Below are 54941 nucleotides of genomic sequence, written 5' to 3' on the forward strand. Positions count from 1 at the left end.
ACGAAGTCCTTGTTCTTGATCCAGTCGAAGTGGAAGCTCGTCCAGCCGAAGTGGTGCAGCGTCTGTTCGAGCCCGAGGCCGGGATCGAGGAACCATTTCCAGGCAACGCCGGTGACGATGAAGGAGAGCGCCATCGGATAGAGGAAGATCGGGCGCAACAGCCCCTCGCCGCGGATCTTCTGGTCGAGCAGGATGGCAAGCAGCAGGCCAAGTGCTAAACAGATGCCGACATAGAGGAAGCCGAAGATCGCCATGTTGGTGATCGAGGTATACCAGGAGGACGGCGGGTCGCTCTCGAAGGTCCAGCGCCACAGCCGCTGATAGGCGCGTGGCCCGGTCAGCGCATAAGACGGAAAGGTCTTGGAATTGGTGAACGACAGATAGGCCGTCCAGACGATGAAGCCGTAGACGAAGATGAGGGTGATGACGAAGCTCGGCGCCAGCACGATCTTCGGCAGCGCATCCTGCAGCCGGCCCCTGAGCGAGATCGGCGTCGCCTGTCGCGGCGTCAGAACCGGATCGGTAGTGGCAACTGTGCTCATAAGATATCATCTCCCTTCCCGCAGGATCGGCTCGGCAATGATCGCTGCGGAGCCTGAAGCTTCCCCGGCCCAAGAGACGGGGAAGCATTTGTCATCGGCTGATCTCAGCGGGCGTCGTCGATCGCCTGGACGAGCTGCTTGACGGCTTCGTCGGAGCTCTTGATCTGGCCGTGGACGAACTTCGAGACGACGTCCTTATAGGCATTGGCGATCGCCGGCGGGGCGCCGTAACCCTGGGCCAGCGAACCGAACAGCGTGCCGCCTTCATTGGCCGCCTTCAGGTCGGCGATGCCCTTCTTGCCGCAGGCGTCGAAGTCGGTGTCGGGAACGTCGGTGCGAGCCGGCACCGAGCCCTTGACGACGTTGAAGGCCGACTGGAAGCTCTTCGACAGCGTCGCCGTTGCCAGTGCCACCTGCGCCGCCTTGCGGTCGTCGGGAACGTTGAACATGCCGAACATGTCGGAGTTGTAGATGACGCTGCCGTCGGTGCCGGGGAAGCGGTAGCAGAGGAAGTCGGTGTCCGGCGTCTTCTTGGCGGCGACGAATTCGCCCTTGGCCCAGTCGCCCATCACCTGCACCAGCGCATCACCCTTGATGACCATGGCGGTCGCCAGGTTCCAGTCGCGGCCGGAGAAGTTCGGATCGACGTATTTGACGATCTTCGCCAGGTTGTCGAAGGACTTCTTCATCGTCTCCGACTTCAGCGACTCCTCGTCGAGGTCGTTGAAGGCCTTCTTGTAGAACTCCGGGCCGCCGGTCGACAGCACGATGGAATCGAACATCGTCGCTTCCTGCCAGTTCTGGCCGCCGAGCGCCAAAGGGATGACACCGGCCGCCTTGGCTTTGTCGAGCAGGGCGATCAGGTCATCGAAGGTCTTCGGCTGGGTGCCGCCGATCTTGTCCATCACCGCCTTGTTGATCCACAGCCAGTTGACCGAGTGGACATTGACCGGGGCTGCGACCCATTTGCCGTCATAGACGGAGAACTTCTGCAGCGCCGCCGGCACCGACTTGTCCCAGCCCTCCTTCTTTGCCGTCTCGGTCAGGTCGCCCATGACGCCGGCCTCGGCATAATCGAGCACGGTATAACCGAGCATCTGCGAGGCCGTCGGATAGGTGCCTGCCGCCACCATTGCCTTCAGCGCCGTCATCGCCGCATCACCGCCGCCGCCGGCAACCGGAACGTCCTTCCAGGCAAAACCTTCCTTCGCCAGATCCTCCTTCAACACGTTCAAAGCCGCCGCCTCGCCGCCTGACGTCCACCAGTGCAGCATCTGCACTTCCTTGACATCGGCGGCGCGGGCCGCGACATGCGTGCCGGCCAGAGCCAATGCGATCACGGCCGTCGTGGTCAAAAACCTATTCATCGAAGAACCTCCCAGTTCCTTCTTGAAAGATGCGGGACCATTCCCGCATCAATTACCCGCCCTCGCCGGGCGTAGTTGCTTTGCCGGCTAGACCAGCTTTTCCGTCTGCGGCATCCACCAGCCGGTGCGCTTGCCGATATGCATGTTGAGCGTCTTTGTCTCCGTGTAGTCTTCGACCGCATGGCGGCCGAGCTCACGGCCGAGGCCGCTCTGCTTGTAGCCGCCGAAGGGCAGTTCCGAGGCGCCGTCCATGAAGGTGTTCATCCACACCGTGCCTGCCCTCATCGACCGGCCGATCGTCAGGCAGGTGTCGAAATCGCGGCTCCAGACACCGGCCGACAGGCCGTAATCGATCGAATTCGCGATCCTGATCGCTTCGGCTGTTGTTTCGAACGTCAGAACCGACAGAACAGGACCGAAGACTTCCTCACGGGCCACCGCCATATCAGGCATGACCGCTTCGAGGATCGTCGGCGACATGAACTGCCCCATGCCGAGGTCAAGCGTCTCGCCGCCATGGGCGACGCGGGCGCCGCTGCTTCTGGCGCCGGTGACATAGCCTGAGATCTTCTCCAGATGCTGCGGCGTGATGATCGCGCCGACCTGCGTTGACGGATCAAGGGGATCGCCGACCTTCACGTCCTTCGCCAGTTCAGCGACGCCCCTGACGACGTCGGAAGCGATCGACTTATGCAGGATCAGCCGCGAGCCGGCATTGCAGCACTCGCCCGCATTGAAATAGGCGCCGAAGACCGCGGCATCGACGAACGCGTCGAGGTCGGCATCGGGGAAAACGATTTGCGGGTTCTTGCCGCCGAGTTCCAGCGAGACCTTCTTCAGTGTCTGCGCCGCATTCGTCATCGTCAGTTTTCCGACACCCGTCGAGCCGGTGAAGGACACCATGTCGACATCAGGGTGGGAGGTCATGATCGCGCCGACTGCAGGTCCCGTGCCGGTGACAATGTTGACGACGCCATCGGGAACGCCCGCTTGCTGCAGGATCTCTCCGAGCACGAGCGTCGATCCGGATGTCAGCTCCGAGGGCTTGACGACGGTGGTGCAGCCGGCGGCGAGCGCGAAGGGCAGCTTCTGGCCGACGATCAGGAACGGAAAGTTCCACGGCGTGATGATCGAGACAACGCCGATCGCCTCGCGCAGGACGACGCCGAGCGTGCCGTCGCCGAGCGTGTTGTAGCTTTCACCATGGAGATCGCGTGCGAGAGCCGCCGCATAGCGCCAGATGTCGACCGAGCCGGCAATTTCTCCCCGCACCTGGGTGATCGGCTTGCCTGCCTCGATGGCATCGAGAAATGCCAGTTCCTCAGCCCGTGCGGCGATCAGATCGGCCGCCTTAAGCAGGATGGCGGAGCGTTCGGACGCGGTCATGCGCGGCCACGGCCCCTCGTCGAACGCCCTGCGCGCGGCAGCGATGGCGTGCTCGGCGTCGGTCCTGCTGCCGGCCGGGAAGCGGCTGACCACGACACCATGGCTTGGCGCGACGCGCTCGATCGGATCGGAGGCGCCCGCCTCCCATCTGCCGTCGATCAGCATCTTGAAATCGCGTGCCTTGTGGTCGCTGAGCGCAGTCGGGTTGACGAGGACCGTCATTACCATTCTCCCTTGAACGTTGCCGGGCGCTTCTCGCTGAAAGATGCGACGCCCTCCTTCAGATCGCCGGTTTTCGCCGCGAGGATCGAGCCAAGGGCTTCGACCGCGGTTCCGTTATCTTCGCCGTTCGCCGATGCGATCATCAGCTTGGCGATCTCGAGGGCCGCCGGTCCCCGCGCCGCAATCCGACCGGCATATTGCCTGGCAGCGGCGACCGAGTTTCCTGTCGGAACCACCGCGTCGACGATACCGAGCAGGCGGGCTTCCTCGGCGGTGAAGATCTCACCGCCCAGCGCCATGCGGCGGACGGCCTGGGCGCCGAACCGGCGCACGAGACGCTGGGTGCCGGACCAGCCCGGCACCATTCCGAGGCCGGTCTCCGGCAGGCCGATCTTGATGTGTTCCTCGGCGATGCGAATGTCGGCAACACCGGCCAGTTCGAGCCCGCCTCCGAGGGCGTGGCCATTCAGCGCCGCGACCAGCGGCACCCGGAGCGTCGCCAGTCTTTCGAAGATACGGTGACCGTGCCGAACCCAGGCGTGGCCGAACTCCTGCGGCAGCATTCCGCCCCAGGCTTTGATATCGCCTCCGGCGGAAAAGCCCTTTCCTTCACCCGTCAGAACGGCAGCGCGCACATCCGGGTTCGCCTCCACCGCATCGGCCGCCTCGGCCAGCGCTTTCAGCATATCGAGATCGAGCGCGTTCAACTTCTCCGGACGAGAAATCGTCAGCGTCGCGACATGTCCGTCGATATCGATCCTGACTGTTCCGCTAGCCATGGATGGCGCCCTCCAGTGTACGTGCCCGTTTGGCAGGAAGCGACAAGCCGATGCCTGCCTCGCGGAAGAGGGCCGCATCCATCACCTTCAGGTCGGGCGCGACCGTCAGCGGAAATTCGGACTGATCGAGGATCTGAGACTGAAGATCGACGCCGGGCGCGATCTCGGTAATGACGATGCCTTCAGGCGTCAGCTTCATCACGCACCGCTCGGTGACATAGGTGATATCCTGCCCCTGCTCGATCGCCCGCCCGCCGCTGAAGGTGACGTGTTCGACCTCGTTGACCAGCTTCTTCAGCTTGCCCTCCCTCTCGATGACGAGAGCCCCATCGGCGGTCGACAGCTTCGCCCCGGCGTTGAACATGCCGGAGAAGACGATCTTCTTCGCCCGCGCCGTGATGTCGACGAAGCCGCCGGCGCCGGCCGTCACATGCGGCCGGAAGGAAAGCTTGGAGACATTGACCGACCCGTCCTTGCCGATCTCGAGGAAGGACAGCAGCGACGCGTCGAAGCCCGCGCCCTGGAAATAGGTGAACTGATAGGGAGACGGCATGTAGGCGTCGGCATTGGAGGCGCAGCCGAAGGCGAAGTCGAGCAGCGGCACCCCACCGACCGCGCCTTGCTCGATAACCCAAGTGACGGCGCCGTGGAGGCCTTCTTCCAGCAGAATGCGCGGCACGTTGGCCGAGATGCCGAAGCCGAGATTGACGCAGCTTCCCGCCTGCAACTCTTGGGCGACGCGGCGCGCAATGACCTTCTGAACATTGAATTCCGGAACGCTGAAGCTATCAAGCGGGCGGAAGATCTCGCCTGATATCGCGGGATCGTAGGCCGTCTGAGTCGTCTGCTTCTGATCAGGATCGACGACGATATAGTCGACCAGCATTCCCGGCACGCGGACGTCATGCGGCTTCAGCGAGCCTTCCTTGGTGATCCGCTTGACCTGGGCGATGACGATGCCGCCATTGTTACGGGCGGCAAGCGCCTGATCGAGACCGCCGAGATAGGCACCTTCATGCTCGTATGTCAGGTTGCCGCGCTCATCGGCGGTGGTGGCACGGATGATGGCGACCTGAGGGACAATCGAGGGGAAGAACAGCCAGTCGTCGCCCTCGAAGCTGACGCGCTTGACCACCTGCTGTTCCGAAGCAAGCTCGTTCATCGCACAGCCCTGACGCCGGGGATCGACGAAAGTGTCGACGCCGACCTTGGTCAGCACACCCGGCCGCTTGGCGGCGGCTTCGCGATGGATGTCGAACAGGATGCCGGAGGGAATGTTATAGGCCGGGATCTCATTGTTGGTGATCATCTGCCAGATCAGCGGCGGCTCGGATGATGACGGCCCGGATGGATAGGAGCCGCCGATGATGCACTTGAGCAGGCCTTTCCTGGCGATGTAATCGACGCCCTTGATGCCGCTCATATCGCCGGCGGCGATCGGATGAAGGGTCGTGATTCCCAGGGGATGGCCGGTCGCCTCGAAACGCTCGCCAATCGCCTTCAGCATGAGGTCCGGGCAACCGAGACCGCTCGAAGACGATACCGTGACGACGGCGCCGTCCGGGATGAGCGCGGCCGCTTCGGCTGGGGTGAGATGCTTTTTCATGGGCATTCCTCAGCGTCCTGTTTCGATTTTACGCTCTTGCCGGCCCTTGCCGGTGCGGTCTTGCCGGCGCCGCAGCTCTCGCGAACGACCAGCCGAACGGCTGTCGTCATCGTCTCGGCCTCGGCCTTGCCGGCGTTGATCTGCTTGAGCAGCATCTGCGCGCCGCGGCGCCCGATGCCCTGCGGATCGACCGAGACCGTCGTCAGCGCCGGTACCGCCGCCTGAGCCTCGATGACGTCGTCGAAACCGACGACGGCGAAGTCGACGCCTGGCTCCAGACGACGCGAGCGCAATCCGTCGCAAACACCGAAGGCAACGGCATCGTTGAAACAGACGGCCGCGGTCGGCCGAAGGCCGAGCGCGATCGCCTTTCCGATTGCCTCCACCCCGCCGGCCCGCGACGGCGCCGACGAGATGACGAGTTCTTCGTGATAGCCGAGCCCGGCCGCCTCCACGCCATTTCGGTAACCCGCAAGCCTGTCGTCGAAGACGGCGGTGTCGGGAAAGCCGCCGAGAAAGGCGATGCGCTTGTGACCAAGCCCGGCCAGATGCTTGACCGCGGAGACCATGCCCGCCCGGTTGTCGGAGACGATCGACGAGACTTTGGCGCCGGGGAGGTTTCGAACGACGACCACGACAGGAATCCCGGCGGCGACAAGCGGCTTGAAGTCGGCGGCATCGGTGGCGCGCGCCGGCGAGACGATGAGGCCGGAGATACCATGCTCACGCATCGATGCGACAACCTCACGCTGCCTGTCGATGCTCTCGCCGGTGTTCGACAGGAATTGCACGAAGCCGGCCGACTGGACGACCATATCGACGCCGACCGCCAGCTCCGCAAAGAAGCTGTTGGTCAGGTCGTTCACAACAACTCCGATGATCCGCGATTTGGCACCGGCCTGCCGAAGATTGGCTGCGCCGCGATTGTAGACGTAGCCGAGATCCCGCATCACGGTATTGACCTTGGCGCGCGTCGCCTCATTGACCAGGGAGGACCCCTGCAGCACCAGCGACACCGTCGACTTGGAGACGCCGGCGGCCTTCGCGATGTCAATGACGGTTACCCGCGCCTTTGTCATTTCCCTCTCCGACCGTGACGTCGACTGATGGTATCAGTATTTGGAACGTTCCAATTCTGTCAAGAAAAATTTAGTGATCCGCTATAAATTTATTTTATTTCTATCGGGAATTCAGCTTTATTCGCTATCGAAATCTCAGCTCTTAAATTGGAACGATCTAAATTCCAGTCACGGTTGACCAGCGCCTATGGACCTCCCCGGCCGGCAGGGTCGTGGAAGATTCGAGGCTTGTCCCCTTGGCTTGCTTATCAAGAGACCGGCGAACCGATGCCGAGGACAGACTTGATCTTCTTGTGGAGCATCTAGGCCTCTTAAGCAGGGCTAACGGCTCGCGCTTGAACTGACGGCGCAGGATTGCTGTCCGGCATATCTACCCTATCCTTCTCGTAACAGAGGAGGACCATGCAATGGCTTTCATTCACACCCCCAATGCATCCGCCAGCGAGAAGACGACGTCGATGTATGCGTCGGCAGAGGCCAATTATGGTTATCTGCCGAACATGTATCGTGCCTTCGGCCACAGGCCGGAGGTGATGGAGTGCTGGGCGGCACTGCTTGCGAGCATTCGCGGCCATATGAGCCTCAGGCGCTATGAACTGGTGACGCTGGCGGCGGCCAAGGAACTGAAATCCTCTTATTGCATGCTGGCGCACGGTTCCGTGCTGCTGCGCGAGGGGTTTACCAGCGACGCGCTGACGGCTGTCGTCAACGAAACCGAGAAAGCGCCGATCGATGCCGGCGAACGCGCGATCATGGCATTCGCCGCCAAGGTGGCGCGCGACGCGACGTCGGTGACGCAGCAGGATATAGACGGGCTGAAGAAGCACGGGCTGAGCGATGCCGAGGTCTTCGACGTCACGGCCGCGGCGGCGGCCCGGTGCTTCTTCTCGAAAATGCTGGATGCGCTGGGTGCCGCACCCGACCACGCCTATCTCGAGCGGCTGGAGCCGAAAGTGCGCGAGGCGCTCAGCGTTGGCCGGGAGGTCGAGAGGCCTCTTGCGCCTTCCCCATCGCGCGGCACATCGCAATGAGGGCGTAGGGGCCTATTCCTGCGGCTTGTCGGCAAAGTGCCGGATCGCGAAATCGGCGATATTCTGGCTCGCCCGATCGGCATCGTCGAGCAGCGAAGGAAACAACTGCCACTGATGCGGCATGCCTGGCCAGACCTCGGTCGTGACGTCGACGCCCGCCTGGCGCGCCTTGTCGGCGAGGCGCAGCGTATCATCAAGCAGGACTTCGCCGGAACCAACCTGCAGCAGCAGCGGCGGAAAGCCCCTCAGTTCGGCATAAAGCGGCGATGCCTGGGGATCGGTCGGAGACTTTCGGCCGAGATAGGCCTTACGCAAAGTCTCGATCCAGTCTTTGCCGACCAGCGGATCGCTTTCGGCATTCGATGTCATCGATCCGCCCGTCGCGGCAAGATCGGTGATGGGACTGAGCGCAATGACGGCCGCCGGCAGCGCCTTTCCGACCTGCATCTGCCGCAGCACGGTCTCGATCGCGATATTGCCGCCGGCGCCGTCTCCCGCCACGACGACGTTGTCGTTGCGATAGCCATTGTCGAGAAGCCAGCGATAGGCCGTCAGCGCGTCGTTGATCTGCGCGGGATAGGTATATTCGGGCATCAGCCGATAATCGATGAGAAGAACATCGCTGGATGCGGCCTTGGCGAGCGAGCCGGCAAGCAGGCTGTGGGTGCGGATGGAGCCGCTGGAGAAGCCGCCGCCATGAATATAGAGGATCACCCTTTCACCGATCGGGTGATGAAGGCGGGCGGGCCACATCAGTTCTGCATCGACGCCGTCGGCATCGACCTGCCGAACCTGGATGCGTGTCGGCCCCGGCGTCGTCTCCATCAGCGACTTGAAGGCGGTGCGGCGCTGCTGCAGGCTATCGGCGCCGACAAAGTGATTCTTCCAGAGGTCGACGAGTTTTTCGACCTGCTCGCGCGAGGCTTGGCTTTGCGGTCCGACGTCCTGCCCGAACGCTGCCGAAGCCGACAGCGTCAGCGCGGCTAAAGCGGAACACAGATATTTGAGCCGCTTTGGCGTTCTTCGATTTGGCACAATCCGACCCTTCATCAACCTCTCCCGATGATGCTGGTGATGGCGGTATCTTTGGCCGCTTCGTCCAGCGGAGTCAAAAGGGGGAGAAGCGCAACCTTCGGCTTTTTCACGCCGCTGATGTCCAGCCTGGAGCCCGCCCGCGCCAGGCCGATACAACGCGCTGTGCAACCGCGGTGGTCCACCTCGTGCGCGCTCATCGGGCTATCGTGTCAAAAAAATCGACAATCACTGCCGGTACGGCTTGCCATGCGTCGGGCTTCCGTCAGAAATGGGTCCCCGCCCCGACGCTTCGGCTCGCACAAGAATGAAGGATACGAATGACCACCATTTACCTTGCCGGCCCGGAAGTCTTTCTTCCCGATGCCACGCCCATCATGGCCGAAAAACGCAGATTGGCGCGCCAGTTCGGTTTCGAACCGACCGGTCCCGGCAGCGACGAAAACCAGACGCCGGTGAAGCTGACGGCCGCAGAGATCTACGCACGCAACGACGACGCCATGCGCCGGGCCGATATCTGCCTTGCCAACATCACGCCCTTTCGGGGCGTCAGCGCCGACCCGGGCACGGTCTATGAAATCGGCTTCATGATCGCGCTCGGAAAATCGGTATTCGCCTATACCAACCACCCCGACGACTATGGCCTGCGTGTTCGTTCGATCTGGTATGCGGGGCTGGAGATCGATGTCGCGAGCGGACGCCCACGCGGGCCGGATGGCATTGCGATCGAAAATCACGGCATGGCCGATAACCTGATGATCGACGGGGGCATCGAGGCAACGGGAGGCAAGGTATTCCGTGCGGCAGAGCTGCCGGAGGATCCTGCCCGCGACCTGACAATTTATTTCGAGGCTCTTCAGACGATCGCCGGCATGCGCGGATAGGAATTGAGCGTCTTTACTCCGCCCTGATCGCGTCGATGACCGCCCTGAATCCCGCCGACATGTGGCGGCGGCTCGGATAGTAGAGATAGAGCGGTTCCTCCGGCTGGCACCAGTCGTCGAGCACCTGGATCAGCTCGCCGCCGGCAACGGCCTTTTCGGCACGGGGCTCCCAGATATAGGCAAGACCGACGCCGCCGAGCGCTGCCTGCATCATCAGTTCGTGATCGTCGAGCGACAACGGTCCGTTTGGCTGAAAGCTCACCGTCTGGCCGTCCTTCTCGAATTCCCAGGCATAACGCGCACCTGATGGAAACATATTCTGGATGCAAAGATGGCGCTTGAGCTCGTGGGGCGTCGCCGGCTTCGGCCGGGTCTCGAAATAGGCGGGCGAACCGACCACGACCAAGCGGATCCGGGGCTTGATGCGTAGCGCGACCATGCCCTCGGTGACGCGCTCGCCGAAACGGATGCCGGCATCGAAACCCTCCTCGACGATATCGACCAACCTGTCGGTCGCGTTGATCTCCAGCTGCAAATTCGGATTGTGCTGGAGCAAAGGGGCAATGATGCGGCCGATGACGAAGGGACCGATCGAATTCGGCACGTTGATCCTCACCTTGCCGAAGGGCGTGTCGCGGTAACGGTTCAGCGCATCGAGCGCCGCCGCCATTTCCCCGAAGGCCGGAGAGAGATGGGAAATCAGGAGTTCGCCGGCTTCGGTCAACGACACGCTGCGGGTCGTTCGGTTGAGCAGACGGATGCCGATCCGGTCCTCGAGATTGAGCACGGCATGGCTGACGGCAGAGGCAGTGACGCCCCGCTCCTCCCCCGCCTTGCGGAAGCTCTTGTGCCGCGCCACCGCCGCGAAGGCCGCAAGCTCGGAGAGTTCGGTCGCGCGCATTGCTGAATTTCACTCATCATAGTTTCGAGAATAAGAAATCTTATACATCAGCAAACTTCCGGTCAAACTTACCCCGTCAGCACAGAGATGCTGGCGCCCATACACTCGAACAATCCAAGAGGAATTCGTCATGAAAATCTGGTTCATCACTGGTGCATCCCGCGGCTTCGGCGCGCTGATGACCAAGGAAGCGCTGGCAGCCGGCGATGCCGTCATCGCCAGCGCCCGCAATCCAAAGACAGTGACGGAGCAGTTCGGCGATCATCCGAACCTTATTGCCGTCGCCCTCGACGTTACCAATGAGGCGCAGGCGAAAGAGGCTGCGGCTGCCGGCATCGCCCGCTTCGGCCGCATCGATGTTCTCGCCAACAATGCCGGCTACGGGCTGCTCGGCGCCGTCGAGGAGGCCACGGCCGAAGAGATCGAAAGGCTATATGCCACGAACGTCTTTGGTCTCCTGAAGGTGACACGTGCGGTACTGCCCTATATGCGCCGCCAGCGCTCCGGCCATGTCTTGAACTTCTCCTCGATCGGCGGTTATTTCGGCTATCCCGGCTGGGGTGTCTACGGCTCGACGAAATTCGCCGTCGAGGGCCTGTCGGAATCGATGGCCGCCGAACTCGAACCCTTCGGCATCAAGGTGACGATCATCGAACCCGGCTTCTTCCGCACGGACTTTCTTTCCGACACGTCGCTGGCGGTCAGCCCGGCCTCCATTGCCGACTACGAAGGCACGCCGGCCGGCAACATGCGCAATTTCGCCGCCGACGCCAACCATGCGCAGCCCGGCAATCCTGCCAAGCTCGCTGCCGGCATCATGAGGATGGTCGACTCGGTCAACCCGCCGCTGCGCATGCCGTTCGGCAGCGATACGGTGGCTATGATCGAGGCGCAGCATGCGAGCGTCGAAAAGGAACTGGCCGCCTGGCGGGAGCTCGCTCTCTCTACGGATTTTGCAAGCGAAACGGCTGTGGCCTGAAGAGGCAAAACCGATGCCGCCGATGCATCCACAATTTTCCGGATGCGGCGGCGGCAGCTCTTAACGCAGGAAGGAACGCCTTGCGGCAAATTGGCGTTCGCCTCTCGTCGCGTGCCGGCGGTCTCGGAAACGATCCTGTGGTGACGCAGTTGGTCGGGAAAACCGGCGCGACAGCTGATGGCAAGTAAAAAGGCGGCCATGGCCCGGCCGCCTTCTTTTACTTTCCGACCTGCTCGGCCCAGTTCGGCGCCTTGCCGCCTCCGTCGAGGAAGGTCATCGCCACGGTCGCCACGAGGGGCGAGGCGAAGGTCTCGTAGTGGGTGAGATCGGGCAGGATCGCCAGCCGGTTCTTCGACATGTTCTCCCGCATCCAGCCCGCGTCGCGCAGACCGCCACCGAGCTTGTGATAGAAGTCGATCATGTGCTCTGGGCGGATCATGTCGGCATCGCCGTAGATCAGCATGACCGGCATGGTGAGCTTGGCGACAGCATCGCTATAATCGACGGGTTTGCGCATCAACACCCCCATGGCGTCGAGCAGCTTCGGAAATTCGGAAACGTCAGGCGCCACCGCCTTGTAGGAGAGGAACATCGGCGTGTCCTTCATCATCTCGGCCATACCAGAGCCGACGGCCGCCTGCTGCGGCAGCATCTCCGGGAAGAAGCCGTTCTGAGCATAGGGCGCCGAGAGGATCACTAGCCGGCGGACGCGGTCGGGCGCATTCGCTGCCATATTCAATGCCACCCCGCCACCGAAGGAATAGCCGAAGACGTCGACCTTTTCGTAGCCGAGTTGCTTCACCAGGATCGCGAGATCGGCGCCGATATCCGGAAGCTCGATCGGCCGATTGCCGAGCGGCGTGCGACCATGGCCCTGGAGATCGACGGCGATCACCTGCCGGTGATCGGTGAAGACAGGCATGACAGGAGTGAACATCTCGATCTGCCCGAGACCGCCGTGCAGCAGCAGCATCGGTTCACCCTCGCCGCGGATCTCATAATAATAATCGACGCCGTTGACCGGCACGCTTCCCTTCCTGATGATCGGTGCGGCTGCCTTGTCCTCAATAGAAGGCGCGGCGCCTGCCATATCGGGCGCGGCCAGGAAGGCGGCCGCGGTTGCGATCATCGATATCAGCCTCATCTTCGACATGTTTCTTGCTCCATGTTTGCAACGATACCGCAAGGACGGCAGTGGCAATCATTTTCCGACACTGTTTCGAAATTTCTGCCAACCGCCTTTATGCCATTTCTATATTTCTCCCCTCGCCCCGAATGGATTTCCTATCGCGGCCGGCAGTAGACTCTCGCCATCACTGCAAAGTTCAAAGCCATGCGAAATATCTCCGCCTTCCACCCTCTCCGCCCACGCAGTGTCAGGCGCGGCGGCCGGCAGATGCTTGAAAAGCGCATTGCGCCGGCAAAACGCAGACCGGCCGAACGGCCGAAGTCCAACTTTTCTTTAACCGGCTTGCTGGTAAAATCTCGGCGCAGAGACTTCAGACAGCGCGAGACCGATGCCGAAACCGAATTTCCGCTTCACCCATTACGATCTTAGGGAACAACGCGCCGGGACGATCGTCGAGGTGTCGTTGAATGCGGTGAACAATGTGCGGCTGATGACGGCGCCGAACTTCCAACTCTTCACCGAGGTTCTCGATTTCAAATATATCGGCGGCGTGGCGCGCAAATCGCCGGTCAAGCTTGCCGTTCCGGAAAGCGGTCATTGGCATGTCGTCGTCGATATGGAAGGTCATCACGGGCTGGCGGAATCCACCGTCAAGGTGATCGCCGCGCCAGCCAATCAGAAGACGGCGCGGTCCTCCTGACGTTCAGACGGCTCAGCGCGGATTGCGCTCCTTGCGAAGCTTCGCCCACCATTCCAGCCGCTTGCGGATCTCACGCTCGAAGCCGCGTTCCGGCGGATCGTAGAAGGTCTGCCGGCCCATTTTCTCCGGGAAATAGTCCTGGCCGGAAAAGGCGTCGGGCTCGTCATGGTCGTAGCGATAACCTTCGCCATACCCCTCGCCTTTCATCAGCTTGGTCGGCGCGTTGAGGATGTGCTTCGGCGGCAGCAGCGAGCCGTTCTGCTTTGCGGCCTGGCTTGCCGCCTTGAAGGCGGTGTAGACGGCGTTCGATTTCGGCGCGGTGGCGAGATAGACGCAGGCTTGGGCCAGCGCCAGCTCCCCTTCCGGCGAGCCGAGATAGTCATAGGCATCCTTGGCGGCGTTGCAGATCACCAGCGCCTGCGGATCGGCAAGACCGATATCCTCCACCGCCATGCGCACCAGCCGCCGGCCGAGATAGAGCGGATCCTCGCCGACATCGAACATGCGGGCGAGATAATAGAGGGCGGCGTCGGGGTCCGAGCCGCGCACGGATTTATGCAGTGCCGAGATCAGGTTGTAGTGGCCGTCCTGCGCCTTGTCATAGACCGGAGCGCGGCGTTGAACGATGCGCGTCAGGCCTTCGGTATCGAAGGTCTCGCCTTCGCGCGTCGCGCGCCAGACCTCCTCTGCGAGCGTCAGCACCGCGCGGCCGTCGCCGTCGGCCATGCGGATCAGGCTGGCGCGCGCTTCCTCCGTCAGCGGCAGCGGCTTCTGCTCGATCGCCTCGGCGCGCTTCAGCAATTCCTCCAGGCTTTCTTCGTCATGCGATTTGAAGGTCAGCACGCGGGCGCGCGACAAAAGAGCGGCATTGAGCTCGAAGGACGGGTTTTCGGTCGTGGCGCCGACGAGGATGACGGTGCCATCCTCCATAACAGGCAGGAAGCTGTCCTGCTGGGCGCGGTTGAAACGATGGATCTCGTCGACGAAGAGCAGCGTCTGACGCCCGTCCATGCGGCGCAGGCGGGCAGTCTCAAACACCTTCTTCAGATCGGCGACGCCGGAAAAGATCGCCGATATCTGCTCGAAGGCCAGCCCCGCCTCGCCGGACAGCAGCCGCGCCACTGTCGTCTTGCCGGTGCCGGGCGGACCCCAGAAGATCATCGAGCCGAGCGAACCGCTCTCGATCATCCGCTTCAGCACGCCATCCTCACCGGTCAGATGTTCCTGACCGGTGACGTCGGCAAGCGTCTTCGGCCGCAACCGGTCGGCAAGCGGCCGTTTGGCGGCCACCTCTTCCGGAACACGCGGCGCGAAGAGATCGTTGCTCATCGGAAGAATTGCCGGATGCGCTGACCGTCGCGCTCGATCTCAACCCGCCAGAGGCCGGGGTCGCTGCTGGCGATTTCGGCCAGTTCTTTGGTGGATTTCACTTCCGTGCCGTTGATCGAGACGATGATGTCCTTGGGCTCGAAGCCGAGGCGGGCGGCCGGCGAGTCCTCCTTGACGTCCGCGACGACGACGCCGGCCGATTCCGAAGGCATGCGAAGCTCGTCGGCGACACGCGGCGACAGGTTTTCGACAACGGCGCCGCTAAAGGGCGTGCGTCCGCCGATGAGGCGCTGGTCGCGCGGCGAGCTTTCCGGCGCACGGTCGAGCGCCAGCGACAGCTGCTCCTCGCGCCCGTTTTCGATGACTGTCAGATTGACCGACCTGCCGAGGCCAGCCGTCGTCAGCCGATAGAGCAATGCATCCGGGTGCTCGACGGAGATGCCGTTGACTGATGTGACGATCTGGCCCGCCTTGAGCCCAGCCTTTGCGGCCGGCCCGCCCTCGGAGACCTTCACCACCAACGCGCCGCGGACCTTATCGAGCCCGAGTGCCTCTGCGACTTCGGAGGTTACGGCATCGAAGCTCGCGCCGACATAGGGCCGCTCGAAGGATTTGACACCCGCATCAGCGGAAGCAAGGAAGACCTTGACGAGGTTGGCGGGGATGGCAAAGCCGATGCCGTTCGAGCCGCCGCCGCGCGAAAAGATCGCAGTGTTGATACCGATCAGCTCGCCTTTCATGTTCATCAGCGCGCCACCGGAATTGCCGGGGTTGATTGAGGCATCGGTCTGGATGAAGAATCCGAACTCGTTCCTGACGACCTGGTTACGCGCAAGCGCCGAAACGATGCCGCTCGTCACCGTCTGGCCGACACCGAAAGGATTACCGATCGCCAGCACGAGATCGCCGACTTCGACCGCATCGGAGTTGCCGATCGGCAGTGTCGGGAAGTTCGCTTTGCTATCGATTTTCAGCACGGCGAGGTCGACGCGGTCGTCGCGCAGCACCACCTTGCAGGGGAATTCACGGCCATCAGACAACGCCACCTTTATATCGTCAGCGCCCTCGACGACGTGATTGTTGGTCACGACAGTGCCGTTCGCCTCGACAATGACGCCCGAGCCGAGCGAGGACTGCTTTTCCGAGCGGTTCGGCATCTGCTGGCCGAAAAACTGCTCGAAGAAGGGATCGCCGGCAAAGGGCGACTGGCGCTGGATGGTCTTTTCCGCATAGACATTGACGACAGCGCCCGATGTCTGCTTGACCAGCGGCGCGAAGGAGAGCTGCATCTGCATCTGGCTCTCGGGTACCGTCTTTGCAGTCTCCGCCTGCGCTGCGGCCGGCAGAAGGAGCGTCAGAGCGAGCAGCGAGAGGGAGGCGTGTTTGAACAGGCCTTGCATGGATATCCCTTTTGAATCCTCTAGAAAAATTGTTTTAGCGTCCGACGCTAGAAAGGAAAGAGGGCGGAAGCATGGACGAATAAGGCAACCGAAGAGCTCAAGAGATTTTGCTTGAAGGCCTTACGAATTCGATTCAGGAGATTGGCCATGCAGCTGATATCAAAAACCAAAATCTGGGCGAAGTCACTGAAGCGTGACATTGTCGCCCTGTGGCTTGGTGCGCGCGATGCCAGGGTGCCTTGGTATGCAAAAGCAGTGGCGGGCGCCGTCGCGGCCTATGCCCTGTCGCCGGTCGATCTCATCCCGGATTTCATTCCCGTGCTCGGCTATCTCGATGATCTCGTCATCGTGCCGCTCGGCATCCTGCTGGCGACGTGGCTTGTTCCGCCCGACTTGATGCGCGAGCTTCGCGAAGAAGCCGCAAGACGCATCGAACGCCCTTCCGGCCGGAGCGGCCTGATCTTCATCCTTGTCGTCTGGCTTGCCTGCATCATCTTCCTGGCTCTGGCAGTGCGCAAGCTGGTCTGATCGGCGGCAAGGAGACTTTGAATGATGACAACGAGAGCAATGACGGGAGCCCTTGGTTTTGCAGCTGCAATCTTCGCGTCGGTCATGGCGCAGGCGGCAAGCTTCGACTGCGATGCGAAAGAATTGAAGCCGGACGAAGAGACAATCTGCGACAACCGCGCCCTCAACGATGCCGACGTGAAGATGGCGACGACCTTCGAGCTGCTCTCCGGCCTGCTGGCCATGGGCTCACGTGGGACATTGCAGGACGAGCAGACGGCCTGGCTGAAGAAGCGGCAGGAATGCGGGGCTGATGCCGCCTGCCTCAAGGCCGCCTATGAGGAGCGGCTGAAGCAGCTCGGCGAGACCTATAAAAACATCAACCGGCCGCTTTGAAAGCGACCGGTCGACAGAGCAGTTGATGGATTCGGGCAATTAGCGGGCGTTCAGATCGCGCACAGCACCGCGATCGGCGCTCGTCGCGAAAGCGGCGTAGGCCTTCAGCGCCGTGGTGACGTTGCGCTTGCGGACTTCTGTGGGATGCCAGCCTTTGCCATCCTGCTCGGCGCGGCGGGCGGCAAGCTCGGCTTCGCTGACGCGCAGGCTGATGGTGCGGTTCGGGATGTCAATGTCGATCATGTCACCTTCGCGCACCAAGCCGATCGTGCCGCCATTGGCCGCTTCCGGCGAGACATGGCCGATCGAGAGGCCCGATGTGCCGCCGGAGAAGCGGCCATCGGTGATCAGCGCACAGGCCTTGCCGAGGCCCTTCGATTTCAGATAGCTCGTCGGATAGAGCATTTCCTGCATGCCGGGGCCGCCCTTCGGGCCTTCATAGCGGATGACGACGACGTCGCCGGCCTTGACTTCGTTGGCGAGGATCGCCTTCACGGATGCATCCTGGCTTTCGAAGACCCTTGCCGGACCGGAGAATTTAAGGATCGATTCATCGACGCCGGCCGTCTTGACGATACAGCCGTCGACCGCGAGGTTGCCCTTGAGCACGGCAAGGCCGCCGTCTTTCGAGAAGGGGTGCTCGACCGAACGGATGACGCCGTTCTGGCGATCCGTGTCGAGATCGTCCCAGCGGGCTTCCTGGCTGAAGGCGACCTGGGTGGGGATGCCGCCGGGAGCTGCGCGATAGAAATTGCGGACAGTGTCGCTGTTGGTGCGGGTGATATCCCAGCGGTCGATGGCGTCGCCCAGCGTCTCGGCATGGACGGTCGGGCAATCGCGGTTCAACAGACCGCCCTTGTCGAGTTCGCCGAGAATCGACATTATGCCGCCGGCGCGGTGGACGTCTTCCATATGCACGTCGCTCTTGGCGGGTGCGACCTTCGAAAGGCACGGCACGCGGCGCGATAGCGCATCGATATCGGCCATGGTGAAATCGACCTCGCCTTCATGGGCGGCGGCCAGGATATGCAGGACGGTGTTGGTCGAACCGCCCATGGCGATGTCGAGGGCCATGGCGTTCTCGAAGGCCTGCTTGGAAGCGATGGTGCGCGGCAGCGCCGTGATGTCGTCCTGCTCGTAATAGCGGCGGGCGAGATCGACGACCAAGTGGCCAGCTTCGACGAAGAGCCGCTTTCGGTCGGCATGGGTGGCAAGCGTCGAACCGTTGCCGGGCAGCGACAGGCCGAGCGCTTCGGTCAGGCAGTTCATGGAATTGGCGGTGAACATGCCGGAGCAGGAACCGCAGGTCGGACAGGCGGAACGCTCGATGACCTTGACGTCTTCGTCGGAGATCTTGTCGTCGGCCGCGGCGACCATGGCGTCGACGAGATCGAGCGCATGGGTTTTGCCGTGCAGGACAACCTTGCCGGCTTCCATCGGGCCGCCCGAGACAAAGACGGTCGGGATATTGAGGCGCAGCGACGCCATCAGCATGCCGGGGGTTATCTTGTCGCAGTTAGAAATGCAAACCATGGCATCGGCGCAATGGGCATTGACCATGTATTCGACGCTGTCGGCGATGAGCTCGCGCGACGGCAGCGAATAGAGCATGCCGTCATGGCCCATGGCGATGCCGTCGTCGACGGCGATCGTGTTGAATTCCTTGGCGACACCGCCGGCCGCCTCGATTTCGCGGGCGACGAGCTGGCCGAGATCCTTGAGGTGCACGTGGCCGGGCACGAACTGCGTGAAAGAATTCACCACCGCGATGATCGGCTTGCCGAAATCCGAATCCTTCATGCCCGTGGCGCGCCAAAGGCCGCGCGCGCCTGCCATGTTGCGGCCGTGGGTCGTGGTTCTGGAACGGTAAGCTGGCATCGGTGTCTTCCTCGACGTGTCGGAAATGATCAGGCGAAGCGAAGCGGCATGAAGCCTGCGGGCCGGGCGAACGCTGCCTTTTGCAATTGTCCTAATCCAATCGACAGGGGCTGTCACTACCGGCAAGGTCAAATCCGGTACGCTGCGGAAGGAGCGCCTTGGGCGCCATCGATGATATACGGTTCGGCGCGCGGTTTGGTTACAGCCTATTCCATCACAGCCGAACACAAAAAATTGGCTTCCCGTCGGCGAGATTCAAGGCATAGACATTAATCCGAACATGCGGGCGGTGCGTTTAAGAACTATATTCAAGAAATCCGCTCTGGAGGTTTCGACATGCCAAGCTACCGCCCCCCGAAGATCGCCTCGTCGGAGATCACGCCACGCCAGATCTATATGCACCGCCGGGAATTCCTCGGTGCTGCAACGCTCGGTGCCATGGCGCTTTATGGCGCCGGCAAGGCGAGCGCGGCCGCCCTTTCGGCCGTCGAGAGCAAGTATAAGGTCGACGAGAAGCCGACGCCGCTCAAGGACGTCACCACCTACAACAATTTTTATGAGTTCGGCCTCGACAAGGGCGATCCCGCAGCGAATTGCGGCGACTTCAAGCCGCGGCCCTGGACGGTCAAGGTCGACGGCATGGTCAACAAACCCGGCACCTTCGACCTCGAAGCGCTGATGAAGGAATTCCCGATCGAGGAGCGCACCTATCGGATGCGCTGCGTCGAAGCCTGGTCGATGGTCATTCCCTGGGACGGCTTTCCGCTGGCATCGCTGCTCGACAAGGTGGAGCCGCTCGGCAGCGCCAAATACGTCGCCTTCGAAACCGTCGTGCGGCCGGACGAGATGCCGGGACAGAAGGGTTTCTTCCAGTCGCTCGACTGGCCCTATGTCGAAGGCCTGCGGCTCGACGAAGCGCGCCATCCGCTGACGCTGCTTGCCATCGGCCTCTATGGCGAAACGCTGCCGAACCAGAACGGCGCGCCGATCCGCCTGGTCGTGCCGTGGAAATACGGCTTCAAGGGCATCAAGTCGATCGTCAGGATCACCCTTACCGACCAGCAGCCGAAGAACACCTGGCAGGTGACCAATCCGCAGGAATACGGCTTCTACGCCAACGTCAATCCAGCCGTCGACCATCCGCGCTGGAGCCAGGCGAGCGAGAGGCGCATTGGCGAAAGCGGCTTCTTCGGCGCGAGCCGCCGCCCCACCCTGCCCTTCAACGGTTATGCCGACGAGGTGGCGAGCCTTTATGCCGGCATGGACCTGAAGGCGAATTTCTGATGGCAGAATTGTCGCTCGCCATCCCGAAACGTTGGCAACCCGCCTCCGTCTGGCTGCTTTATGTCGCGGGCCTCCTGCCGGCCGCCTGGACCTTCTATCTCGGCGCGACCGATCAGCTCGGCGCCGACCCTGTCAAGACCTTCGAGCTCTTCCTCGGCATCTGGACGATCCGCTTCCTGATCGCGACACTTGCCGTCTCGCCTGCCCGCGAGCTGTTCGGCTGGAATTATCTGCGCTACCGTCGCGCGCTCGGCCTTTTGACCTTCTACTACGCGCTGATGCACTTTACCGTCTATATGGTGCTCGACCAGGCGATGGATATCCAGGCAGTCATCAACGACGTGCTGAAGCGCCCTTTCATCATGTTCGGCATGGCAGCGCTTGCCATGCTCGTTCCCCTGGCGGTGACATCCAATAACTTCTCGATCCGCCGTCTCGGTGCGAACTGGAACCGGCTGCATCGCCTGGCCTACATCATCGCCGCCTGCGGGGCGCTGCACTTCGCGCTTTCGACCAAGATCCTCGACCTCGAGCAATATATCTATGTCGGGCTGATGATTGCCCTTATCCTTTACCGCTCCTGGCGGCCGATCGCCCGCAGCCGGAAGAAAGCACAAGGAGGGTCGCGCGGACGGCCCGTGGGCTCACCAGCTTCGCGACAATCGGTTTAACGCCGCTCAGGCGAAGATGGCCTGTGTGCGGGATCAAAAGCATAGGCCGCAGCTATCCCGATCGCGTAGGCCAAGATATTCCAGGGCGAGAAGACGCGCCCAAGCAGTAAGGCTCCGGCGGTCGTCAGTCGAAATGCATCGAGCCCGGGTGTGTGGTAGAGCCGGAAGAATTCAACGCAGATGGCAACCGCCAGCGCTAACACTGCAATTCCTGCGGGCGGCATTCTTGCTGTGAGAGCTGTAACGGCAAGCGCCAGCAGGACATAAACCATGGATCCCCAAAGCAGCGATCCACCATATTTGACGAGGAAGAAGGGTAGACCAGCTGCATAACCGAAGCGTCTCAGCGTCAAACCAAAAACAATGATGAGCAGCAGGGCTGCGAAGCGTCCGGCTTGAATGCGACCGAGCATATGTCAAACGACGCCTTTCACGCTGCGACTGTCGGCTGATTGATCATCGCCTCGATATTGTAACCGTCGGGATCCAGTACGAAGCAGGCGTAATGATCGGGGGCGTATTCCGGGCGTGGGCGGGGAGCGCCGTTATCCCTGGCACCGGCTTGGAAGGCATCGACCTCCCCCTTGCCGCGCGCCCTGAAAGCGATGTGAATCCGAGTCAGATGCGGCGGGCTATCCGCCTGCTGGATCTCGAACAGGCAGCCATTGCCGATATCGAAGGCCAAGATGACGTTCTCCTTGCCGAAGGTGAGCCGGTAACCCAGGGGTAAGAACGCCTTTTCGTAGAAGAGCTTGCTCTTCGACAAATCACCCACCGCGAGGTTATGTGGTCGATCATGGCGCTGCTCACTCATTAAAAATGCCGGCACGAAAAAGCCGGGCACAAGGCCCGGCTTTCCAGCTTTCCGAAAGCGGAAAATCTTAGGCAGCGACGGCCTGCTCTTCGGCAGCGACGCGGGCCTTGTCGGCTGCGCCCTTGGCAAAGGTGTCGCGATCAACGAATTCGACCACGGCCATGGCGGCATTGTCGCCCTGGCGGAAGCCGGCCTTCATGATGCGCAGGTAACCGCCGTTGCGGGTGGCGTAACGCGTTGCGATCGTGTCGAACAGCTTCGAAACGACGGCGGCGTCACGGATCTGCGAAATCGCCTGACGGCGAGCGTGCAGGTCGCCGCGCTTGCCGAGCGTGACGAGCTTCTCGACGATCGGGCGGATTTCCTTGGCCTTCGGCAGGGTCGTGACGATCTGCTCGTGGGTAATCAGCGAAGCCGCCATGTTGGCGAACATCGCCTTGCGGTGGCTTGCAGTTCTATTCAGCTTGCGGCCGGCTTTACCATGGCGCATTGCTATTCTCCTTTAATGCAGGTGCCCTTACACTAAGTGGGCCTGCCGTTTCCTGGCACATGCAGGCGATCGGCCTGCTGTTTGACGGGGAAAGGCAGTCGAAAGAGCCTGCCTTTTGTTTTCTCAATATTGGTCTTCGTAACGCTTGGCGAGATCTTCGATGTTCTCGGGCGGCCATGCCGGCACTTCCATGCCGAGGTGCAGGCCCATGGAAGCGAGAACTTCCTTGATTTCGTTCAGCGACTTGCGACCAAAATTCGGTGTGCGGAGCATTTCTGCTTCGGTCTTCTGAATGAGGTCGCCGATGTAGACGATGTTGTCGTTCTTCAGGCAGTTTGCCGAACGGACCGACAGTTCGAGTTCGTCCACCTTCTTCAGGAGAGCCGGGTTGAAAGCGAGTTCGGTGACTGCTTCCTCTTCGGTTTCCTTCTGCGGCTCGTCGAAGTTGACGAAGACGCCAAGCTGATCCTGGAGGATGCGCGCCGCGAAAGCGACGGCGTCTTCGCCGGAGATCGAGCCATCGGTTTCGATGGTCATGTTCAGCTTGTCGTAGTCGAGAACCTGTCCTTCACGGGTGTTTTCAACCTTGTAGGACACCTTCTTGACCGGCGAATAAAGGCTGTCGACCGGGATGAGACCGATCGGAGCATCTTCCGCACGATTGCGTTCGGCCGGAACGTAGCCCTTGCCGTTGTTGACGGTGAATTCCATGCGGATTTCGGCGCCCTCGTCGAGCGTGCAGATCACATGCTCGGGGTTGAGGATTTCGATATCGCCGACCGTCTGGATGTCACCAGCCGTAACAACGCCCGGGCCCTGCTTGCGCACGACCATGCGCTTTGCGTCGTCGCCATCCATCTTGATGGCGATTTCCTTGATGTTGAGCACGATGTCCGTGACGTCTTCGCGGACGCCCGGAATCGAGGAGAATTCATGCAGCACGCCGTCGATCTGCACCGCCGTGACGGCGGCACCGCGCAGCGACGAGAGCAGAACGCGGCGCAGCGCGTTGCCTAGGGTGAGGCCGAAGCCGCGCTCCAGCGGTTCGGCAACGAGCGTCGCCCTGGTGCGCGAGCTCGAGGAGAACTCCACCTTGTTCGGCTTGATCAGTTCCTGCCAGTTCTTCTGAATCATGAGTTTGCCTTCCGTTCGTTGCCACCATCCAATCGTGACAACCGAGCTTGAAAACCACCGGGAGCGCGAAGGCGCTCACCGGTGACGATAGCGATGATCAGACGCGGCGCTTCTTGCGCGGACGGCAGCCATTGTGCGGGATCGGTGTCACGTCACGGATGGACGTGATCATGAAACCCGCAGCCTGGAGCGCGCGCAGAGCCGATTCACGACCCGAACCCGGACCGCAGACTTCGACTTCCAGCGACTTCATGCCGTGCTCCTGGGCCTTCTTGGCGCAGTCTTCGGCAGCGATCTGGGCGGCGAACGGGGTCGACTTGCGCGAGCCCTTGAAGCCCTTGGCGCCAGCCGACGACCAGGCGATTGCATTGCCCTGCGCATCGGTGATGGTGATCATCGTGTTGTTGAAGGTCGAGTTGACGTGAGCGACACCCGACGAGATATTCTTGCGCTCGCGACGGCGAACGCGGACGGCTTCCTTAGCCATGCTATTCCTTTCGTTGATCTCTTCACCGCCGTAATACCAGCGGCTACACCGGAACGGCGCCTATATGGTCCCGCTCCAAACTCAAAAGAGGCCGGCGCAGACCGCCAGCCCCCTCATCCCGGTTTCCCGGAAATTACTTCTTCTTGCCAGCGATTGCCTTTGCCGGACCCTTGCGGGTGCGGGCATTGGTGTGCGTGCGCTGACCGCGGACCGGAAGGCCGCGGCGATGACGCAGGCCGCGATAGCAGCCGAGGTCCATCAGGCGCTTGATGTTCATCGCGGTATCGCGACGAAGATCACCCTCGACCTGATAGTCGCGGTCGATGGCTTCGCGGATCTGAAGGACTTCGGCGTCAGTCAGCTGATGCACACGACGTTCCGCCGGGATACCGACCTTCTCGACGATTTCCTGTGCGAATTTCGGACCGATCCCGTGAATGTAGGTCAGCGCGATAACAACGCGCTTTGCAGTCGGGATGTTGACGCCAGCGATACGTGCCACGCCTGTTCTCCTTGCATTCCAGTTGCCATCCGGCAAGTGGGCTTCGTTATGCGGTCTTTGGAACCGCTCGTTCAGATTTACGTCCGCAACATGTCAAAACGACCGCACCCGGACTTCCTTGGGAAATCCGCGCCGATCGCATGGAATGTCGCGAGTTGGCGCGGTGTTTAGCGGAATCAGTGCTGAAAAGCAACCGCTCCGCCAAGTTTATTTTCAAAGCCTTAAAGCTCGGAAAGAATGGATTCGACCTCGGCTGTCACATGGTCGATCTCCGCCATGCCGTCGACGGACTTGAGTTTGCCCTTGGCATAGTAGTAGCCGATCAGCGGCGAGGTTTCCTTGTAGTAGACCTCGAGACGCTTGATCATCGTCTCGGCGTTGTCGTCAGGACGACGCTTGAAGTGAGTCGAACCGCACTTGTCGCACACGCCTTCCTCAACCGGAACCTTGTCCGTGTCATGATAGACAGTGCCGCACTGAGCGCAGGTGTAACGGCCATCCACGCGGCGGACGAGTTCCTGGTCGTCGACGCGAAACTCGATAACCACCGAAAGGTCGAGTCCCTTAGCTTTGAGCATCGCCTCGGTGGCGTCCGCCTGGACCAGCGTCCTCGGAAAGCCATCGAGAATGAAGCCGTTGGCGCAATCGGGCTGATCGATTCGCTCGGAAACGATGGCGATGACGATATCATCCGAGACAAGCTTGCCGGCGTCCATGACGGCCTTCGCCCGCTTCCCCACTTCCGTACCGGCATTGACCGCCGCACGCAGCATATCGCCCGTGGAAAGCTGCGGAATGCCGTGCTTTTCCACGATCCGCTGGGCTTGGGTTCCCTTACCTGCGCCCGGCGGCCCCAAAAGGATAAGTCTCATCGCCCCCTCTTTCCTCCACGCAACTTCGATTTCTTGATCAGGCCTTCGTATTGCTGCGCGATCAGGTGACCCTGGATCTGTGCAACCGTATCAAGAGTTACGCTAACCACGATCAAAAGCGAAGTCCCACCAAGGGATAATGGAATGCCGGTTTGCGACACCAATATCTCCGGAAGGATGCAGACGAAGACGAGATAGATCGCGCCGATCACCGTAATGCGGGTCAGCACGTAGTCGATATATTCGGCTGTGCGCTCACCCGGACGGATGCCGGGAATGAAGCCGCCGTGCTTCTTCAGATTGTCGGCCGTATCCTTCGGATTGAAGACGATGGCCGTGTAGAAGAAGGCGAAGAAGGCGATCAGCGCCGCATAGAGCACCATATAGAGCGGCTGACCATGACCGAGCGCCGCAACGATCGACGTTGCCCAGGCCGGCATTGCTGTGGTGCTGGCAAAGCCGGCGACCGTTGCCGGCAGCAGCAGCAGCGATGACGCGAAGATCGCCGGGATGACGCCCGAGGTGTTGAGCTTCAGCGGCAGATGCGACGTATCGCCCTGGAACATGCGGTTGCCGACCTGGCGCTTCGGATACTGGATCAGCAGCCGGCGCTGCGCACGTTCGACGAAGACGATAACGCCGATGACGCCGATTGCGACGAGAATGACGAGCAGGATCAGCGGCGTCGACAGCGCGCCGGTTCGGCCGAGTTCGAGCGTGCCCGCCAGAGCCGTGGGAAGACCGGCGGCGATGCCGGCGAAGATGATCAGCGAAATGCCGTTGCCGATGCCGCGCGAGGTGATCTGCTCGCCGAGCCACATCAGGAACATCGTGCCGCCGAGCAGCGTCAGGACGGTGGATAGACGGAAGAACCAGCCCGGGTCGACGACGAGGCCCTGGCCGCTCTCAAGGCCGGCGGCAATGCCATAGGCCTGCAGTGCGCCGAGAATGACGGTGCCATAGCGGGTATACTGGTTGATGATCTTGCGGCCCTGCTCGCCTTCCTTCTTCAGGTTTTCGAGCGCCGGCACGACCGAGGTCATGAGCTGCACGATGATCGAGGCGGAGATATAGGGCATGATTCCCAGCGCGAAGATCGCCATACGCTGAACGGCGCCGCCCGAGAACATGTTGAAAAGGCCAAGAATGCCGCCTGCCTGGCCGCGGAAAGCCTGGGCGTAGGCTTCGGGATTGAGGCCCGGAAGCGGAATATGGGTGCCGAGCCTGTAGACGAGGAGAGCTGCCAGTGTGAACCACAAGCGCTTCTTCAAATCCTCGGCTTTGGCAAAGGTCGAAAAATTGAGGTTGGATGCCAATTGTTCCGCTGCAGAAGCCATGCGATTCTCCGCGCTACCAATTCCGGCCGTCTCTGGGGGATAGGCCGGCCCCGGAATCAGTATGAAAATTATTCAAAACCGGGCTTGGAACGGATTGCAGCGCAACCCCATGCCTCACCCTTGTTTTCCAGTCTTACCGGCGTGACGCGAGCGCGCCAGCCGATATTTTGTGAGGCCCACATATGGGAGCAAAATCGCCCGGTGTGAAGCACCCCGGGCGACATATCATCAGATTATTATTCGGCTGCAACAGGAGCCGAAAGCAGCGTCACGCTGCCGCCGGCCTTTTCGATCTTCTCGACGGCAGGCTTGGAAGCGCCTGCGACGACGATGGTGATCTTGGCCTTGAGTTCGCCGTCGGCGAGAACGCGAACGCCGTCCTTGGCGCGGCGGATGACGCCGGCAGCCTTGAGGGAGGCTGCGTCAACGGTGGCCTTCGCATCGAGCTTGCCGGCGTCGATCGCGGCCTGGATGCGGGCGAGCGACACGACGACGAAGTCGGAAGCGAAGATATTGTTGAAGCCGCGCTTCGGCAGGCGACGATAGATCGGCATCTGGCCGCCTTCGAAGCCGTTGATAGCGACGCCGGAACGGGACTTCTGACCCTTCACACCGCGACCACCGGTCTTGCCCGAGCCCGAGCCGATACCGCGGCCGAGGCGCTTGCGGCTGTGGGTCGAGCCTTCGTTGTCCTTGATTTCATTGAGTTTCATGAGCGTTTCCTCCGTCTCACTTCTCGTCGACGACGCGAACGAGATGCTGGACAGCACGGATCATGCCACGAACCGAAGGAGTATCCTCCAGCGTGCGGCGACGGTGCATCTTGTTCAGTCCGAGACCGATCAGCGTGCGCTGCTGGACGTCCGGACGGCGAATCGGGCTGCCGATCTGTTCGATCGTGACAGTCTTCGCTTCAGCCTTCTTGGTAGCCTTGGCCATTGGTCAGCTCCTCTTATTCTTCAGAGGCGTTGCCGGAGGCGCTACGACGAGCCTGCAGCGTTGCATACTTGATGCCGCGCTGAGCTGCGATGTCCTTCGGGTGAACCTGGTGCTTCAGAGCGTCGAAGGTGGCGCGAACCATGTTGTAGGGGTTCGACGAACCGGTCGACTTGGCGACGACGTCGTGCATGCCGAGCGTTTCGAAAACGGCGCGCATCGGACCGCCGGCGATGATGCCGGTACCGACCTTGGCCGAGCGCAGCAGAACCTTGCCGGCGCCGTGGCGGCCATGAACGTCGTGATGCAGCGTACGGCCGTCACGCAGCGGTACGAAGATCAGCTCGCGCTTGGCGGCTTCGGTGGCCTTGCGGATGGCTTCCGGCACTTCGCGCGCCTTGCCATGGCCGAAGCCGACGCGGCCCTTCTGGTCGCCGACGACGACGAGTGCTGCGAAACCAAAACGACGGCCGCCCTTGACGACCTTGGCGACGCGGTTGATCGCGACAAGCTTGTCGACGAATTCGCTATCGCGCTCTTCACGGCTCTGGCGGTCTTCCCGCTGCGGCCTTCTTTCCTGTGCCATTGTCCTCTTCCTTTTTCTTTTCCGGGTGCAATCGGCAAACAAATGAGGACCGCATCAGCCTCCCCTTTCTTGAGGGGTGCCTGGCGATCCGGCGAAAATCCGGCCGGCGCAAAAGCGTCCGGCCGGAAACTGATCAGAAGGTGAGACCGCCTTCGCGGGCCGCTTCGGCGAGAGCCTTGATGCGGCCGTGATAGATGAAGGCGCCACGGTCGAACACGACTTCCGACACGCCGGCCTTGGAGGCGCGCTCGGCGACGAGCTTGCCCACTGCAGCAGCGGCGGCGGTATCGGCACCGGTCTTCAGAGAACCGCGCAGATCCTTGTCGAGCGTGGAGGCGGACGCAAGCGTCTTGCCGGCCACATCATCGATGATCTGGGCATAGATGTTCTTCGAGGAGCGATGAACCGACAGGCGCGGACGGCCGTTGGCCACCGACTTGATATGACGGCGCACGCGGTTGGCACGACGTGCAAGTGCTTCTTTCCTGCTAGCCATTTCGCGTGATCCTTACTTCTTCTTGCCTTCTTTGCGGACGATCCGCTCGTCGGCATACTTGACGCCCTTGCCCTTGTAGGGCTCGGGACCGCGGTATTCGCGGATTTCGGCGGCAACCTGGCCGACCTGCTGCTTGTTGATGCCGCTGACGACGATCTCCGTCGGCTTCGGCACAGCGATCGAGATACCGACCGGCGGTTCGTAGACCACGTCGTGGCTGAAACCGAGGGCCAGTTGCAGGTTCTTGCCCTGCATGGCGGCGCGGTAACCGACGCCGTTGATTTCAAGCTTGCGCTCGAAACCTTCCTTGACGCCCTTGAAGATGCCTTCGATCATCGTGCGGGACATGCCCCACTTTGAGCGGGCATTCTTGGACTGGTTCAGCGGCGTCACGACGACCGCGTTGTTTTCGAGCTTGAGGCTGATTTCGTCATTCGCGACGAAGAACAGCTCGCCCTTCGGGCCCTTTGCAGTGACCTTCTGGCCATCGACCGTAGCCGTGATTCCAGCAGGCACCTGAACGGGCTTTTTACCGATACGAGACATGTTTCAATCCTGTCTGTTCGCTATGGAGATCCCTGCCCTGTCTTAGAAGACCGAGCAAAGAACCTCGCCACCAACGTTCTGTTCGCGAGCCTGGTGATCGGCCATCACACCCTTCGGAGTCGAAAGGATGGTGATTCCGAGGCCGTTCGCGACCTGCGGAATGGACTTGACCGAGACATAAACCCGGCGGCCCGGCTTGGACACACGGCCGATCTCGCGGATCACCGATGCGCCTTCATAGTACTTCAGCTCGATGTTGAGCTCCGACTTGCCATTGCCGAAATCGACAACAGAATAGCCACGGATGTAGCCTTCGGACTGCAGGACATCGAGAACACGCGCACGGAGCTTGGACGCAGGCGTCGAGACCGACGACTTGCGGCGGGAAGCGCCGTTGCGGATACGGGTGAGCATATCGCCCAACGGATCAGTCATTGTCATCTAACCTGCTCCTTACCAGCTCGACTTGACGATGCCCGGCACCTTGCCGAGATTGCCGAGTTCACGCAGCGCAATACGCGACATGCGCAGTTTGCGGTAATATGCGCGCGGACGCCCCGACACTTCGCAACGGTTGCGAATGCGGGTCTTCGATCCATCACGCGGCAGGGATGCCAGCTTGATCGAGGCCTTGAACCGCTCTTCGATCGGAAGAGCCTGGTTCATGATGATCGCCTTCAACGCAGCCCGCTTAGCGGCCTGGTTGGCGACCGTAGTACGGCGGCGCTTGTTCTTTTCAACTGCGCTTGTCTTCGCCATGTCAGGTTCCTTTTCTACGCTCGTCGTTACGGTTATTGACGGAACGGGAAGCTGAACTCCTTCAGGAGAGTCCGTGCTTCGTCGTCGGTCGTCGCCGTCGTGCAAACGATGATGTCCATGCCCCACATCTGATCAACCTTGTCGTAGTTGATCTCAGGGAACACAATGTGTTCCTTGATGCCCATGGCGAAGTTGCCACGGCCGTCAAAGCTCTTCGGGTTCAGGCCGCGGAAGTCGCGAACGCGCGGGAGCGCGATGTTGACCAGACGATCCAGGAACTCGTACATGCGGGTGCCGCGCAGGGTGACCTTCGCGCCAATCGGCATGTTTTCGCGGACCTTGAAGCCTGCGATAGAGTTGCGTGCGCGGGTGATGACCGGCTTCTGACCGGCGATCGCTGCGAGGTCGGCGGCAGCAACCGTCGGCTTCTTCGAGTCAGCGGTCGCTTCACCGACGCCCATGTTGATTACGATCTTGTCGAGCTTCGGAATCATCATCTCGTTGGCGTAGGAGAACTTCTCCTGCATCGCCTTGCGGATGCGCTCGACATATTCCTTCTTGAGCCGCGGCTCGTACTTTGCCTCAGCCATCGATCACTTCTCCAGAACGCTTGGCCACGCGGACCTTCTTGCCGTCAACGACCTTGAAACCGACGCGGGTCGGCTTGCCGTCCTTGTCGACGATTGCAATGTTGGACAGGTGAACCGGGGCTTCCTTGTTGATGATGCCGGCTTCCTGGGTCTGCGTCTGGCGCTGGTGGCGCTTTACGACGTTGACGCCACGAACGACCGCACGATCTTCCTTCGGCATGACCTGAACGACCTCGCCGGTGCGGCCCTTGTCCTTGCCAGCGAGCATGACGACCTTGTCGCCTTTACGAATCTTCTGCATCGCTTCCGCTCCTTACAGTACTTCGGGAGCCAGCGAGATGATCTTCATGTGGTTCTTGGCGCGAAGTTCGCGCGGAACCGGTCCGAAGATACGGGTGCCGATCGGCTCTTTCTTGTTGTCGATGAGGACTGCTGCGTTGGTGTCGAAGCGGATGACCGAGCCATCCGGACGACGGATGTCCTTGGCGGTGCGAACGACAACCGCCTTCATCACGTCACCCTTCTTCACGCGGCCGCGCGGGATCGCTTCCTTGATCGAAACGACGATGACGTCGCCGATCGAGGCATACTTGCGCTTCGAGCCGCCCAGCACCTTGATGCACATGACACGACGTGCGCCGGAATTATCCGCGACGTCGAGGTTTGTTTGCATCTGAATCATATCAGGTCGCCTTCTTGGTTTACCGGAATGGTTGGGCCTGGGCCCCCTACTCCGGCTTATGAAAATGTTCGCCGGCCAACCTGCCGTAAGGCAAGTAGGAACGCGGCAATAGCTGAATAGCGCGGGGTCGATCGTGCCAGGGTGGTTTCCCGAACGGGACCTTCCGTGCGCTCAAAGCAAAAGAACGCCCGGCATTCGAGCGTTCTGACGCTGCTTCATACAGATATTTCGGCGAGACGCAAGGCCTCGCGCAAAATTCTGTTTACTTGCCCTGGGCGGCGATCACCGTCCAACGCTTGTCCTTGGAGATCGGCGCGCATTCCTCGATGGATACGGTATCGCCGATCTTGTACTGGTTGTTTTCGTCGTGGGCCTTGTACTTCTTGGAACGACGAACGGTCTTCTGGAGCAGCGGGTGAGCGAAACGACGCTCGACGCGAACCACTACCGTCTTCTCGTTCTTGTCGCCAACGACGACGCCCTGCAGGATGCGCTTCGGCATATTTTTCTTCCTTTAGGCCTTAACTTCTGCCGCCTTCTGGCGGGCAATGGTTTTGACGCGGGCGATGTCCTTGCGGACTTCGTTGATGCGCGAGGACTTTTCGAGCTGGCCGGTCGCCTTCTGGAAGCGCAGGTTGAACTGCTCCTTCTTCAGCTTGGCAAGCTCGTCCTTGAGTTGGTCGGCGGTCAACGCGCGAACATCTGAGGCTTTCATGAGCTCAATCCTTACTCTGCAATGCGCTGTACGAAGCGCGTCTTGACCGAGAGCTTGGCAGAGCCGAGACGAAGCGCCTCACGGGCGATCTCTTCGCTGACGCCGTCGATCTCGAACATCATACGACCGGGCTTGACCTTGCATGCCCAGTACTCAACGGAGCCCTTACCCTTACCCATGCGGACTTCGGTCGGCTTTGCGGTTACCGGAACGTCCGGGAACACGCGGATCCATACACGGCCGGCGCGCTTCATGTAACGCGTGATCGCGCGGCGGGCCGCCTCGATCTCGCGTGCGTTGACGCGGTTGGGCTCCTGAGCCTTCAGGCCGAATTCGCCGAAGGCCAGGTCAGAACCGCCCTTGGCGACGCCCTTGATGCGGCCCTTGAACTGCTTGCGGTACTTAGTACGCTTTGGCTGCAACATTTTCTTACTTCTCCGAGCTTATCTTTCGCCAGCGCTAATTACGCGTTGTCGCGTTCGCGGCGACGATCGCCACGGTCGCGTTCGCGGCTTGCCGGACCCTGTGCGTCGCCTTCCAGCGCGCGACGTTCGGAAGCCATCGGATCGTGCTCAAGGATTTCGCCCTTGAAGATCCAGACCTTGATGCCGCAGATACCGAATGCGGTTTCTGCTTCTGCCGTGCCGTAGTCGATGTCGGCGCGCAGCGTGTGCAGCGGCACACGACCTTCACGGTACCATTCCGTACGGGCGATTTCCGCACCGCCGAGACGGCCAGCGCAGGTGATCTTGATGCCTTCGGCGCCAAGACGCATCGCGGACTGAACGGCGCGCTTCATGGCGCGGCGGAAAGCCACGCGGCGCTCAAGCTGCTGGGCGATCGACTGAGCGACCAGCGTTGCGTCGATTTCGGGCTTGCGCACTTCGACGATGTTGAGGTGCGTTTCCGAGTTGGTCATATCGGACAGCTTCTTGCGGAGCTTGTCGATATCGGCGCCCTTGCGGCCGATGATCAGGCCCGGACGGGCCGAGTGGATCGTGACGCGGCACTTCTTGTGCGGACGCTCGATGACCACCTTAGAGATCCCGGCCTGCTTCAGTTCGCTCATGACGAACTTGCGCATTTTCAGATCTTCGTGCAGCAGCTGGCCGTACTCGGCATTGTCCGCGAACCAGCGGCTATCCCAGGTACGGTTGATGCCGAGACGGAAACCGATCGGATTAATTTTCTGACCCATTATGCGGCCTCCTCTGCTGCCTGCACTTCACGAACGACGATCGTCAGGTGCGCGAAGGGCTTTTCGATGCGCGACGCACGACCGCGGCCACGAGCGTGGAAGCGCTTCATGACGATCGACTTGCCGACATAGGCCTCGGCGACGACGAGAGCGTCGACGTCGAGATCGTGGTTGTTCTCGGCGTTGGCGATCGCGGATTCGAGCGTCTTCTTGACGGCGCCCGCGATGCGCTTGCGGGAGAACTCCAGCTCAGCGAGTGCACGCTCGACCTTCTTGCCGCGGATGGCCGCAGCAACCAGGTTGAGCTTCTGGGGGCTGACGCGGAGCGTGCGGGCGACTGCTTGCGCCTCGTTGTCCTTCAGCCGGCGTTCGGCTTTTGCCTTGCCCATTGTTACTTCCTCTTCGCCTTCTTGTCCGCGCCGTGACCGTAGTAGGTGCGGGTCGGAGAGAATTCACCGAATTTGTGGCCGACCATGTCTTCATTGACGCTGACCGGGATATGCTTGCTGCCGTTGTAGACGCCGAAGGTAAGACCGACGAACTGCGGCAGGATCGTGGAGCGACGGCTCCAGATCTTGATCACTTCTGCACGTCCGCCTTCACGAACCTTCTCAGCCTTCTTGAGAAGATAGCCGTCAACGAACGGACCTTTCCATACTGAACGAGCCATTGGAGACTTCCTCTCTTACTTCTTACGCTGATGACGCGAGCGCATGATCATCTTGTCGGTCGACTTGTTCGACCGGGTGCGCTTGCCCTTGGTCGGCTTGCCCCATGGTGTCACCGGATGGCGACCACCGGAGGTGCGGCCTTCACCGCCGCCGTGCGGATGGTCGACCGGGTTCATGACAACACCGCGGTTATGCGGACGCTTGCCGCGCCAAACGGTACGACCGGCCTTGCCGTCGTTGATGTTGGCGTGGTCCGGGTTCGACACGGCACCGATCGAAGCGAGGCAGATGCCGCTGACCAGACGCTGTTCACCGGAGTTCAGGCGAAGGATCGCCATGCCCTGGTCACGGCCGACGAGCTGCGCGTAGGAACCGGCGGAACGGGCGATCTGACCGCCCTTCCCCGGCTTCATTTCCACGTTGTGGATGATGGAGCCGACCGGAATGTACTGCAGCGGCATGGTGTTGCCGGGCTTGACGTCGACAGCCTTTTCCGAAGCGATGACCTTGTCGCCGGCAGCAAGACGCTGCGGGGCGATGATGTAGGCCTGTTCGCCGTCGGCATAGCTGACCAGCGCGATGAAAGCCGTGCGGTTCGGGTCGTATTCGATACGCTCGACCGTGCCTTCGACATCGAACTTGCGACGCTTGAAGTCGACCAGACGGTAGCTGCGCTTGTGACCGCCGCCGATGAAGCGGGCAGTGATGCGGCCGAGGTTGTTACGACCGCCGCTCTTGCTCAGACCTTCCGTCAGCGCCTTGACCGGCTTGCCCTTGTAGAGCGAGGAGCGGTCCACGATGACCAGCTGGCGCTGGCTCGGGGTCGTCGGATTGAATGTTTTCAATGCCATTTTCTTATTCCTCAGAGACCGGTGGAGACGTCGATCGTCTGGCCTTCAGCCAGCGTCACGACAGCCTTCTTCACGTCCTTCTGCTTGCCGACAAAACCGCGGAACCGCTTGGTCTTGCCTTTGCGCAGCAGAGTGTTGACGGCCGTGACCTTGACGCCGAACAGCGCCTCGACCGCAGCCTTGATTTCCGGCTTCGTCGCCTGCTTGGCGACATTGAAAACAACCTGGTTGTTCTCGGAGACCAGCGTGGACTTTTCGGTGATCGCCGGGGAGACGATCACATCGTAGTGGCGGAGATCGGTCACTTGAATCGCTCCTCTAGCGCTTCAACCGCAGCCTTGGAAAGCACGAGCTTGCCGCGGCGCACGATGTCGTAAACATTGATGCCCTGGATCGGCAGAACATCGATGTTCGGGATGTTCTGAGCTGCAAGCTTGAAGTTGCCGTCAAGCTCTGCGCCGCCGATGAAGAGGGCGTTGGTCAGGCCGAGCGTCTCGAATACGGACGCGAGAGCCTTGGTCTTGGCTTCGGCGGCGACCAGGTTATCGATGACGATGACGTCATCGGCCTTGATCTTGGCCGAAAGGGCGTGGCGAAGGCCAAGCGCGCGAACCTTCTTCGGAAGGTCGTGCTCGTGGCTGCGGACTACAGGGCCGTGGGCCTTGCCGCCGCCGCGGAACTGCGGAGCGCGAGCCGAATGGTGACGGGCGCGGCCCGTACCCTTCTGCTTGTACATCTTGGCGCCGGTTCGCGAAACTTCAGCGCGGCCTTTTGCCTTGTGCGTGCCCTGCTGCTTCTTGGCAAGCTGCCAGCGGATGACGCGGGCGAGAATGTCTTCGCGGGGCTCGAGGCCGAAAATTTCGTCCGAAAGGGAAACCTTCCCGGCGTCTTTTCCCTCGAGGGTCTTGACGTTCAATTCCATTGATCTGGCTCCCTTACTTCGCGGCCGACTTGACGGCGTCGCGCACGATGATCCAGGCACCCTTGGAACCGGGAACAGCACCCTTGATCAGGATCAGACCACGATCTTCGTCGGTCGAAACCACTTCCAGGTTCTGCGTCGTGACGCGCGTCTGGCCCATGTGACCAGCCATCTTCTTGTTCTTGAAAACCTTGCCCGGATCCTGGCGCGAGCCGGTCGAACCGTGCGACCGGTGCGAGACCGACACACCGTGCGTGGCACGCAGACCGCCGAATCCGTGGCGCTTCATGGCGCCGGCAAAACCCTTACCGATCGTCGTGCCCGTTACGTCGACGAGCTGACCGGCGGCAAAGTGACCTGCCTTGAGCTCCGTGCCGATCTCGAGCAGATTGTCTTCCGAGACGCGGAATTCTGCGAGCTTGGCCTTCGGCTCGACGTTGGCGACGGCAAAGTTGCCGCGCATCGCCTTCGACGTGTTCTTCACCTTCGCCTGGCCTGCGCCAAGCTGAACTGCGGTATAGCCATTCTTTTCGACAGTGCGCGTGGCAACGACCTGGCAGCCGTCCATACGCAGTACCGTTACCGGGACATGCTCGCCGGCGTCGTTGTAGACGCGGGTCATTCCCACCTTCTGTGCAATCACACCTGAACGCATCGGTTCAATCCTTCCAACTCAGCTCGAGCAAGCTCAGAGCTTGATCTCAACATCGACACCGGCGGCGAGATCGAGCTTCATCAGCGCGTCCACCGTCTGCGGGGTCGGGTCTACGATGTCGAGAAGGCGCTTGTGCGTGCGCATCTCGAACTGTTCGCGGCTCTTCTTGTCGATGTGCGGGGACCGGTTGACCGTAAACTTCTCGATGCGGGTCGGAAGCGGAACGGGGCCCCGGACGCTTGCACCGGTGCGCTTCGCCGTCGACACGATCTCGCGCGTAGAAGCATCGAGAATCCGGTGATCGAACGCCTTCAGGCGAATGCGGATATTTTGGCCGTTCATTCGACGTTATCCTTGTGTTTGTTTCCCACATGTCTCTGGGCAAGACACGGGTTGTTCTTTCTTCCTAAGGCGGACCACCGGTTTCAAAGATCGAGAGGGTGCCGAAGCGGAACCCTATCCAGTCTTCAGGGCCTCTAGCCCACCTTAATTGGTTGTTTAGTCGCCGCTTCGTCATCCGAAGCAGTACGCAAATCGCGCTCGCGCGCCATTTGCGATATTTCTGTGTAATAAGCAAGCGGCTTGCGCCGCCTGCTTCATAATAATGTCATCGAATCGGCCACTCCGCCGGAGCGGCCGAAGGAATTACTCGACGATCGAGGCGACGATACCGGCGCCGACGGTGCGGCCGCCTTCGCGGATGGCGAAGCGCAGCTTTTCTTCCATCGCGATCGGAACGATCAGCTCGACGGCAACCGTGACATTGTCGCCCGGCATGACCATTTCCGTGCCTTCCGGCAGCGTGACGATGCCGGTCACGTCGGTCGTGCGGAAGTAGAACTGCGGACGGTAGTTGGTGAAGAACGGCGTATGACGGCCGCCCTCTTCCTTCGTCAGGATGTAGGCTTCAGCCATGAACTTCTTGTGCGGCTTGACCGAACCCGGCTTGCACAGGATCTGGCCACGCTCGACGCCGTCACGGTTCACACCGCGAACCAGTGCGCCGATGTTGTCGCCGGCCTGGCCCTGGTCGAGCAGCTTGCGGAACATTTCAACGCCGGTCACCGTCGTCTTCGAGGTCGGACGGATGCCGACGATCTCGACTTCTTCGCCAACCTTGACAATGCCACGCTCGACGCGGCCGGTCACGACCGTGCCGCGGCCCGAGATCGAGAACACGTCTTCAATCGGCATCAGGAACGGCTGGTCGATCGGACGCTCGGGCGTCGGGATGTAGGAGTCGACCGCTGCCATCAGCTCGCGGATCGCGTCTTCGCCGATCTTCTTGTCGCTATCTTCAAGAGCGGCAAGCGCCGAACCCTTGACAACAGGAATGTCGTCGCCCGGGAAGTCGTAGGACGACAGCAGTTCGCGAACTTCGAGCTCAACCAGTTCGAGCAGCTCGGCGTCATCAACCTGGTCGACCTTGTTCAGGAACACGACGATCGCCGGAACGCCGACCTGGCGGGCCAGCAGGATGTGTTCGCGCGTCTGCGGCATCGGGCCGTCAGCAGCCGAGCACACCAGGATCGCGCCGTCCATCTGGGCAGCACCGGTGATCATGTTCTTCACGTAGTCGGCATGGCCGGGGCAGTCGACGTGCGCGTAGTGGCGGTTCGGCGTCTCATATTCGACGTGTGCCGTCGAGATGGTGATGCCGCGCGCCTTCTCTTCCGGAGCCGCGTCGATCTGGTCGTACGCCTTGAACTCACCGAAGTACTTCGTGATCGCTGCCGTCAGAGACGTCTTGCCGTGGTCAACGTGGCCGATCGTGCCAATGTTGACGTGCGGCTTATTGCGCTCAAACTTACTCTTTGCCATTTTCGGCTCTCCGTTTTGCTAGTCCCGAGGGGATCTAATTCTTGTTATCGGTCAATTGGTATTCAGGTCACTTCTGACCGGAATACTTTGCCTGGATTTCAGTTGCGACGTTCGACGGGACCGGCGCATAGTGATCGAAGGTCATCGTGTACTGAGCACGGCCCTGCGACATGGAGCGCAGGTTATCGACGTACTTGAACATGTTCGCCAGCGGAACGTTGGCGCTGATGACGACCGCGATGCCACGGCTTTCCTGACCCTGGATCTGGCCACGGCGGGAGTTAAGGTCGCCGATAACGTCGCCAACGTAATCTTCCGGGGTGACGACTTCGACCTTCATCATCGGCTCGAGGAGCTGAGCGCCGGCCTTCTTGGCTGCTTCACGGAAGCAGGCGCGGGATGCGATTTCGAACGCCAGAACCGACGAGTCGACGTCGTGGAAGGCACCGTCGATGAGCGTCGCCTTGACGCCGAGCATCGGGAAGCCAGCGAGCGGACCCGAAGACAGAACGCTTTCGATGCCCTTTTGAACGCCCGGGATGTATTCCTTCGGAACAGAGCCACCGACGATCTTGGACTCGAACTTGAAATCTTCGCCTTCCGGGTTCGGTTCGAAGATGATCTTGACGCGCGCAAACTGGCCGGTACCACCGGTCTGCTTCTTGTGCGTGTAGTCTTCTTCGGTCTGGCGCGTGATGGTTTCGCGGTAAGCAACCTGCGGCGCGCCCACGTTTGCTTCAACCTTGAACTCGCGGCGCATGCGGTCGACGATAATGTCGAGGTGCAGTTCGCCCATGCCGGCAATGATCGTCTGACCGGATTCCTGATCCGTCTTCACGCGGAAGGACGGATCTTCGGCAGCCAAGCGGTTGAGCGCGAGGCCCATCTTTTCCTGGTCGCCCTTGGACTTCGGCTCGATGGCGATCTGGATGACCGGCTCGGGGAATTCCATGCGCTCGAGGATAACCGGCTTCAGCGGATCGCAGAGCGTATCGCCAGTGGTGGTTTCCTTCAGGCCGGCGAGTGCAACGATGTCGCCTGCAAAGGCTTCTTCGATGTCTTCACGCGAGTTGGAGTGCATCTGCAGCATACGGCCGACGCGCTCGCGCTTGTCCTTAACCGTGTTCAGAACCGAGGAGCCCTTTTCGAGCTTGCCGGAATAGATGCGTGCGAAGGTGAGCGAACCGACGAAGGGGTCGTTCATGATCTTGAACGCCAGCATCGAAAGCGGCTCGGCGTCGTCTGCGTGACGCTCGATGTCGGCTTCGGTCTTGAAGTCGATGCCCTTGATCGCCGGAATGTCGAGCGGCGACGGCAGATAGTCGACAACGGCGTCGAGCAGCGGCTGAACGCCCTTGTTCTTGAAGGCGGTGCCGCAGAACATCGGATGGAACTTGACGTCGATCGTGCCGCGGCGAACGAGCTCGCGGATCTTGTCGTTGTCGGGCATGTTGCCTTCGAGGTAGGCTTCCATCGCAGCTTCGTCGATCTCGACAACCGTCTCGATCAGCTTTTCGCGATATTCTTCAGCCTTGGCCTTCAGGTCTTCCGGGATTTCGACGACGTCCCACTGGGCGCCGAGCGATTCATCGCGCCAGATCAGAGCGTTCATCTCGACGAGGTCGACAACGCCCTTGAAATCGCTTTCGGCGCCGATCGGCAGCTGCATGACGACAGCGGTCGCACCGAGACGGGTCTTGATCATCTCGACCGAGCGGTAGAAGTCAGCGCCGGTCTTGTCCATCTTGTTGCAGAAGATCATGCGCGGAACGTTGTACTTCTCAGCCTGACGCCAGACGGTTTCCGTCTGCGGCTCTACGCCGGCGTTGGCATCGAGAAGAGCGATCGCACCGTCGAGAACGCGCAGCGAACGCTCGACTTCGATGGTGAAGTCGACGTGGCCGGGAGTGTCGATGATGTTGAAGCGGCGCATCTTGCCGTCACGCCCCTTCCAGAAGGTCGTGGTGGCAGCAGACGTGATCGTGATGCCGCGCTCCTGCTCCTGCTCCATCCAGTCCATGGTGGCTGCACCGTCGTGGACCTCGCCGATCTTGTGCGACTTGCCGGTGTAGTAAAGGATACGCTCGGTGGTCGTAGTCTTGCCGGCGTCGATATGCGCCATGATACCGAAATTGCGGTAGTCTTCGATCTTATATTCGCGAGCCATTGTGGACTGCCTTTCGATACCGTTCGGAATTACCAGCGATAGTGCGAGAACGCGCGGTTGGCGTCAGCCATCTTGTGCGTATCTTCGCGCTTCTTGACGGCGGAGCCGCGGTTGTTGGACGCATCGAGCAGTTCGCCGGAAAGACGATCGATCATGGTCGTTTCGTTGCGCTTGCGGGCAGCGGCGATCAGCCAGCGAATGGCGAGGGCCTGGCGGCGCTCCGGACGAACGTCGACCGGAACCTGATAGGTCGCACCACCGACGCGGCGCGAGCGGACTTCAACGTGCGGGGCAATGTTGTCGAGCGCAGAATGGAAAACCGAAAGCGGCTCCTGCTTGGACTTGCCCTGAACGGCGTCGAACGCACCATAGACGATGTTTTCAGCAACGGACTTCTTGCCATCGAGCATGATGGCATTCATGAACTTGGTGACAACGAGATCGCCGAACTTCGGATCCGGATTGATCTCGCGCTTTTCTGCTTTATGACGTCTGGACATACTTTTCGTCTCTTCAACCGTTAAGGCGCTTCATCACGCGGAGGACCTCGCGCAGCGCCGGATTATTCAAAACCGAATTACTTCGGACGCTTCGCGCCATACTTGGAGCGGCGCTGCTTGCGGTTCTTGACACCCTGGGTATCGAGGACGCCGCGGATGATGTGATAACGGACACCCGGAAGGTCCTTGACGCGGCCGCCGCGGATCATCACGACGGAGTGTTCCTGAAGGTTGTGACCTTCACCGGGGATGTAACCAATGACTTCGAAGCCGTTGGTCAGGCGGATCTTGGCGACCTTACGCAGAGCCGAGTTCGGCTTCTTCGGCGTCGTCGTGTAGACGCGCGTGCAAACGCCGCGCTTCTGCGGGTTCTCCTGGAGAGCGGGAACCTTATTACGCTTTACGTTCGCCTGGCGAGGCTTGCGGATCAGCTGGTTTACGGTAGGCATTCAACCATCCCTTACGTTTATCTCGGTACCCTTGCGGGCTTGAACTCGCGCCGTCTCCGGCAATGACGCATGCTTTCGGTTCAATGCGCAAAATATGGCCCGATCCGCTTCCGCAGATGGACCACAAGGAGCAGAGGACGCATGAAATTATGCGTCATGCGTGCAGCATCATGACTTCAACGTGCGTTTAGAACCTTGTTTGAGGTGAACTTCAGGGCGCGTCGCCCCGAACAGCCAAGCCTCACATGGGATCTGATGGGCGGGGTACTACTGGTTTCCACCCCTCCCGTCAAGGCCGGTTAAGAAATAAACTCGCCGCATCGCCTTGATATGCGGGCCAGACGCCCTGTTTTCGTCCTCCTAGACGAATTCCCGGCCATGCGCCAAGATAAAAACTTGGGCATCGCAGCAAAAGCAGTTAAGGAATCAGCAATTGCGGCGTTAAGCCCTCATAGCAGGATTCGAGCGATCGAATCGACACTAAAGCCGAAGGACAGGCGATGATTACGACACCGGATAACGACAACAATTTCGACGGGCCGATGATCTTCATCATCATCGGCAAAGGCTATGAGTCTGACTCCAGCGACGGCATCGACCTGCACATCATGCTGAAGGCGCCCGACGACGATACAGCCGTGCGCGAAGCCTTGAATGCCCTTGCCGAGGAAGGTTTCATCGAGGCCGATCTCGACCAGATTGGCATGCTCACCGAAGTTCCGGCCGAAGAGCCGCATGCCTCGGCCTATCAGGGCGCGGTCGACGGCGAGGTCGCGATCATCCGGTTCAACTGACCGGAGCGGCCGGCGGCGAAACCGCAGGGGCGAGCACAGCGCCCGCCTGCAGGGCCTGCCAGACACGTAGTTCCCCCTCCCCGCCAGATCGACCAGAGCACAGAAAAATGAGAAACCGCCCGGATCGCTCCGGGCGGTTTTTCAATTCGTATCTTGAATTCCGGGACTTCAGCCGCGGTTATTCCGCGGCCGGGGCCTTTTCAGCCATGTCCTGCAGCATCGGCGTGGCAACGGCTGCACCGGTGCCCTTGCGACGTTCTTCGAGGATCAGCTCGTCGCGCGAGGTGGCGATACGGCGGATCTGGGTCATGGTGCCGCCGGTACCTGCCGGGATGAGCCGGCCGACGATGACGTTTTCCTTCAGACCCTGCAGGCCGTCGGTCTTGCCGGCGATTGCCGCTTCCGTCAGCACCTTGGTCGTTTCCTGGAAAGATGCGGCCGAGATGAAGGACGGGGTCTGCAGCGACGCCTTGGTGATGCCGAGCAGAACCGGGTCGCCGTGGGCGGGCTTCTTGCCCTGCTCGATCAGGTGGTCGTTGACGTCCTCGAGCTCGATCCGGTCGACGTTGTCGCCGACGATATAGGTCGAGTCGCCGGCGTCGGTGATTTCTACCTTCTGCAGCATCTGACGGACGATCACCTCGATGTGCTTGTCGTTGATGACAACGCCCTGCAGACGATAGACTTCCTGGATTTCGTTGACGAGGTAGGAAGCAAGTGCCTCCACGCCCTTGATCGCCAGGATGTCGTGCGGAGCCGGGTTACCGTCGAGGATGTAGTCACCCTTTTCGATATAGTCGCCGTCCTGAAGGTGGAAGGGCTTGCCCTTCGGGATCAGGTATTCGACAGGCTCCACACCGTCTTCCGCCGGCTCGATGATGACGCGACGCTTGTTCTTGTAGTCGCGGCCGAGGCGGATCGTACCATCGATCTCAGCGATGATGGCGTGATCCTTCGGACGACGCGCTTCGAACAGTTCGGCAACACGCGGCAGACCACCGGTGATGTCCTTGGTCTTGGCGCTTTCGAGCGGCGAACGGGCGAGAACGTCACCCTGGGAGACCTTCGTGCCCGGCTCGACCGACAGAATGGCGTCGACCGAGAGCAGGAAGCGAGCGTCACCGCCACGCGACAGCTTGGCGACATTGCCGCTGGCGTCCTTGATGACGATCGCCGGCTTGAGGTCCGAACCGCGCGGGGTCGAACGCCAGTCGATGACCTGGCGCTTGGTGATGCCGGTGGATTCGTCGGTTGCTTCGAGAACGGAGAGACCGTCGACGAGATCCTCGAACTGAACCGTACCGGCCACTTCCGTCATCATCGGGCGGGTATAAGGGTCCCACTCCGCCAGACGCTGGCCGCGCTTGACCTTGTCGCCTTCGTCGACATGCAGCTTCGAACCGTAGGCGACACGCTGCGAGGAGCGCTCGACACCACGCTCGTCCAGGATCTGGACGGTCATGTTGCGGCCCATGGCAACGAGGCTGCCTTCGGAGTTGCGCAGGACGTTGCGGTTCTTGATCTGCACCGTACCTTCGTAGGAGGCTTCCAGGAACGACTGGTCGACCACGGTTGCCGTACCGCCAAGGTGGAAGGTACGCATGGTGAGCTGGGTTCCCGGCTCGCCGATCGACTGAGCGGCGATAACGCCGACGGCTTCGCCCATGTTGACAGGCGTGCCGCGCGCGAGGTCGCGGCCGTAGCAGACCGAGCAGACACCCGTCTGGATTTCGCAGGTCAGCGCCGAGCGGATGCGGATCGACTGGATACCGGCCTTCTCGATTTCGATGACATCGGGCTCGAGGATCATCTTGCCGGCATCGACGATGCGCTCGCCCGTGACCGGATGATCGATGTCGTCGAGCGCCGTGCGGCCGAGGATACGGGCGCCGAGCGAGGCGACGACCTGGCCGGCGTCGACGATCGCCGTCATCGTCAGACCGGTTTCGGTTCCGCAATCGACATGCGTGACGATGCAATCCTGCGCGACGTCGACGAGACGACGGGTCAGGTAACCGGAGTTGGCGGTCTTCAGCGCCGTGTCTGCCAGACCCTTGCGGGCGCCGTGCGTCGAGTTGAAGTACTCGTTGACAGTCAGGCCTTCCTTGAAGTTCGAGATGATCGGCGTCTCGATGATTTCGCCCGACGGCTTGGCCATCAGGCCACGCATGCCGCCCAGCTGGCGCATCTGGTTCGGAGAACCGCGGGCGCCGGAATGGCTCATCATGTAGATCGAGTTCATCGGCTTCTGACGGCCGGTGTTCTCATCGAATTCGACCGCCTTAATGCGGGCCATCATCTCTTCAGCGACCTTTTCGGTGGCCTTGCCCCAGGCGTCGACAACCTTGTTGTACTTCTCGCCCTGGGTGATCAGACCGTCATTGTACTGCTGCTCGTATTCCTTCACCAGGCTTTCGGTGTCGGCAACGATCTTCGCCTTGGCATCCGGAATGACCATGTCGTCCTTGCCGAACGAAATGCCGGCGCGGCAGGCATGGGAGAAGCCGAGCTGCATGATGCGGTCGCAGAAGATGACCGTGTCCTTCTGGCCGCAATGGCGGTAGACCGTGTCGATCATCTTGGAGATGTTCTTCTTGGTCATTTCCTGGTTGCAGATGTCGAAGGGCACCTTGCCGTTCTTCGGCAGCAGTTCGCCGATGAGCAGACGGCCAGGCGTCGTCTCATAGATCTTCGAGTAGGGCTTGCCATCCTCGCCGATCGACTTGAAACGGCCGCGGATCTTGGTGTGCAACGTCACGACCTTGCTTTCGAGGGCATGATGCAGCTCGCCGAGATCGGAGAAGGCCATGCCTTCCCCCGGCTCGTTCTGGTTGAGGATCGACAGGTAATAGAGGCCGAGAACCATGTCCTGCGAGGGGACGATGATCGGCGCGCCGTTGGCCGGATGCAGGATGTTGTTGGTCGACATCATCAGCACGCGGGCTTCGAGCTGGGCTTCGAGCGACAGCGGCACGTGAACGGCCATCTGGTCGCCATCGAAGTCGGCGTTGAAGGCCGTGCAGACGAGCGGGTGCAGCTGGATCGCCTTGCCTTCGACCAGGGTGGGCTCGAAGGCCTGAATGCCCAGGCGGTGCAGCGTCGGCGCACGGTTCAGCAGAACCGGATGCTCGCGGATGACCTCGTCGAGAATATCCCAGACCTCAGGCTTTTCCTTCTCGACCAGCTTCTTGGCCTGCTTGACGGTCGAGGAGTAACCCTTGGCGTCGAGGCGGGCATAGATGAACGGCTTGAACAGTTCGAGCGCCATCTTCTTCGGCAGGCCGCACTGGTGCAGCTTCAATTCCGGACCGGTGACGATGACCGAACGGCCGGAATAGTCGACGCGCTTGCCGAGCAGGTTCTGGCGGAAGCGGCCCTGCTTGCCCTTCAGCATATCGGAGAGCGACTTCAGCGGACGCTTGTTGGCGCCGGTGATGACGCGGCCGCGGCGGCCGTTGTCGAACAACGCATCAACCGATTCCTGCAGCATGCGCTTTTCGTTGCGGATGATGATGCCCGGCGCGCGAAGCTCGATCAGGCGCTTCAGGCGGTTGTTACGGTTGATGACGCGGCGATAGAGATCGTTCAGATCCGACGTCGCGAAACGGCCGCCGTCGAGCGGAACAAGCGGACGCAGATCCGGCGGAATGACCGGGACGACCTTCATGATCATCCATTCCGGACGGTTGCCCGACTCCATGAAGTTCTCGACGATCTTCAGGCGCTTCATCAGCTTCTTCTGCTTGAGATCCGACGTCGTGTCGGCAAGCTCCGAGCGCAGATCACCGGCAATCTTCTCGAGGTTCATCGAGGCCAGCATCTCGTAGATCGCCTCGGCGCCGATCATCGCGGTGAACTGGTCTTCGCCGTATTCGTCGACGGCGAGCATGTACTCTTCTTCCGAGAGGAGCTGGTGCTCCTTGAGCGCCGTCAGGCCCGGCTCGGTGACAATGTAGTTTTCGAAATAAAGGACGCGCTCAACATCCTTCAGCGTCATGTCGAGCAGCGTCGAAATACGGCTCGGCAGCGACTTCAAGAACCAGATATGGGCAACGGGAGCGGCGAGCTCGATATGGCCCATGCGCTCACGGCGAACGCGCGACAGCGTGACTTCGACGCCGCACTTTTCGCAGATGATGCCCTTGTACTTCATGCGCTTGTACTTGCCGCACAGGCATTCGTAGTCCTTGATCGGCCCGAAGATGCGCGCGCAGAACAGACCGTCGCGTTCCGGCTTGAACGTGCGGTAGTTGATGGTCTCCGGCTTCTTGATCTCACCGTAGGACCAGGAGAGGATCTTCTCCGGAGACGCGATCGAAATCCGAATGGAATCGAAATTCTGTGCAGGCACCTGCGGATTGAAAAGATTCATGACCTCTTGGTTCATGCCTGTCTCCTTCATGGGCGAAAGCGCCCTCAAAATGCGATGGTCAGCGGCAATTTCCCGGGAGCCGCCTCCCTCGCTTAAACGAGAATAACCGCAAGATGCGGCGAAACTTCCCTTCCGGGCCGACATGGATGCGGCGTCCGGCGGGACCGGCGTGCGCCGCATGGCAGCGCACGCCCTATCAATGCTTACTCGGCCGCGTCGGGCAGCTGGTTTGCCTGTGCTTCGTCAAGCTTGGTGTTCTCAAGCTCGACGCTGAGGCCCAGCGAGCGCATTTCCTTGACGAGAACGTTGAAGCTTTCCGGAATACCGGCTTCGAACGTGTCGTCTCCGCGGACGATGGCTTCGTAGACCTTGGTGCGGCCGGCGACGTCGTCCGACTTCACCGTCAGCATTTCCTGGAGCGTGTAGGCCGCACCGTAAGCTTCGAGCGCCCAGACTTCCATTTCGCCGAAGCGCTGACCGCCGAACTGCGCCTTGCCGCCCAGCGGCTGCTGGGTAACGAGCGAGTAAGGACCGATCGAGCGGGCATGGATCTTGTCGTCGACCAGGTGGTTGAGCTTCAGCATGTAGATGTAGCCCACCGTGACCTGGCGGTCGAACTGCTCGCCGGTACGACCGTCATAGAGCGTCGACTGGCCGGTGTCCTTGAGACCCGCCAGACGCAGCATGTCGTTGACGTCGCCTTCGTGGGCACCGTCGAAAACAGGCGTTGCAATCGAAACGCCGCGCTTCCACTGGTCGGCAAGACGCAGAACCGACTCATCGTCGAATTCGTGGACCTGCTCGGCCTTCGGGCCGGCACCGACGACATCGCCGATGGTCTTGCGCAGCGGCTCGATGTTGCCGTTCGCCTTGTAGGCTTCGATCAATTCGCCGATCTGGCGACCCATGCCGGCGCAAGCCCAGCCCAGGTGCGTTTCCAGGATCTGGCCGACGTTCATGCGCGAGGGAACGCCGAGCGGGTTCAGAACGACGTCGACATGCGTGCCGTCTTCAAGGAACGGCATATCCTCGACAGGCACAATGCGCGAGACCACGCCCTTGTTCCCGTGACGGCCGGCCATCTTGTCGCCCGGCTGGATCTTGCGCTTCACGGCGACGAAGACTTTGACCATCTTCATGACGCCAGGAGGCATTTCATCGCCGCGCTGGACCTTCTCGACCTTGTCCATGAAGCGCTGCTCAAGGCGCGACTTGGATTCGTCGTACTGGCCGCGGAGTGCTTCGAGCTCGCTCTGGACCTTCTCGTCCTCGACCGCGAACATCCACCACTGCGAGCGGGGATATTCGGAGACGACGGCGTTCGAAAGCTCGGTGCCCTTCTTGAAGCCCTTCGGGCCGGCAATCGACACCTGTCCGCGCAGCATGTCGATCAGACGGCCGTAGACGTTACGGTCGAGGATCGCCTGCTCGTCGTCGCGGTCCTTGGCAAGACGCTCGATTTCTTCACGCTCGATCGCCATCGCGCGCTCGTCCTTCTCGACGCCATGGCGGTTGAAGACGCGAACTTCGACGATGGTGCCGTAGGTGCCGGGCGGCATGCGCATGGAGGTATCGCGCACGTCGGAGGCCTTTTCGCCGAAGATGGCGCGCAGAAGCTTTTCTTCCGGCGTCATCGGGCTTTCGCCCTTCGGCGTGATCTTGCCCACGAGGATATCGCCCGGCTGAACTTCGGCGCCGATATAGACGATGCCGGCTTCGTCGAGGTTCTTCAGCGCTTCTTCCGAAACGTTCGGAATGTCGCGGGTGATTTCCTCAGGACCAAGCTTGGTGTCGCGCGCCATCACTTCGAATTCTTCGATGTGGATGGAGGTGAACACGTCGTCGGCAACGATGCGCTCGGAGAGCAGGATCGAGTCTTCGTAGTTGTAGCCGTTCCAGGGCATGAACGCGACGAGCGCGTTGCGGCCGAGCGCCAGGTCGCCGAGATCGGTCGACGGGCCGTCGGCGAGAATGTCGCCGCGGTTGACGACGTCACCGACGGTGACCAGCGGACGCTGGTTGACGCAGGTGTTCTGGTTCGAACGCTGGAACTTCTGCAGGCGGTAGATGTCGACGCCGGACTTGCCGGCTTCGAGGTCTTCCGTGGCGCGGATAACGATACGCGTCGCGTCGACCTGGTCGACCACGCCGCCGCGGCGGGCGCCGATGGCGGCGCCGGAGTCACGGGCGACGACCGGCTCCATGCCGGTGCCGACGAACGGGGCTTCGGCGCGCAGCAGAGGCACGGCCTGACGCTGCATGTTCGAGCCCATGAGGGCGCGGTTGGCGTCGTCGTTTTCCAGGAACGGGATGAGTGCCGCAGCCACCGAAACGACCTGCTTCGGCGAAACGTCCATCAGGTTCATGCTGTCGCGGGGCGCGAGCATAACTTCGCCGGCATGACGGCAGACGACGAATTCGTCAACGAAGGAACCGTCAGGGTTCATCTCGGCGTTGGCCTGGGCGACGTAGTACTTGGCCTCTTCCATGGCGGAGAGGTAGAGCACGTCATTCGTCACCCTGCCGTCGACGATGCGGCGGTACGGGCTTTCGATGAAGCCGTACTTGTTGACGCGGGCAAAGGTCGCAAGCGAGTTGATCAGACCGATGTTCGGGCCTTCCGGCGTTTCGATCGGGCAGATGCGGCCGTAGTGGGTCGGATGCACGTCGCGGACTTCGAAGCCGGCGCGCTCGCGGGTCAGACCGCCCGGGCCAAGAGCCGAAAGGCGGCGCTTGTGGGTGATTTCCGAGAGCGGGTTGACCTGGTCCATGAACTGCGAGAGCTGCGAGGAACCGAAGAATTCGCGCACGGCTGCGGCAGCCGGCTTGGCGTTGATCAGATCCTGCGGCATGACCGTGTCGATTTCGATCGAGGACATGCGTTCCTTGATCGCGCGCTCCATGCGCAGCAGGCCGAGACGGTACTGGTTCTCCATCAGCTCGCCGACCGAGCGGACGCGGCGGTTGCCGAGGTTGTCGATGTCGTCGATCTCGCCCTTGCCGTCGCGCAGTTCGACCAGCATCTTGACCACGGCCAGGATGTCGTCCTTGCGCAGGATGCGGACGGTGTCTTCGACGGTCAGGTCGAGACGCATGTTCATCTTGACGCGGCCGACGGCGGAGAGGTCGTAACGCTCCGCATCGAAGAACAGCGAGTTGAACATGGCTTCGGCCGATTCCATGGTCGGCGGTTCACCCGGACGCATGACGCGGTAGATGTCGAACAGAGCGTCCTGACGGTTCTCGTTCTTGTCGGCCGAAAGCGTGTTGCGGATATAGGCGCCGACATTGATGTGGTCGATGCCGAGAACCGGGATCTCGTCGAAACCGTTCGCCAGGATGATGCCAAGCGTCTTCTCGTCGATCTCGTCGCCGGCTTCGAGATAGATTTCACCGGTCGAGTAATTGACGATGTCTTCGGCGAGGTAATTGCCGTAGAGGTCGTCGTCGCCGGCCTTCAGCGCCTTCAGGCCCTTGTCGGACAGCTGCCGTAGCAGGCGCGGGGTCAGCTTCTTGCCGGCTTCGACGACGACTTCGCCGGTATCGGCGTCGACCATCTCGGTGATCGCCTTGGCGCCCTTCAGCGTTTCCGGCTTGAAGGGAATGCGCCAGCCTTCGCCGTCGCGCTTGTAGAGCGACTTCGTGTAGAAGGTGTCGAGGATTTCCTCACCGTCCATGCCGAGCGCCATCAGCAGCGACGTCACCGGAATCTTGCGGCGGCGGTCGATGCGGGCGTAGACGATGTCCTTGGCGTCAAATTCGATGTCGAGCCAGGAGCCGCGATAGGGAATGACGCGGGCGGCGAAGAGCAGCTTGCCGGAAGAATGGCTCTTGCCCTTGTCATGGTCGAAGAAGACGCCCGGCGAACGGTGCATCTGCGAGACGATGACGCGCTCGGTACCGTTGACGATGAACGTACCGTTGCTGGTCATGAGCGGCATGTCGCCCATGTAGACCGACTGTTCCTTGATGTCCTTGATCGACTTGGCGCCGGTATCCTCGTCGATATCAAACACGATGAGGCGCAGCGTCACCTTCAGCGGCGCGGCATAGGTCAGGTCGCGCTGGCGGCATTCGTCGACGTCGAACTTCGGCGGCTCGAACTCGTAGGATACGAATTCCAGCATCGAGGCGCCGGAGAAATCGGTGATCGGGAAAACCGACTTGAAGACGGCCTGAAGACCCTCGTCGGGCCGGCCGCCTTTCGGCTCTTCCACCATCAGAAACTGGTCGTAGGACGCCTTCTGGACCTCGATGAGGTTCGGCATTTCTGCGACTTCGGGGATCTTACCAAAAAACTTGCGTACGCGCCTGCGACCGTTGAACGAAAGGGTCTGAGCCATCGTCGCTCCTTCAAAATCTTGCACCCGGGCCTGCAACGGACGGGAACCGATGGCCAGTCGACCCCGTCAATCAATGGGTAGTTCAATCTCGTCCGACTCCCAAAAACGCCCAGCTCGGATTGCTGTGCTGCCCTCGGTGCGAGACTATCCTTTTGAAGAACCCATTACCCAAAAGCCGTTTTGACGCGGCTTTTGGGTAATTCGTTCAGAAAAACGGCAAATGGGAGGCGGCAAATGCCACCTCCCAAAAGCAGTTCAAGCTTACTTAACGTCGGCCTTGGCGCCGGCGTCTTCGAGCTTCTTCTTGATGTCAGCGGCTTCAGCCTTGGAAACGCCTTCCTTGACAGCCTTCGGAGCGCCTTCGACGAGGTCCTTGGCTTCCTTGAGGCCGAGGCCGGTGATGGCGCGGACTTCCTTGATGACGTTGATCTTGTTGGCGCCGGCATCCGTGAGGACGACGTCGAACTCGGTCTTTTCTTCTTCAGCCGGAGCAGCTGCGCCGCCTGCACCACCAGCAACGGCAGCAACAGCTACCGGAGCAGCGGCGGAAACGCCCCACTTTTCTTCAAGCATCTTGGACAGCTCAGCGGCTTCCAGGACGGTCAGCGAGGAGAGGTCTTCAACGATCTTTGCGAGATCAGCCATTTTCTAGTTCCTTTTGTTCGGTTCGAACTGTTGAGTTTGTACAGCGAAAAACCGCCTTAAGCGGCTTCGTCCTTCTTGGCGTAGGCCGCAAACACGCGGGCAAGCTGGCTTGCCGGTGCTGCAACAACCCCAGCGATGCGGGTAGCCGGCGTCTGGATCATGCCCAGCAGCTTCGCACGCAGCTCATCGAGCGAAGGCAGGGTCGCAAGCGACTTGACTGCATCGGCGTTGAGCGTGGTTGTTCCCATGGCGCCGCCCAGAACAACGATCTTGTCGTTGGTCTTGGCGAAATCCATGACGACCTTCGGAGCGGTGATCGGATCGGTGCTGTATGCAATCAGCGTCTGACCCTTGAAGAGATTCGACATCCCTTCCGCTTCCGTACCCTGAAGGGCAATTTTGGCCAGGCGGTTCTTCGCGACTTTGACGGTACCGCCAGCTGCACGCATCTTCGAACGAAAATCGTTCATCTGCGCGACTGTGGCACCAGCATAGTGGGCCACGACAACCGAGCCCGAAGCCTTGAAGACTTCGTTCAGTTCCGTGACGAATTCGCGTTTTTCCGCTCTTTCCACTGCCTATCTCCAGTTGGCGGGACCGAGAACGGGCCCGCCGGGTTGCCTTTTGCCTCCCGGGATCATGCGAGATCCCAAGCGACGCTTGAGGATCCTGTCCCCCCGCGCTCCCGCGCCAATCAAGGCTAAGAAGGCACAAGGCATCCAAGGCTCGAACCGAGTTTCTAGAAGCGAACTTCATGAATTCGGGTCTTACCCGTCTCATGCAGGCAAAGTGATTAAGGGAAAACCACCTGCAATCTCGGACAGGATTCCGGATTTCTCCGGAATATTCCGGCCCCTTGCGGGGCCGGAAATTCAGTGGCCGGACCGCGGTCCGGCAATCAAATTATGCAGTCGGTGCTACGGTGACCGAGCCGACTTCGATCTTGACGCCCGGGCCCATGGTCGAGGAAATCGCCACGCGCTTAACGTAGTTGCCCTTGGCACCGGCCGGCTTCGCCTTGATGACGGCGTCGGCGAAGGCGCGGATGTTTTCTTCCAGAGCCTTGGCGTCGAAAGAGGCCTTGCCGATACCGGCATGGACGATACCAGCCTTCTCGACGCGGAACTCGACAGCGCCGCCCTTGGAAGCCTTGACGGCTCCGGCGACATCCATGGTGACGGTGCCGACCTTCGGGTTCGGCATCATGCCGCGCGGGCCGAGAACCTTACCGAGACGACCGACGAGCGGCATCATGTCGGGAGTGGCGATGCAGCGATCGAATTCGATCTTGCCGCCCTGGACGATTTCGACGAGGTCTTCGGCACCGACGACATCGGCACCAGCGGCCTTGGCTTCGTCAGCCTTGGCGCCACGAGCGAAGACGGCGACGCGAACCGTGCGGCCCGTGCCGTTCGGCAGATTGACGACGCCGCGAACCATCTGGTCCGCATGGCGCGGGTCGACGCCGAGGTTCATCGAGACTTCGATGGTTTCGTCGAACTTGGCGACAGCCCGTTCCTTGACCATGCCGATGGCCTGGGTCAGAGCGTAGAGCTTGGTGGGATCAACACCTTCGTTGATCTTGCGAGTGCGCTTGCCAGCCATGATCTTAACCCACCACTTCCAGGCCCATGGCGCGGGCAGAGCCCTCGATCATCGCCATTGCACCTTCGATATCCGCTGCATTCAGATCCTTCATCTTGGCTTCGGCGATCGTCTTGATCTGAGCCTTGGTGAGGGTACCAGCCTTTGCGCCCTTGCCCGGGGTCTTGGAACCGGACGTGATCTTCGCTTCCTTCTTCAGCCAGTAGCTGACCGGCGGCTGCTTCATCGCGAAGGTGAAGGACTTGTCCTGGTAATAGGTGATGACGACCGGAATCGGCATACCCTTTTCCATTTCCTGCGTAGCGGCATTGAACGCCTTGCAGAATTCCATGATGTTAATGCCACGCTGACCAAGCGCCGGACCAATCGGCGGGGACGGGTTTGCCGATCCTGCCTTGACCTGAAGCTTGAGCTGGCCTGCAACTTTCTTAGCCATATCTCTCTGCCTTTCATGAACGACCGGTCGCCCGGCCCGTGATGCCGGATCTCTCCGGCGGCTGCGGTTGCGTGGTGCGGATCATTAGGGTCCGGCTAAGACCCCTCACCTTCCACGCGGATGCGGACGAGGTCCGCGGGAAACAGGCCGCAAGGGCCAGCTTCCAATCTCTTGCAATCAGACCTTCTCGACCTGAGCGTATTCCAGTTCGACCGGCGTCGCGCGGCCGAAGATCGACACCTCAACCTTCAGGCGCGAACGTTCTTCGTCCACATCCTGAACCGTGCCGTTGAACGAAGCGAACGGGCCGTCGGAAACGCGAACCTGCTCGCCGATCTCGAAGGTAATGGAGGCCTTGGGCCGCTCCACACCTTCCTGGACCTGACCAAGAATGCGCTCGGCTTCATAATCCGGAATCGGAACGGGCTTATTGTCGGAGCCGAGGAAGCCGGTGACCTTCGGCGTATTCTTGATCAGATGGTAGGCTTCATCCGTCAGATTGGCGCGAACGAGGACATAACCCGGGAAGAACTTGCGCTCGCTGTCGACTTTGCGGCCGCGACGCACTTCCACCACCTTTTCGGTCGGCACGAGGATCTTCTCGAACAGATGCTCAAGCCCCTTCTGGCGAGCCTTGTTCTCGATGTCCTCAGCCACCTTCTTTTCAAAATTGGAATACGCGTGGACGATGTACCAACGTGCCGCCATTTTCATCTCCACCCGTATCAGTTGCCGGTATTGAGCACGAAGCTCAGAACCCAGCCGATCAGCTGGTCAGCAGCAAAGAAAAACAACGCGGCGAACACCACCATCACAAGCACCATAACCGTCGAGATCATCGTCTCGCGGCGCGACGGCCATGTAACTTTGGACGTCTCAGAGCGAACCTGCTGCAGAAACGCAAACGGATTGGATTTGGATGCCATCGACTGCCCACGCAATTACGGCGCGTAAAGCTGAAACTATCAGCCCCACGCACCGCGTGTCTGTTGAACCCTAAATAAACACCGATTTCCGAATACACAAGAGGGAAACCGAAGTTTAACGAAATTACTTGCCACCGATCGATCCCCGGCTGGAACGGCTGCAAGCACAGTCGCGCTGTCCCTATCAAGGAAAATGGCAGGGGCAGAGGGGCTCGAACCCCCGACCTGCGGTTTTGGAGACCGCCGCTCTACCAACTGAGCTATACCCCTTCATGCCTCTCCTTCAGCGCCCGGGCCAAGACCCGCAAATCGCTGCCGAAATGCATGGCGCTCCCTTTAAGACGGCGGCGGCGGATTGGCAAGCACGATTTTCGATTTTCAAAGCCGTTCTGCTCATTTGCGAGCGACCAGCCCTTTCAATCGCTTGGCTGGCAAGCACTTAGATCTTCACATATTTCCGCCAGTCGTGCTCTTCCCTGAAGCCCAGCACTTCGCGAATCTTGCGATTTGAAAGCAGGCCCTCATATTCGCCGATCTC

62 protein-coding genes, 1 tRNA gene and 2 pseudogenes (1 of these 65 running past the window's edge) are annotated in these 54941 nt (G+C 60.9%); 9 read left to right on the forward strand and 56 right to left on the reverse strand.

The genetic code is table 11. The annotated features are described in order from the left end of the window. The 6 genes and pseudogenes from GGI60_RS08110 to GGI60_RS08135 all read right to left on the reverse strand — a co-directional run. Positions 1–542: pseudogene (locus tag GGI60_RS08110) on the reverse strand (sugar ABC transporter permease); the annotation flags it as partial. A gap of 104 nt (positions 543–646) precedes the next feature. Beyond that, the gene (locus GGI60_RS08115; RefSeq protein ID WP_183914707.1) at positions 647–1909 is read right to left on the reverse strand and encodes an ABC transporter substrate-binding protein; all 1263 of its coding nucleotides are present in this window, start codon (positions 1907–1909) and stop codon (positions 647–649) included. A gap of 87 nt (positions 1910–1996) precedes the next feature. Then, positions 1997–3517, reverse strand: a complete 1521-nt coding sequence (locus GGI60_RS08120) for an aldehyde dehydrogenase family protein (protein WP_183914709.1) — start codon at positions 3515–3517, stop codon at positions 1997–1999. Beyond that, complete coding sequence (locus GGI60_RS08125) at positions 3517–4296, reverse strand: enoyl-CoA hydratase/isomerase family protein (protein WP_097584738.1); 780 nt, start codon at positions 4294–4296, stop codon at positions 3517–3519. Before GGI60_RS08125 ends, GGI60_RS08120 begins: the two co-directional genes overlap by 1 nt. After that, on the reverse strand, positions 4289–5902 hold the full coding sequence (locus tag GGI60_RS08130) for an acyl CoA:acetate/3-ketoacid CoA transferase (protein WP_183914711.1): 1614 nt from the start codon (positions 5900–5902) through the stop codon (positions 4289–4291). Before GGI60_RS08130 ends, GGI60_RS08125 begins: the two co-directional genes overlap by 8 nt. Next, positions 5899–6981, reverse strand: coding sequence for a LacI family DNA-binding transcriptional regulator (locus tag GGI60_RS08135; RefSeq protein ID WP_183914713.1), 1083 nt, complete (start codon positions 6979–6981; stop codon positions 5899–5901). Before GGI60_RS08135 ends, GGI60_RS08130 begins: the two co-directional genes overlap by 4 nt. Positions 6982–7388: 407 nt before the next feature. On the opposite strand from GGI60_RS08135, the gene GGI60_RS08140 reads away from it, so the two are divergent. Continuing rightward, positions 7389–8012 (forward strand): carboxymuconolactone decarboxylase family protein, encoded by a 624-nt coding sequence (locus tag GGI60_RS08140; protein WP_183914714.1) that lies wholly within the window; start codon positions 7389–7391, stop codon positions 8010–8012. A 12-nt stretch (positions 8013–8024) separates the two neighbouring features. On the opposite strand, the gene GGI60_RS08145 is transcribed toward GGI60_RS08140, so the two are convergent. Next, positions 8025–9062 carry an alpha/beta hydrolase gene (locus tag GGI60_RS08145; RefSeq protein ID WP_183914716.1) on the reverse strand — a complete coding sequence of 346 codons (1038 nt, stop codon included), beginning with the start codon at positions 9060–9062 and terminating at the stop codon, positions 8025–8027. Then, on the reverse strand, positions 9062–9244 hold the full coding sequence (locus GGI60_RS08150) for a hypothetical protein (RefSeq protein WP_183914718.1): 183 nt from the start codon (positions 9242–9244) through the stop codon (positions 9062–9064). Before GGI60_RS08150 ends, GGI60_RS08145 begins: the two co-directional genes overlap by 1 nt. A 120-nt stretch (positions 9245–9364) precedes the next feature. On the opposite strand from GGI60_RS08150, the gene GGI60_RS08155 reads away from it, so the two are divergent. Next, positions 9365–9928 carry a nucleoside 2-deoxyribosyltransferase gene (locus tag GGI60_RS08155; protein WP_183914720.1) on the forward strand — a complete coding sequence of 188 codons (564 nt, stop codon included), beginning with the start codon at positions 9365–9367 and terminating at the stop codon, positions 9926–9928. A 13-nt stretch (positions 9929–9941) separates the two neighbouring features. On the opposite strand, the gene GGI60_RS08160 is transcribed toward GGI60_RS08155, so the two are convergent. Continuing rightward, positions 9942–10829, reverse strand: coding sequence for a LysR family transcriptional regulator (locus tag GGI60_RS08160; RefSeq protein ID WP_183914722.1), 888 nt, complete (start codon positions 10827–10829; stop codon positions 9942–9944). Between the two features lie 130 nt (positions 10830–10959). Here GGI60_RS08160 and GGI60_RS08165 point away from each other — a divergent pair, with 130 nt between their 5' ends. Beyond that, complete coding sequence (locus GGI60_RS08165; protein WP_183914724.1) at positions 10960–11808, forward strand: oxidoreductase; 849 nt, start codon at positions 10960–10962, stop codon at positions 11806–11808. Between the two features lie 217 nt (positions 11809–12025). Here the strand turns inward: GGI60_RS08165 and GGI60_RS08170 are convergent, their stop codons facing one another. Continuing rightward, on the reverse strand, positions 12026–12961 hold the full coding sequence (locus GGI60_RS08170) for an alpha/beta fold hydrolase (protein ID WP_183914726.1): 936 nt from the start codon (positions 12959–12961) through the stop codon (positions 12026–12028). Between the two features lie 364 nt (positions 12962–13325). On the opposite strand from GGI60_RS08170, the gene GGI60_RS08175 reads away from it, so the two are divergent. Continuing rightward, positions 13326–13637 carry a DUF1883 domain-containing protein gene (locus GGI60_RS08175; protein WP_183914728.1) on the forward strand — a complete coding sequence of 104 codons (312 nt, stop codon included), beginning with the start codon at positions 13326–13328 and terminating at the stop codon, positions 13635–13637. A gap of 12 nt (positions 13638–13649) precedes the next feature. Here GGI60_RS08175 and GGI60_RS08180 read toward each other — a convergent pair whose 3' ends face one another. Continuing rightward, a complete protein-coding gene (locus tag GGI60_RS08180) occupies positions 13650–14966 on the reverse strand; it encodes a replication-associated recombination protein A (protein WP_183914730.1) in 1317 nt (438 codons plus the stop codon). Further along, entirely contained in the window at positions 14963–16366 is a 1404-nt protein-coding gene (locus tag GGI60_RS08185) for a DegQ family serine endoprotease (RefSeq protein WP_183914732.1), read from the reverse strand. The genes GGI60_RS08180 and GGI60_RS08185 overlap by 4 nt, the downstream gene beginning before the upstream one ends. A gap of 147 nt (positions 16367–16513) precedes the next feature. On the opposite strand from GGI60_RS08185, the gene GGI60_RS08190 reads away from it, so the two are divergent. Then, complete coding sequence (locus tag GGI60_RS08190; protein ID WP_183914734.1) at positions 16514–16894, forward strand: YkvA family protein; 381 nt, start codon at positions 16514–16516, stop codon at positions 16892–16894. Positions 16895–16915: 21 nt separating this feature from the next. Then, a complete protein-coding gene (locus GGI60_RS08195; RefSeq protein ID WP_183914736.1) occupies positions 16916–17269 on the forward strand; it encodes a lysozyme inhibitor LprI family protein in 354 nt (117 codons plus the stop codon). Between the two features lie 39 nt (positions 17270–17308). Here GGI60_RS08195 and ilvD read toward each other — a convergent pair whose 3' ends face one another. Continuing rightward, positions 17309–19147 carry a dihydroxy-acid dehydratase gene (gene ilvD / locus GGI60_RS08200; RefSeq protein WP_183914738.1) on the reverse strand — a complete coding sequence of 613 codons (1839 nt, stop codon included), beginning with the start codon at positions 19145–19147 and terminating at the stop codon, positions 17309–17311. Between the two features lie 336 nt (positions 19148–19483). On the opposite strand from ilvD, the gene msrP reads away from it, so the two are divergent. After that, complete coding sequence (msrP, locus tag GGI60_RS08205) at positions 19484–20431, forward strand: protein-methionine-sulfoxide reductase catalytic subunit MsrP (RefSeq protein ID WP_183914740.1); 948 nt, start codon at positions 19484–19486, stop codon at positions 20429–20431. Beyond that, the gene (gene msrQ, locus GGI60_RS08210; RefSeq protein ID WP_183914742.1) at positions 20431–21102 is read left to right on the forward strand and encodes a protein-methionine-sulfoxide reductase heme-binding subunit MsrQ; all 672 of its coding nucleotides are present in this window, start codon (positions 20431–20433) and stop codon (positions 21100–21102) included. The genes msrP and msrQ overlap by 1 nt, the downstream gene beginning before the upstream one ends. Here msrQ and GGI60_RS08215 read toward each other — a convergent pair. The 33 genes and pseudogenes from GGI60_RS08215 to rpsL form a co-directional block, all read right to left on the reverse strand. Then, positions 21099–21515 carry a DUF2809 domain-containing protein gene (locus GGI60_RS08215; RefSeq protein ID WP_183914744.1) on the reverse strand — a complete coding sequence of 139 codons (417 nt, stop codon included), beginning with the start codon at positions 21513–21515 and terminating at the stop codon, positions 21099–21101. The genes msrQ and GGI60_RS08215 overlap by 4 nt on opposite strands. 17 nt (positions 21516–21532) lie before the next feature. Further along, positions 21533–21900 (reverse strand): annotated as a pseudogene (locus GGI60_RS08220) (VOC family protein). An 83-nt stretch (positions 21901–21983) separates the two neighbouring features. Then, on the reverse strand, positions 21984–22406 hold the full coding sequence (gene rplQ / locus GGI60_RS08225) for a 50S ribosomal protein L17 (RefSeq protein ID WP_003573769.1): 423 nt from the start codon (positions 22404–22406) through the stop codon (positions 21984–21986). A 123-nt stretch (positions 22407–22529) separates the two neighbouring features. Continuing rightward, on the reverse strand, positions 22530–23540 hold the full coding sequence (locus GGI60_RS08230; protein WP_183914746.1) for a DNA-directed RNA polymerase subunit alpha: 1011 nt from the start codon (positions 23538–23540) through the stop codon (positions 22530–22532). 97 nt (positions 23541–23637) lie between these two features. After that, on the reverse strand, positions 23638–24027 hold the full coding sequence (rpsK, locus tag GGI60_RS08235; RefSeq protein WP_003547577.1) for a 30S ribosomal protein S11: 390 nt from the start codon (positions 24025–24027) through the stop codon (positions 23638–23640). Positions 24028–24160: 133 nt separating this feature from the next. Then, a complete protein-coding gene (gene rpsM, locus GGI60_RS08240) occupies positions 24161–24529 on the reverse strand; it encodes a 30S ribosomal protein S13 (RefSeq protein ID WP_003573772.1) in 369 nt (122 codons plus the stop codon). 221 nt (positions 24530–24750) lie between these two features. Beyond that, the gene (locus GGI60_RS08245) at positions 24751–25401 is read right to left on the reverse strand and encodes an adenylate kinase (RefSeq protein ID WP_183914748.1); all 651 of its coding nucleotides are present in this window, start codon (positions 25399–25401) and stop codon (positions 24751–24753) included. Then, positions 25398–26738 (reverse strand): preprotein translocase subunit SecY, encoded by a 1341-nt coding sequence (secY, locus tag GGI60_RS08250; RefSeq protein ID WP_183914750.1) that lies wholly within the window; start codon positions 26736–26738, stop codon positions 25398–25400. The genes GGI60_RS08245 and secY overlap by 4 nt, the downstream gene beginning before the upstream one ends. Before the next feature lie 236 nt (positions 26739–26974). Further along, complete coding sequence (gene rplO, locus GGI60_RS08255; protein ID WP_168301514.1) at positions 26975–27451, reverse strand: 50S ribosomal protein L15; 477 nt, start codon at positions 27449–27451, stop codon at positions 26975–26977. A gap of 16 nt (positions 27452–27467) precedes the next feature. Continuing rightward, positions 27468–27677, reverse strand: coding sequence for a 50S ribosomal protein L30 (gene rpmD, locus GGI60_RS08260; RefSeq protein ID WP_003547566.1), 210 nt, complete (start codon positions 27675–27677; stop codon positions 27468–27470). A gap of 13 nt (positions 27678–27690) precedes the next feature. Beyond that, entirely contained in the window at positions 27691–28260 is a 570-nt protein-coding gene (rpsE, locus tag GGI60_RS08265; protein WP_003573784.1) for a 30S ribosomal protein S5, read from the reverse strand. Positions 28261–28393: 133 nt separating this feature from the next. Next, the gene (gene rplR, locus GGI60_RS08270) at positions 28394–28756 is read right to left on the reverse strand and encodes a 50S ribosomal protein L18 (RefSeq protein WP_064682265.1); all 363 of its coding nucleotides are present in this window, start codon (positions 28754–28756) and stop codon (positions 28394–28396) included. 12 nt (positions 28757–28768) lie between these two features. Continuing rightward, complete coding sequence (gene rplF, locus GGI60_RS08275; protein WP_183914752.1) at positions 28769–29302, reverse strand: 50S ribosomal protein L6; 534 nt, start codon at positions 29300–29302, stop codon at positions 28769–28771. A 42-nt stretch (positions 29303–29344) separates the two neighbouring features. After that, entirely contained in the window at positions 29345–29743 is a 399-nt protein-coding gene (rpsH, locus tag GGI60_RS08280; protein WP_004674934.1) for a 30S ribosomal protein S8, read from the reverse strand. Positions 29744–29755: 12 nt separating this feature from the next. Then, positions 29756–30061 (reverse strand): 30S ribosomal protein S14, encoded by a 306-nt coding sequence (gene rpsN, locus GGI60_RS08285; RefSeq protein ID WP_003573787.1) that lies wholly within the window; start codon positions 30059–30061, stop codon positions 29756–29758. 32 nt (positions 30062–30093) lie between these two features. Then, entirely contained in the window at positions 30094–30651 is a 558-nt protein-coding gene (rplE, locus tag GGI60_RS08290) for a 50S ribosomal protein L5 (protein ID WP_064682263.1), read from the reverse strand. Then, the gene (rplX, locus tag GGI60_RS08295; RefSeq protein ID WP_004674929.1) at positions 30644–30952 is read right to left on the reverse strand and encodes a 50S ribosomal protein L24; all 309 of its coding nucleotides are present in this window, start codon (positions 30950–30952) and stop codon (positions 30644–30646) included. The genes rplE and rplX overlap by 8 nt, the downstream gene beginning before the upstream one ends. A 12-nt stretch (positions 30953–30964) precedes the next feature. Next, on the reverse strand, positions 30965–31333 hold the full coding sequence (gene rplN, locus GGI60_RS08300; RefSeq protein WP_003573790.1) for a 50S ribosomal protein L14: 369 nt from the start codon (positions 31331–31333) through the stop codon (positions 30965–30967). 262 nt (positions 31334–31595) lie between these two features. Next, a complete protein-coding gene (gene rpsQ / locus GGI60_RS08305; RefSeq protein ID WP_004674926.1) occupies positions 31596–31835 on the reverse strand; it encodes a 30S ribosomal protein S17 in 240 nt (79 codons plus the stop codon). Between the two features lie 12 nt (positions 31836–31847). Then, positions 31848–32048 (reverse strand): 50S ribosomal protein L29, encoded by a 201-nt coding sequence (rpmC, locus tag GGI60_RS08310; protein WP_004674925.1) that lies wholly within the window; start codon positions 32046–32048, stop codon positions 31848–31850. An 11-nt stretch (positions 32049–32059) separates the two neighbouring features. Beyond that, positions 32060–32473 (reverse strand): 50S ribosomal protein L16, encoded by a 414-nt coding sequence (gene rplP / locus GGI60_RS08315; protein WP_003573792.1) that lies wholly within the window; start codon positions 32471–32473, stop codon positions 32060–32062. A 38-nt stretch (positions 32474–32511) separates the two neighbouring features. Further along, positions 32512–33246, reverse strand: a complete 735-nt coding sequence (rpsC, locus tag GGI60_RS08320) for a 30S ribosomal protein S3 (RefSeq protein ID WP_112572305.1) — start codon at positions 33244–33246, stop codon at positions 32512–32514. After that, on the reverse strand, positions 33246–33635 hold the full coding sequence (gene rplV / locus GGI60_RS08325) for a 50S ribosomal protein L22 (RefSeq protein ID WP_004674922.1): 390 nt from the start codon (positions 33633–33635) through the stop codon (positions 33246–33248). Before rplV ends, rpsC begins: the two co-directional genes overlap by 1 nt. Positions 33636–33637: 2 nt before the next feature. Next, the gene (rpsS, locus tag GGI60_RS08330; protein ID WP_003573797.1) at positions 33638–33916 is read right to left on the reverse strand and encodes a 30S ribosomal protein S19; all 279 of its coding nucleotides are present in this window, start codon (positions 33914–33916) and stop codon (positions 33638–33640) included. 15 nt (positions 33917–33931) lie between these two features. Continuing rightward, positions 33932–34768, reverse strand: coding sequence for a 50S ribosomal protein L2 (gene rplB / locus GGI60_RS08335; protein WP_009986456.1), 837 nt, complete (start codon positions 34766–34768; stop codon positions 33932–33934). Between the two features lie 11 nt (positions 34769–34779). Continuing rightward, positions 34780–35073, reverse strand: coding sequence for a 50S ribosomal protein L23 (locus tag GGI60_RS08340; RefSeq protein ID WP_003547550.1), 294 nt, complete (start codon positions 35071–35073; stop codon positions 34780–34782). Continuing rightward, the gene (gene rplD, locus GGI60_RS08345; protein WP_010028977.1) at positions 35070–35690 is read right to left on the reverse strand and encodes a 50S ribosomal protein L4; all 621 of its coding nucleotides are present in this window, start codon (positions 35688–35690) and stop codon (positions 35070–35072) included. Before rplD ends, GGI60_RS08340 begins: the two co-directional genes overlap by 4 nt. A gap of 13 nt (positions 35691–35703) precedes the next feature. Next, positions 35704–36345, reverse strand: a complete 642-nt coding sequence (gene rplC, locus GGI60_RS08350) for a 50S ribosomal protein L3 (RefSeq protein WP_004674916.1) — start codon at positions 36343–36345, stop codon at positions 35704–35706. Between the two features lie 33 nt (positions 36346–36378). After that, positions 36379–36687: a 30S ribosomal protein S10 gene (rpsJ, locus tag GGI60_RS08355; RefSeq protein WP_003547547.1), complete on the reverse strand. Its 309-nt coding sequence runs from the start codon at positions 36685–36687 to the stop codon at positions 36379–36381. Between the two features lie 303 nt (positions 36688–36990). After that, positions 36991–38166: an elongation factor Tu gene (gene tuf / locus GGI60_RS08360; RefSeq protein ID WP_004669088.1), complete on the reverse strand. Its 1176-nt coding sequence runs from the start codon at positions 38164–38166 to the stop codon at positions 36991–36993. Positions 38167–38233: 67 nt separating this feature from the next. Next, on the reverse strand, positions 38234–40333 hold the full coding sequence (gene fusA / locus GGI60_RS08365; RefSeq protein ID WP_064682261.1) for an elongation factor G: 2100 nt from the start codon (positions 40331–40333) through the stop codon (positions 38234–38236). 29 nt (positions 40334–40362) lie between these two features. Then, complete coding sequence (rpsG, locus tag GGI60_RS08370) at positions 40363–40833, reverse strand: 30S ribosomal protein S7 (protein WP_004669085.1); 471 nt, start codon at positions 40831–40833, stop codon at positions 40363–40365. Positions 40834–40910: 77 nt separating this feature from the next. Beyond that, the gene (rpsL, locus tag GGI60_RS08375) at positions 40911–41282 is read right to left on the reverse strand and encodes a 30S ribosomal protein S12 (RefSeq protein WP_003547537.1); all 372 of its coding nucleotides are present in this window, start codon (positions 41280–41282) and stop codon (positions 40911–40913) included. Between the two features lie 500 nt (positions 41283–41782). Between rpsL and GGI60_RS08380 the strand changes: the two genes are divergently transcribed. Beyond that, complete coding sequence (locus tag GGI60_RS08380; RefSeq protein ID WP_183914754.1) at positions 41783–42076, forward strand: transcriptional regulator; 294 nt, start codon at positions 41783–41785, stop codon at positions 42074–42076. 178 nt (positions 42077–42254) lie between these two features. Here the strand turns inward: GGI60_RS08380 and rpoC are convergent, their stop codons facing one another. The 10 genes from rpoC to GGI60_RS08430 all read right to left on the reverse strand — a co-directional run. Continuing rightward, on the reverse strand, positions 42255–46463 hold the full coding sequence (gene rpoC, locus GGI60_RS08385) for a DNA-directed RNA polymerase subunit beta' (RefSeq protein WP_183914756.1): 4209 nt from the start codon (positions 46461–46463) through the stop codon (positions 42255–42257). A gap of 188 nt (positions 46464–46651) precedes the next feature. Next, positions 46652–50791, reverse strand: a complete 4140-nt coding sequence (rpoB, locus tag GGI60_RS08390) for a DNA-directed RNA polymerase subunit beta (protein WP_183914758.1) — start codon at positions 50789–50791, stop codon at positions 46652–46654. 261 nt (positions 50792–51052) lie between these two features. Then, a complete protein-coding gene (rplL, locus tag GGI60_RS08395; RefSeq protein WP_183914760.1) occupies positions 51053–51436 on the reverse strand; it encodes a 50S ribosomal protein L7/L12 in 384 nt (127 codons plus the stop codon). A 56-nt stretch (positions 51437–51492) separates the two neighbouring features. Further along, entirely contained in the window at positions 51493–52011 is a 519-nt protein-coding gene (rplJ, locus tag GGI60_RS08400) for a 50S ribosomal protein L10 (RefSeq protein WP_009994537.1), read from the reverse strand. Between the two features lie 328 nt (positions 52012–52339). Then, positions 52340–53041 carry a 50S ribosomal protein L1 gene (gene rplA / locus GGI60_RS08405; protein WP_183914761.1) on the reverse strand — a complete coding sequence of 234 codons (702 nt, stop codon included), beginning with the start codon at positions 53039–53041 and terminating at the stop codon, positions 52340–52342. A 4-nt stretch (positions 53042–53045) separates the two neighbouring features. Then, entirely contained in the window at positions 53046–53477 is a 432-nt protein-coding gene (gene rplK / locus GGI60_RS08410) for a 50S ribosomal protein L11 (protein WP_009985507.1), read from the reverse strand. A 177-nt stretch (positions 53478–53654) separates the two neighbouring features. Continuing rightward, entirely contained in the window at positions 53655–54185 is a 531-nt protein-coding gene (nusG, locus tag GGI60_RS08415) for a transcription termination/antitermination protein NusG (RefSeq protein ID WP_004669067.1), read from the reverse strand. Between the two features lie 17 nt (positions 54186–54202). Further along, positions 54203–54403 carry a preprotein translocase subunit SecE gene (gene secE / locus GGI60_RS08420; RefSeq protein WP_003573826.1) on the reverse strand — a complete coding sequence of 67 codons (201 nt, stop codon included), beginning with the start codon at positions 54401–54403 and terminating at the stop codon, positions 54203–54205. Between the two features lie 194 nt (positions 54404–54597). Continuing rightward, positions 54598–54673, reverse strand: a tRNA-Trp gene (locus GGI60_RS08425). 169 nt (positions 54674–54842) lie between these two features. Continuing rightward, positions 54843–54941 carry the final stretch of an NAD-dependent epimerase/dehydratase family protein gene (locus GGI60_RS08430; RefSeq protein WP_183914763.1) on the reverse strand. 795 nt of this gene lie beyond the right edge of the window, so only the last 99 of its 894 coding nucleotides appear in the window; its start codon lies beyond the right edge, outside the window — the gene reads right to left on this strand; its stop codon occupies positions 54843–54845.

This window comes from Rhizobium lentis (genome assembly GCF_014200175.1).
Classification (GTDB): domain Bacteria; phylum Pseudomonadota; class Alphaproteobacteria; order Rhizobiales; family Rhizobiaceae; genus Rhizobium; species Rhizobium mulingense.

Bases quoted from the DNA above. Each gene is read 5' to 3' on its own strand.
- GGI60_RS08245 (WP_183914748.1), bottom strand. From the start codon at position 25,401: ATGAGACTTATCCTTTTGGGGCCGCCGGGCGCAGGTAAGGGAACCCAA.
- rplO (WP_168301514.1), bottom strand. From the start codon at position 27,451: ATGAAACTCAATGAAATCAAGGACAACGAAGGCTCGACCCACAGCCGC.
- rpsJ (WP_003547547.1), bottom strand. From the start codon at position 36,687: ATGAACGGCCAAAATATCCGCATTCGCCTGAAGGCGTTCGATCACCGG.
- rplF (WP_183914752.1), bottom strand. From the start codon at position 29,302: ATGTCTCGTATCGGTAAAAAGCCCGTTCAGGTGCCTGCTGGAATCACG.
- msrQ (WP_183914742.1), top strand. From the start codon at position 20,431: ATGGCAGAATTGTCGCTCGCCATCCCGAAACGTTGGCAACCCGCCTCC.
- rplP (WP_003573792.1), bottom strand. From the start codon at position 32,473: ATGTTGCAGCCAAAGCGTACTAAGTACCGCAAGCAGTTCAAGGGCCGC.
- GGI60_RS08160 (WP_183914722.1), bottom strand. From the start codon at position 10,829: ATGCGCGCGACCGAACTCTCCGAGCTTGCGGCCTTCGCGGCGGTGGCG.
- nusG (WP_004669067.1), bottom strand. From the start codon at position 54,185: ATGGCGGCACGTTGGTACATCGTCCACGCGTATTCCAATTTTGAAAAG.
- fusA (WP_064682261.1), bottom strand. From the start codon at position 40,333: ATGGCTCGCGAATATAAGATCGAAGACTACCGCAATTTCGGTATCATG.
- rplX (WP_004674929.1), bottom strand. From the start codon at position 30,952: ATGCAGAAGATTCGTAAAGGCGACAAGGTCGTCATGCTCGCTGGCAAG.
- rpsS (WP_003573797.1), bottom strand. From the start codon at position 33,916: ATGGCTCGTTCAGTATGGAAAGGTCCGTTCGTTGACGGCTATCTTCTC.
- rpsN (WP_003573787.1), bottom strand. From the start codon at position 30,061: ATGGCGAAGACAAGCGCAGTTGAAAAGAACAAGCGCCGCCGTACTACG.
- GGI60_RS08155 (WP_183914720.1), top strand. From the start codon at position 9,365: ATGACCACCATTTACCTTGCCGGCCCGGAAGTCTTTCTTCCCGATGCC.
- rpsH (WP_004674934.1), bottom strand. From the start codon at position 29,743: ATGACAATGACTGATCCGTTGGGCGATATGCTCACCCGTATCCGCAAC.
- GGI60_RS08180 (WP_183914730.1), bottom strand. From the start codon at position 14,966: ATGAGCAACGATCTCTTCGCGCCGCGTGTTCCGGAAGAGGTGGCCGCC.
- rpsQ (WP_004674926.1), bottom strand. From the start codon at position 31,835: ATGCCGAAGCGCATCCTGCAGGGCGTCGTCGTTGGCGACAAGAACGAG.
- GGI60_RS08145 (WP_183914716.1), bottom strand. From the start codon at position 9,062: ATGAAGGGTCGGATTGTGCCAAATCGAAGAACGCCAAAGCGGCTCAAA.
- GGI60_RS08195 (WP_183914736.1), top strand. From the start codon at position 16,916: ATGATGACAACGAGAGCAATGACGGGAGCCCTTGGTTTTGCAGCTGCA.
- rplD (WP_010028977.1), bottom strand. From the start codon at position 35,690: ATGGAATTGAACGTCAAGACCCTCGAGGGAAAAGACGCCGGGAAGGTT.
- rplR (WP_064682265.1), bottom strand. From the start codon at position 28,756: ATGGCTAGCAGGAAAGAAGCACTTGCACGTCGTGCCAACCGCGTGCGC.
- GGI60_RS08215 (WP_183914744.1), bottom strand. From the start codon at position 21,515: ATGCTCGGTCGCATTCAAGCCGGACGCTTCGCAGCCCTGCTGCTCATC.
- rpsK (WP_003547577.1), bottom strand. From the start codon at position 24,027: ATGGCTAAGGAAGCCGTCCGCGTTCGCCGTCGCGAGCGCAAGAATATC.
- rpoB (WP_183914758.1), bottom strand. From the start codon at position 50,791: ATGGCTCAGACCCTTTCGTTCAACGGTCGCAGGCGCGTACGCAAGTTT.
- rpsE (WP_003573784.1), bottom strand. From the start codon at position 28,260: ATGGCACAGGAAAGAAGGCCGCAGCGGGAAGACCGCCAGAGCCGTGAA.
- rplC (WP_004674916.1), bottom strand. From the start codon at position 36,345: ATGCGTTCAGGTGTGATTGCACAGAAGGTGGGAATGACCCGCGTCTAC.
- rplA (WP_183914761.1), bottom strand. From the start codon at position 53,041: ATGGCTGGCAAGCGCACTCGCAAGATCAACGAAGGTGTTGATCCCACC.
- rpsG (WP_004669085.1), bottom strand. From the start codon at position 40,833: ATGTCCAGACGTCATAAAGCAGAAAAGCGCGAGATCAATCCGGATCCG.
- rpsC (WP_112572305.1), bottom strand. From the start codon at position 33,246: ATGGGTCAGAAAATTAATCCGATCGGTTTCCGTCTCGGCATCAACCGT.
- GGI60_RS08130 (WP_183914711.1), bottom strand. From the start codon at position 5,902: ATGAAAAAGCATCTCACCCCAGCCGAAGCGGCCGCGCTCATCCCGGAC.
- rpoC (WP_183914756.1), bottom strand. From the start codon at position 46,463: ATGAACCAAGAGGTCATGAATCTTTTCAATCCGCAGGTGCCTGCACAG.
- rplL (WP_183914760.1), bottom strand. From the start codon at position 51,436: ATGGCTGATCTCGCAAAGATCGTTGAAGACCTCTCCTCGCTGACCGTC.
- rplE (WP_064682263.1), bottom strand. From the start codon at position 30,651: ATGGCTGAGGCAAAGTACGAGCCGCGGCTCAAGAAGGAATATGTCGAG.
- GGI60_RS08150 (WP_183914718.1), bottom strand. From the start codon at position 9,244: ATGAGCGCGCACGAGGTGGACCACCGCGGTTGCACAGCGCGTTGTATC.
- ilvD (WP_183914738.1), bottom strand. From the start codon at position 19,147: ATGCCAGCTTACCGTTCCAGAACCACGACCCACGGCCGCAACATGGCA.
- secE (WP_003573826.1), bottom strand. From the start codon at position 54,403: ATGGCATCCAAATCCAATCCGTTTGCGTTTCTGCAGCAGGTTCGCTCT.
- rplB (WP_009986456.1), bottom strand. From the start codon at position 34,768: ATGGCATTGAAAACATTCAATCCGACGACCCCGAGCCAGCGCCAGCTG.
- GGI60_RS08140 (WP_183914714.1), top strand. From the start codon at position 7,389: ATGGCTTTCATTCACACCCCCAATGCATCCGCCAGCGAGAAGACGACG.
- GGI60_RS08125 (WP_097584738.1), bottom strand. From the start codon at position 4,296: ATGGCTAGCGGAACAGTCAGGATCGATATCGACGGACATGTCGCGACG.
- rpsL (WP_003547537.1), bottom strand. From the start codon at position 41,282: ATGCCTACCGTAAACCAGCTGATCCGCAAGCCTCGCCAGGCGAACGTA.
- rpmD (WP_003547566.1), bottom strand. From the start codon at position 27,677: ATGGCCAAGGCTACCAAGAAGGCTGAAGCGAAGACTGTCACGATCGAA.
- GGI60_RS08190 (WP_183914734.1), top strand. From the start codon at position 16,514: ATGCAGCTGATATCAAAAACCAAAATCTGGGCGAAGTCACTGAAGCGT.
- GGI60_RS08115 (WP_183914707.1), bottom strand. From the start codon at position 1,909: ATGAATAGGTTTTTGACCACGACGGCCGTGATCGCATTGGCTCTGGCC.
- secY (WP_183914750.1), bottom strand. From the start codon at position 26,738: ATGGCTTCTGCAGCGGAACAATTGGCATCCAACCTCAATTTTTCGACC.
- rplV (WP_004674922.1), bottom strand. From the start codon at position 33,635: ATGGGCAAGGCAAAAGCCGAACGCCGGCTGAAGGACAACGAGGCGCAA.
- rplK (WP_009985507.1), bottom strand. From the start codon at position 53,477: ATGGCTAAGAAAGTTGCAGGCCAGCTCAAGCTTCAGGTCAAGGCAGGA.
- GGI60_RS08185 (WP_183914732.1), bottom strand. From the start codon at position 16,366: ATGCAAGGCCTGTTCAAACACGCCTCCCTCTCGCTGCTCGCTCTGACG.
- GGI60_RS08120 (WP_183914709.1), bottom strand. From the start codon at position 3,517: ATGACGGTCCTCGTCAACCCGACTGCGCTCAGCGACCACAAGGCACGC.
- GGI60_RS08380 (WP_183914754.1), top strand. From the start codon at position 41,783: ATGATTACGACACCGGATAACGACAACAATTTCGACGGGCCGATGATC.
- GGI60_RS08165 (WP_183914724.1), top strand. From the start codon at position 10,960: ATGAAAATCTGGTTCATCACTGGTGCATCCCGCGGCTTCGGCGCGCTG.
- GGI60_RS08170 (WP_183914726.1), bottom strand. From the start codon at position 12,961: ATGTCGAAGATGAGGCTGATATCGATGATCGCAACCGCGGCCGCCTTC.
- GGI60_RS08175 (WP_183914728.1), top strand. From the start codon at position 13,326: ATGCCGAAACCGAATTTCCGCTTCACCCATTACGATCTTAGGGAACAA.
- tuf (WP_004669088.1), bottom strand. From the start codon at position 38,166: ATGGCAAAGAGTAAGTTTGAGCGCAATAAGCCGCACGTCAACATTGGC.
- msrP (WP_183914740.1), top strand. From the start codon at position 19,484: ATGCCAAGCTACCGCCCCCCGAAGATCGCCTCGTCGGAGATCACGCCA.
- rplN (WP_003573790.1), bottom strand. From the start codon at position 31,333: ATGATTCAGATGCAAACAAACCTCGACGTCGCGGATAATTCCGGCGCA.
- rpmC (WP_004674925.1), bottom strand. From the start codon at position 32,048: ATGAAAGCCTCAGATGTTCGCGCGTTGACCGCCGACCAACTCAAGGAC.
- GGI60_RS08135 (WP_183914713.1), bottom strand. From the start codon at position 6,981: ATGACAAAGGCGCGGGTAACCGTCATTGACATCGCGAAGGCCGCCGGC.
- GGI60_RS08230 (WP_183914746.1), bottom strand. From the start codon at position 23,540: ATGATTCAGAAGAACTGGCAGGAACTGATCAAGCCGAACAAGGTGGAG.
- rplQ (WP_003573769.1), bottom strand. From the start codon at position 22,406: ATGCGCCATGGTAAAGCCGGCCGCAAGCTGAATAGAACTGCAAGCCAC.